Origin of the sequence: Microbacterium sp. T32, from assembly GCF_001619615.1 — a bacterium.
Lineage (GTDB): Bacteria > Actinomycetota > Actinomycetes > Actinomycetales > Microbacteriaceae > Microbacterium.
The window spans coordinates 55,156-110,796 of record NZ_LQQP01000007.1 but is presented as its reverse complement, the minus strand read 5'-3'; the positions used below and the strand labels follow the sequence as shown (position 1 = coordinate 110,796).

The following is a 55,641-nucleotide window of genomic DNA, read 5'->3' as shown; positions in this document are numbered from 1 at the left end:
GCCGGGCGTCACGGGCGGCACCCTCTCCGGCCCGGGGCTCGCGGTCGTCGTGCTGCTGCCGATGGCGGTGTTCGAGGTGTTCGGGCCGGTGCCGCTGGCCCTCGCATCCTGGCGTCAGGTGCACGCCGCGGCCGAGCGCATCGCCGACGCCGTCCCGGCCGAGATCCCCGAGGGCCTCCCCCGCGACGAACCCGCCGCCACGGGCGTCGCGCCCGTCCTGGGCGACGGCATCGAACTGCGCGACGTGCGCGCGCACTGGCCGGCGCGGTCCGACGCGGGACTCGACGACACCGGCCGCATCGCCGACGTCACGCTGCACGTCGCCGCCGGCGAACGCGTGCTCGTCACGGGACCGAGCGGCGCGGGCAAGACGACCCTCGCCCACGTCCTGGCCCGGTTCCTCGACTACGGCGGCTCGTTCACGATCGGCGGCGTCGAAGCCCGGACCCTCGCCGGTGACGACCTGCGCCGCACCGTCGGACTCGTCGAGCAGACGCCGTACCTCTTCGACGAGTCGGTGCGTCAGAACCTGCTCTTCGCCCGCGACGACGCCACCGACGACGACCTCACCGCGGTCCTCGCCCGCGTCGGACTCGACGCCTGGGTCGCCGAACGCGGAGGACTGGATGCCACGGTCGGTGACCGCGGCGGACTCGTCTCGGGCGGCCAGGCGCAGCGGCTCGCCCTCGCACGGGCGCTGCTGCACGGATTCCCGGTGCTCGTGCTCGACGAGCCCACCGCGGGCGTCGACCCCGCGGCATCCGATGCCCTCCTCCGCGACCTCCTCGGCGCGGTGGATCGCGACCGCGCCGTGGTCGTGGTGTCGCACATCGACGTACCGGCCGAGCTGGTCGACCGCACGGTGCGCCTCGAGAGCGGCCGGGTCGTGGCGGGTGCTCCTCGGCCGCTCAGCACCTCATGAGCGCGAGTTCCGGTCCCGGACCGTATCGATCTCGAGCAGCGCAAGGTCCGCCCGGCTGACGAGCCGCGACGCGACGGCGTACTCCACGAGCCGGATACGCCGATTCGTCGCGTAGGCCCCGACCCCGCCGCGCACGCCGTGGACACCGGCCCGGTCGAGCTTGTCGCACACGTTGTCGAGCTTGCGGTTGAACCGCGTGATCGCCCACCCCAGGCGCGCCGCGGCGCGCGCGTTCGTGGGGATCTCGGCGAGCCCGCCTCCCTCCCTCAGGAGCAGCGGCTCCGCGAGGGCGACGATGAGTTGACGCTGAGACAGCGTCAACGTCACGGCGCCGACGGCGGGCGTCTCCTCGATGGCGGACCGCGGCGATTCGCTGAAGATCGGCTCCGCGACCATGAGCGTCATCTCGTACGTCGTCGGCCCCGCGCTGAAGACGATCGTGGTGCGGCCGAAGACGAGCGGCAGCCAGGCTCCGGGAGCCAGCCAGGACTGCAGGCGGCCACTGCCGTCACTGACCGCCACGACGAGACGGGCTCCGACGTTGCGGATCACCCAGAGCCCCTCGAACTCCGTGATCTCGAGCAGACGTCGATGCAGGAACGGGTTGTCGTCGATCGCGAGATCGGCGTCGCTTCCCACCGTGAACACCTCTCCGGGGCGGACGCTCATCCACTCCCCGCAGTACTCGATGTGCACGGCCGGCTCGTCGCCGACGACGTCGTCACGCATGCTCGGTCCCCCCACGTCATGAAGTCCGTCGACTTCGGTCCCGAGGCCGAACAGAGCGCGAAGGCCTCGGGCGCCCCCATGGGGAGAATCCACCATGTATGTTCGGGATGGGGGCAGGAATGATCCGTTCCGGACGTATCCGGAAAATCCGATCGATCTTTCGGGGGGAAGAGCGATGAACGAGAACGACATCCATGGGGGGATGTCTGCGCACGCGACACACGACGTGGCGGACTTCGCAGAGAGCCTGCGCCGGCTACGGCTGGAAGCCGGGAGTCCGACGCTGGCGCACCTGCAGCACTCGACGGGGATCTCCCGCACGGTGATCTCCGAGGCGCTGTCCGGCCGCGCGCTTCCGAGCGAGCGCACGGTCAATGCGCTCGTGCGCGTGCTGGGCGGGGACTCGGAAGCGGCGCTGCGGCAACGAGCCGAGCTCGCGCGCCGAGCCGCGGGGCGAACGGCAGCCGTTCCCGTCGTGCGCGAGCCGGATGCCGCCGTGGTCGGCGGCGAGTTGCGTCCCGCGGACGGACTCGCGGCGACGGTCGCAACCTTCGCCGCGGGATGCCTGGTGAGCTTGGGGGGCTGGGCGGTGGTCCGCGCGCTCGGCTCGGGTCGCACGACACGCTCCCGACGCCGGTAGCGGCGCGGCGCGGCGCGGGGTCTAGCGTGTCGCCGTGCGCGACGGATGGCGGGCCCGCCTGGGCCACGGGGCCCTGGCGCTCGTGGCCGCGGCGGCTCCGATCCTCATCGCCGTGCTCGCGTGGATCGTGGTGTGGGCCGTGCAGGGCACCGCCCGCGCGATCGGTCTCCTGCCGCGTGAGGAGTCGGCAGGACGTGTTCCACCCGGGCGAGAAGGGCGCCGCCCGTCGGCTGCGGTCCGCGCGGCCCTCCAGCTCGCCGTCGCCCTCGTCGCCGCCTTCCTCGTCGGCGGTCTCGTCTTCGGCGCGCACGGGGCGTGGGTCGTGCTCAGCACGGTGATCGTGGCCTACCTGCCGAGGGGCCGAGCGGATGCCATCCGCACCGGGCTGCACCGGCTCGTGGGCGCCGCGGCCGGCTCGGTGCTCGCGCTCGTCCCGGGAACCGCGCTCTCCGGAGGCGACACCGCGCTCGTCGTCGGAGCGCTCGCGGCGGTGGGATTCGGCATCCTGTTCCGCGACGTGGGGTACGTCGCGTGGGCCTTCGGCGTCACGATGGCGCTGACCCTCCTCGAACGCCTCACCGGCGCGGCGGCCCCGCTCATCGGGCAGCGGCTGGTCGAGATCGTGCTCGGCGTGGCCATCGGGCTTGCCGCCGTCGCGTTCGTCGTCCCCGTGCGCACGACCGACGTCGTACGGTTGCGGCTCGTCGGCGTGCTCGGGGCCGTCTCGGATCGTCTGGCGGCGACGGATGCCGCGGCCGCCCGCGCTCCGGAGGAGCAGCTCCGCGGCGCGCTGCGCGAGCTCGACCGGTCCGCCGTCGCGTTGGTCGAGGCGGGCCGAGCGCTCGCTCTCGTGCGCCGACCCCCGCCGCACGCCGTGACGTGGTGCCGCGATGCCCACGCGATCGCCGCCGCCGCGATCATCGGGTCGACGCCCGGCTCCCCGGCGCTGCGCCGCGCCGTGGGGGACGCACGTCGTTCCTTGCGCACGCCCGACGAACTGGGACCGGCGCTCCGCAGAGCGGCGGACCTCGTCTGACGCCGCGGGGCCGATCAGGCCGGGACGAACCGGACGTGCTCGGGCTCGATCGAGAACCGGATGCCATCGCCGGGGGCGAGCCGCGCGGCGTCGGCGACCGGCACCTCGGCGGCCCCGCGATCGGTGACGATGCGCACGCCCGTCACGGTGGGCTCCGAGAACCGCACCACCGCATCCCAGCCGTTCGGGCCGTCGCCGAGTCGAACATGCGCGGCGCGGAAGACCGCCGCCAGCGCGGAGCCGTCGGCGCCGGCGAACGGCACGGTCGACCGCAGCCGCCATCCGCTCCCGTCCCACGCGCCGCGCGACGCGAGACCCACCAGCCGCTCGAGTCCGGCGATGCGCGCCGCGACGTCCGTGGCCGGCGCCGCCAGAACGTCCCGGACGCTGCCGACCTGTGTCGCGCGTCCGCCCTCCATGATGAGCAGCCGGTCGGCGAGGGCGACCGCATCGACGGCGTCGTGCGTGACGGCGACGGCGGTCACCCCGCCGAGCGCCTCGCGGAGCATCGCGCGGATCTCGGCGGCGGTCACGGCATCCAGAGCGACGAGCGGTTCGTCGAGGAGCACGGCCCGGGGCCGGGCGGCCAGCGCGCGCGCCACCGCGACGCGCTGCTGCTCGCCGCCGGAGAGTTCGGCGGGCCGCCGGTCGCCCACCCCGGGCAGACCCACGCGGGCGAGCCACGCGTCGGCGTCCGCGCGGGCGTCGGCGGCGGCCACACCCGCCGCCCGCGGGCCGAACGCGACGTTCTCCCGCACGGACAGATGCGGGAAGAGGCGCGCGTCCTGCCCGAGCAGCACGATGCCCCGGCGCATCGGGTCCGTGCGCACGCGCGGGGGCGCGGCACGGTCGATCACACGTCCGCCGAGCGAGATCTCGCCGCCGTCGAGCGTCTGGAGCCCCGCGAGGGCCTCGAGCACCGTGGACTTCCCCGCGCCGCTGCGCCCCATGACCGCGAGCGTCTCGCCCGGGGCGACGTCGAGGGCGACGTCGACCGTGAACGCCCGGCGCCGCACCACCACGTGCGCGCTCAGCGCGGCACTCACGGCGCGCCCACCGCGGGCCGCCACCCGCGGACGAGGAGGAGCACCGCGATCGCGGTCACCAACAGCAGCAGCGCCAAGGCGACCGCGGTGCCCTGCGCGACCCCGCCGCCGTTGAACGCGGTGTAGATCGCGAGCGGCATCGTCTGCGTGACCCCCGGCCGGTTGCCCGCGAAGAGGGCCGTGGCCCCGAATTCGCCGATCGCGCGGGCGAAGCACAGCACGACGCCGGCGACGATGCCCGGTGCCGCCAGCGGCAGGGTCACCCGCCGCAGGATCGTCAGACGCGAGGCCCCGAGCGACGCCGCCGTCCGTTCGACCTCGACGCCGGTGCTGCGAAGCGCCCCCTCGACCGCGAGCACGAGGAAGGGCAGCGCGACGAACACCTGCGCCAGGACGACGGCGGCCGTGGTGAAGGGGAGGGCGAGCCCGCCGAACCACCCGTTCCGGCCGAACAGGTACAGCAGCGCGACGCCCCCGACCATGGGCGGGAGCACGAGCGGCACGGTGACGACCGCGCGCAGGAACGCCGCAGTCCGGGGCGAGCTGCGGGCGATGAGCAGGGCGAGCGGGATGCCGAGCACCGCGCACACCACGGTGGCCGCCGCCCCGGTCCCGAGCGACAGCAGCAGCGCCGAGCGCGCGGCATCCGAGGTGACGTCCGCCCAGAACGTGTCCGGCTGGACGCGCGTCACGAGCGCCACGAGCGGGACGAGCAGGAAGAGCAGCCCGGCCGCCGCGGGAACGACGAGCCAGCGCGGGACGTACCCCGCCCCGCTCACGGGGCGCGGAACCCGTCGGCGGCGAGGATCTCCTGCCCCGCGTCGGACAGCACGAAGTCGGTGAACGCCGCCGCGCCGGCGCTGTTCGCCGCGGTCCGCACGGTCGTGATCGGGTAGCGGTTGACGACGGCATCCGCCCCCGCCGGGACGATCGACTCGACGTCGTCGCGCCCCGCGACGTCGGTCGCGTAGACCAGACCGGCCTGGGCGTCACCGGCGGCGACTTTCGTGAGCACGGCCGTGACGTTCTGCTCCGCGCTCACGGGTGTTACCGAGACGCCGGCGTTCTTCAGCAGCGTCGCCGACGCCGCCCCGCACGGCACCTCCGCCGCGCACAGCACGGTCGGGACACGCGCGAGGTCGAAGAGCCCCGCGACCGCGCCGGGGTTCCCCTTCGGAACCGCGATGACGAGGGTGTTGGCGGCGAAGATGCGGGCATCGACGGCGAGGTCGCCGATCTTCTGCATGTTCTTCTCGTCCGCGGAGGCGAAGACGTCCGCGGGGGCGCCCTGTCCGATCTGCGTCGCGAGCGTGCTCGACCCGTCGTAGACCGTCACGACGTCGACGCCGGGGTGGGCGTCCTCGAACGCCGAGGTGATCTCGTCGAACGCCCGCTGGAGCGACGCGGCGGCGTACACCTGCACGGTGCCGGTCACCGGGTCCGCGGAGGACGACGGTGAGGAAGGCGCGGTGGACGCGCAGGCGGTGAGCGACAGGGCGGCGGCGAGGGCGAGCGACAGACGCAGGACGCGCATGGGAGGGATCCTTTCCGCGCGCCCGGGGCCCGCGGCATCCATTCTTCCGCATGAGCGGAGAATTCGGCGAATCAGCCCCGCTCGCGCGGTGTCTCGACGGTCACGACGGTCGCTTTCACGGATGCCACGGCGAGTGCGCCCGGCTCGAGTCCGAGCTCTTCGGCGGCCTCGGCCGACATCAGCGACACGACGCGGTGCGGCCCGCACTGCAGGTCGACCTGGGCCATGACCCCGTCGATCCGCACGCGCGTGACGATCCCGACGAAGCGGTTGCGGGCGCTCGAGGAGACCCCGGTCGGGTCGTCGGGTTCGTCCGCGAGGGCGACCGCGCGGGCGGCCAGCGCCTCGCCGGGGATCTCCGTGGGGGTGGCGCCGGTGGTCGGCAGGATCCCCTGGTCGATCCAGCGACGGACGGTGTCGTCGCTGACTCCGAGCAGTCGCGCGGCGGGCGCGATGCGGAAGGTGTTCGGCATGGCACGACGCTAGCGCCGGGAACCCCGGCGCGGCGACCCCGGCTGCTCCTCGCTCGCCTAGGCTCGACCCATGGATGCCGTGCGCGAGACCGGGGCGCCCCGCGAGGGCGGTCTGCTGGACCGGTTCGGCCGCGTCGCCCGCGATCTGCGCGTGTCGGTGATCGACAAGTGCAACCTCCGCTGCACGTACTGCATGCCCGCGGAGGGCCTGCCATGGATGCCGCAGCAGCAGCTGATGACGGGCGAGGAGATCGCGCGCATCGTCCGCGTCGCCGTGCGCGCGCTCGGGGCCGAGGAGCTGCGGCTGACCGGCGGCGAGCCGCTCGTCCGCAAGGACCTCGAGGACGTCATCGCCCGCATCCGCTTCGATCACCCCGACCTGCCGATCGCGATGACAACGAACGCCGTGGGCCTCGATCGCCGCGCGCAGGCACTCAAGGACGCCGGACTCACGCGCCTCAACGCCTCGCTCGACACGCTCCACCCCGAGACCTTCGCCGAGCTCACCCGCCGCCCGCACCTCGACAAGGTGCTCGCGGGGCTCGAGGCGGCCCAGGCCGCCGGGCTCGGCCCCATCAAGATCAACGCGGTGCTGCTCCGCGGCATCAACGACACCGAAGTCGTCCCGCTCGTGGACTGGGCGGTCACGCACGGCTACGAGATGCGCTTCATCGAGGACATGCCGCTCGACGGCGACCGGTCGTGGACCGAGACGCAGGTCGTGCCGGCCCGCGAGATCCGCGCCGCGCTGGAGGAGGTGTTCGACCTCGCCGCCGACCCGCGCGGCCGGGGCGCGGCACCAGCCGAACGGTGGGAGGTGCGGCGCCGCGGCGACCGCACGCTCGCGGGGCACGTCGGCATCATCTCCTCGGTCACCGAACCGTTCTGCGCCGCGTGCACGCGCACGCGCGTCACCGCCGACGGCCGCATCCGCTCCTGCCTGTTCTCGCACGAGGAAACCGACCTGCTCACGGCGCTGCGCGACGGCGCGAGCGACGCGGACCTCGCGCAGATCTGGCGGGATGCCATGTGGCGCAAGCCCCGCGCCCACGGTTCCGACCGTGTCGGCCTGGCGCGTGCCGACTTCGTCCAGCCGGAGCGCACGATGAGCGCGATCGGCGGATGATCCCGCTCGTCGAACCGGTGGCTTCCCTCGCCCCCGAAGAACTCATCCGCACGGCCCGCCACGCCGTCCTCACCGGCATCGGCGAAGAAGGACAGCGACGTCTCGCGGCCGCCCGCATCGCGGTCGTGGGCGCGGGTGGGCTCGGGTCGCCGGTGCTGCTCGCGCTCGCCGCCGCGGGCATCGGCGAACTGATCGTGATCGACGACGACGTGGTCGAGCGGACGAACCTGCAGCGGCAGCTCATTCACCGCGTGGACGACATCGGCGCCCCGAAGACGGCATCCGCCGCCCGGGCGATCCGCGATCTGTCGCCGCTCACCGTCGTCCGGGAACGTCGGCTGCGGCTGACCCCCGACAACGCCCGCGAGCTGTTGGCCGGAGCGCACGTCGTGATCGACGGCAGCGACACGTTCGACACCCGCAGCGCCGTGGCATCCGCGACGGACGAGCTCGGGATGCCACTGGTGTGGGGCGCCGTGCAGGAGTGGTCGGCCCAGGCCACGGTGTTCTGGTCGCGGCCTCCCGAGGGGCACGCCGCCGTGACGCTCGGCGACGTCTTCCCGCCGGAGTCCGTGGGCGAACCGCCGACGTGCGCACAGGTCGGCGTGCTCGGTGCGCTGTGCGTGCAGGTCGGTGGACTCCTCGCGACCGAGGCGATCAAGCTCATCACGGGCGCCGGAGAGCCGCTCCTCGGGCGTCTCGTCGTGATCGACGCGCTCCGCGCCCGCCAGGACGTCATCCCCCTCGTCGGAAGGACCCCGCGTGTCTGAGCTGCTGACCGTCGAGGAGCACCGCGCCCGGATCCTCGCCACCGTGACGCCGACCCCGACCGAGACCGTTCCGCTCGCCGACGCCGCCGGCCGCACGCTCGCGGCCGACGTGGACGCCCGGCACGACCTCCCCGGCGACGACAACTCCTCCATGGACGGGTTCGCCGTCCGCTTCGCCGACGTCGAGAACGCGGATGCCACCTCCCCGGTGTCGCTGCGAGTCGTCGCGGATCTGCCGGCCGGCACGTCGGACGACCCGGCATTCGGCCCGGGCGAGGCGGTCCGCATCATGACCGGTGCTCCCGTTCCGACGGCCGCCGACACGATCGTCCCGTTCGAGGACACCGCGGGCGGCCTGACGGACTCGCTCGGTACCGTCTCGGTCGTCCGCGCGCCGGACGCCACGGGCGCGTTCATCCGTCGCCGCGGCGGGGACGTGCGCACCGGCGACGTCGTGCTGAGCGCGGGCGAGCGGCTCGGACCCTACGCGCTCGCGGCGGCCGCGGCGGCCGGCGTCGACCGCCTCGAGGTAAGCCGTCGTCCGCGGGTCGCCGTGGTGTCGACGGGGAGCGAGCTCGTGACGCCCGGAACCCCTCCGGGCCGCGGCCAGACGCCCGACTCGAACGCCACGCTGCTCGCCTCCCTCGTCGCGGAGGCGGACGCCGAGGTCGTCCTCGTCACCCACGTGACCGACGACGCCGGGACGGTCGACGCGGTCCTCGCCCGCGCGGCCGAGGCCGACGTGGTCGTCTTCACGGGCGGCGTGAGCGCCGGCGCATACGAGCCGGTGCGCCAGGCCCTGTCCGACCGCATCGCCTTCGTGAAGGTCGCGATGCAGCCCGGCAAACCGCAGGCGTTCGGCGCACTCGAGGACGGTCGGCTCGTGTTCGGACTCCCCGGCAACCCCGTGAGCGTCGCGGTGTCTTTCGAGGTGTTCGTCCGCCCCGCGCTGCTCGCGCTCCAGGGCCGTGCCGCCGTCGACCGCCGCCGCGCCCGGCTCGTGGCATCCGAGTCCTGGCGCACGCCACCGGGCCGCCGCCAATACCTCCCGGCGGCCGTCGACCTCGTCGCCGGGACCGTCCGACCGGCCACCGCGGGCGGCTCCGGCTCGCACCTCGCGGCGTCTCTCGCGCGCGCCGAGGCGTTCGCGATCGTCCCCGCCGAGGTGTCCGCCGTCGCCGTGGGCGATCCCGTCGATGTCATGCTGATTCCATGACCTTCACCCACCTGGATGCCGCGGGCCACGCCCGCATGGTCGACGTCACCGCCAAGCAGCCCACCGTCCGCACCGCGACCGCGCGCGGGTTCGTGCGCTGCAGCCCCGAGGTCGTCGCGGCACTCCGCGGCGGCACCGCGCCGAAGGGCGACGTGCTGGCCGTGGCGCGGATCTCCGGCATCCAGGCCGCCAAGTCGACCCCGACGCTCCTCCCCCTGGCCCACGTGATCGGGGTGCACCGCGCCTCGGTCGACCTCGAGATCGTCGACGACGGCGTCGAGATCGAGGCCACCGTCGGGACCGCCGACCGCACCGGTGTCGAGATGGAGGCGCTGACGAGCGTCTCGGTCGCCGCCCTCGCGATCGTCGACATGGTGAAGGGTCTCGACAAGGGCACGAGCATCGAGAACGTGCGGATCGTGTCGAAGACGGGCGGCAAGTCCGGCGACTGGCACCGCCCCGGGGAGTCCGCGTGAGCGTCCGGGTGCGCTACTTCGCCGCCGCCGCGGAGGCCGCGGGGACGGATGCCGAGGACCGCACCGAACCGTCCCTCGCCGTGCTGCGCGCGGCCGTGCTCGCCGACCACCCCGCGCTTTCCGGCATCCTGGACCGCTGCGCCGTGCTCGTCGACGGCGAGCGCCGCGACGACGACGCGCCCCTCGCCGGCGTCACGCACGTGGACGTGCTGCCGCCGTTCGCGGGCGGCTGAGCGCTACACGAGCTCGAGGTGCGCGACCAGCGACGGGGTCCGACGTTCGCGCGCGAGTGCTTCCACCGCGACGAGGACGTCCATCGACGGCGTGACCGCACCGCTCAGGTAGGAGGTCATCCGCGGACGAGACGTCCCCAGCCGGGATGCCACCTCCGCCTGCGTGAGCCGGGTCTGGCGGAAGGCGGCGCGGAGCCGCTCGAGCGCCTCCTGCTCAGCGGTGCGCTGCGTGAGCGCCAGCGCCGCGTCGATGAGCGCGACCGCGGCCCGGGACTCCGCGGCGTCTCGCGCGTCGTCGTAGATCTCGCGCAGCGCGGGCTCGTCGGCGAGTGCGTCGATGAGCTTGCGCCAATCGCTCGCGTACCCGCGGTCGATCGCGGCGAGCATGCCCTCGAAGCCCCAGGCCTCTACGGGGTCGGCGGGGGTGGCATCGATGTTCCGGAAACGCAGCGGCATGACTCTCCTCAGACGAGATGGACCGCGAGGGTCCGGCATTCAGCGACGACGTCCTCCCAGTCGCGCCATCGCGGGACGAGGCCCTTGTAGGAAGCCAGACCGGCGAGCGCACGATGGTCCTTCGGGGCAGGGTCGGCGAGTTGACGCGCCAGCTGGGCCTGAACGGGCTGATCCTCCGGATGCGAGGGATCGGTGTAGTACTCGTCGATGGCCGCGAGCACAGCCCCAATGCGATCCGCTCCGAACGCCCCGGAGAGCGCGGCGACGTCGAGGTAGTCCCGCATCTGGTTGCGCTTGACGATCAGGAAGCCCTTGATGCGCGCGATCTCCTCGAGCGTCGGCACCGTGATCTCCCCTCCGGCCGGGAGGGTGACACGCTGAACCTCGAGCGGTCGACGGCGGATGAGCTGGCGCACGCCGGCCTCGATGCCACCGAGCTCGCCCAGGATGATCTTGCCGGGCACGGCTCTGTTCAGAACGAAGTCGCCATCGCGCTCGAGCGCGTCCAGGACGAGGTCGAAGCGATCCTGCAGGTCCATCAGTACGTGATCGTGATCGGTGGACATCCGGTGGCGGGCATAGAGCGCCGCGGCCGAACCGCCCACCATCACAGCGTCGGGAACGAGTTTCTGAAGGCGCGCCGCTGAGTCGAGGACCTCGGCGAGGCCGGCGGGGAGCTCGGACGACATGGCGCCCACAGTATCAGATCAGATACCTAGCCGCCCAGGCCCTTCCACGCCGTCGTGCCGTCGGCCTCGACCTGGCGCTTCCACACGGGGAGGTCGGTCTTGATCGTCTCGATCACGGTGCGGCACACCTCGAACGCCGCGGCGCGATGACCCGAGGCGACGGCGATGATGACGGCGGCCTCGCCCACGTCGAGACGTCCGACGCGGTGGCTCACGGCCACGATCGCGTCGGTGCCCGCAGCCGCTTGCTCGGCGATGCGGTGGAGAGCAGCGGGCGCGTCGGGGTGGGCGCTGTACTCCAGCGCGACGACCGCGTCGCTGGCATCCGGGTCGGTGTTGCGCACCCGGCCGACGAACGTCGTGACCGCTCCCGAGGCGTCGTCCTCCACGGCGCGCAGGTGCGCGTCGAGGTCGAGCGGTTCCTCGGACAGGTGGGCGATGCGGACGGCGCTCATCAGTGGTCTCCTCCGGCGAGCTGGTCGAGGACGTGCGGGGCGAGCTCGGCGAGGACGGCGACCCCGGATGCCACGGCCCGCGTGGATCCCGGGAGGTTGACGACGAGGGTCGCGGGGTCGGCGACTCCGGCGAGGCCGCGCGAGATCACCGCGAGCGGGGTGTCGGCGAGGCCGCGGCGACGGAGCTCCTCCGCGATGCCGGGGAGCTCGCGGTCGAGCACCCGAGCCGTTCCCTCGGGTGTGCGGTCGGTCGGCGCGATGCCGGTGCCGCCGGTGGTGACGACGAGCCCGGTGCCTGCGGCGACCGCGGCACGGAGGGCGGCCTCGACGTTGTCCGCGCCGTCCGGCACGACGACGGGGTCGCCGCAGACGAAGCCGGCGTCGCGCAGCAGCGACACCGCGAGCGGACCGCCGCGGTCTTCGCGGAGACCCGCGGCCGAGCGGTCGGACACGGTGATGACTCGGGCGGTGTGCGGCACCGTTCCAGCCTAGGCGCGCGCGTCGGCCGCCGACGGAAGCGTCTCGACCTCGGGCACCTCGGGGGCGATGCGCCCCGCCTTCGACTTCGGTTCCAGATCGTCGCGCTGCACGGATTCGGCGGCCGCCGTGATCCGCCGCGCCATGCCGCTGAAGATGAGCCCGTGGAAGGGCAGCACCGACAGCCAGTACAGGCGACCCGCGAGACCCGTCGGGAAGAACAGCGCCCGCTGGTCGAAACGCGCCCCGTCGCCGTCCGGGCTCGCCCGCAGCTCGAGCCAGGCCCCGCCCGGCACCTTCATCTCGGCCCGCAGCCGCAGCAGGTGCCCGGGCTCGATCGCCTCGACGCGCCAGAAGTCCAGCGCGTCGCCGACCGTCACGACGCTCCGGCTCCGGCGACCGCGCGCGAGGCCCACTCCCCCGACGAGCCGGTCCATCCAGCCGCGGATGGCCCACAGCAGCGGCGAGGAGTACCAGCCGTTCTCGCCGCCGATGCCCTCGATCACCGACCACAGCTGCGCGGGACTCGCGCTCGTGCGCATGGTCCGCTCGTCGGTGTACACCAGACGGCCTGCCCACTCCGGGTCGCTCGGCAGCGGGTCGCTCGGAGCGCCCGAGACCTCGGCATCCTGCCAGCTCGTCTCGATCGCGTCGTCGTTCACGCGCCCGAGCGCGCGCCGCACGGCCTCGCGGTAGGGCATCAGCCCGCCCTCGGGGCGCGGCACGAGGTCGTCGATCGCGCGGTCCTTCACGACGCAGTCGTTCTGCAGCGACTCCACGAGCGGCCGTGCGATCGACTTCGGGATCGGCGTGACGAGGTTCACCCAGTGCGACGCCAACCGCGGGGTCAGCACCGGCAGCGACGCGATGGCCCGCTGGTGGAGCCCCGCCTCGAGCGCGTAGCCGTTCATCATCTGGCCGTAGCGCAGCACGTCGGGTCCGCCGATGTCGACGGCGCGGTTGACGTTCGGAGCGACGCGCGCGGCCCCGAGGAGGTAGTGGAGCACGTCGCGCACCGCAATCGGCTGGATGTGATTGCGCACCCACTTCGGCGCGGGCATGTAGGGCAGCACATCGGTGAGGTGGCGCACCATCTCGAACGACGCGGATCCCGACCCGATCACGACACCGGCCTGCAGCACGAGCGTCGGCACGCCGCTGGCGAGCAGGATCTCGCCCACCTCGACACGCGACCGCAGGTGTGCCGACAGCGGGGCGTCGTCGGGGTGCAGCCCGCCGAGGTAGACGATGCGGGAGACGGATGCCGCGGCCGCGGCGTCGGCGACCGTGTGCGCCGCGCGACGGTCGGTGTTCTCGAAATCGCGGCCGCCGCCCATCGAATGGATCAGGTAGTAGAGAACGTCGACACCGTCGACCGCGCGCGCCACGGCCGCCGCGTCGGTGGCGTCGCCCTCGACCGTCTCGACGTCGTGCCCCCACGGGAACGCCTCGACGCGCCGCGCATCGCGTGCGAGCACCCGCACGCGGTAGCCGGCGGAGATGAGCCGGGGCACGAGGCGGCCGCCGAGATAGCCGGTGGCGCCGAGGACGAGGGCGCGTGGCGAGGACCCGTCGGGACGGGGCTGCGCGACGAGCGCGGGTTCACGGCCGGTGGGGGCGGACAGCTCGCTCATGCCGAAAAGGTACGCCCGGCCCCCGACATCCCGGGGGGCTTGACGACATGGTCCCCACCGTCTCGCGTGAGTTGCCGGGATTTGTCGCCGCAACCGCGCCGGAGGCGACAAATGCTGGCGACTCACGCAGAGATAGTGTGAGGGACGTGGTGACCGCGTGGGTGCGACGCGTGCTCGTCGTGGAGGATCAGCCTGCGATGCGCGCGCTGTTGTGCGACATGCTCACCCACCGCGGTTTCGAGGTCACCGGCGCGGCCGACGCCGCCGAGGCGACCACGCTGTTCGCCGAAACCGATCCCGATGTCCTGCTCACCGACATCGACCTCGGATCGCGCCCCTCGGGCGTGGAACTCGCCACGATGCTCACCGGGCTCGCCCCGCACCTCGCGGTCGTGTTCCTCAGCAGCTTCCCCGCGGCGGTTGCCGCGGCGGGGCACCCCGGACCCCGCGGGGCGGTGTTCGTGTCGAAGCTCGACGTCAGCTCGGCGGAGGTGGTGGTGGATGCCGTCGAGGCGGCGCTGCGCACGACCACTCCCCCGGCTCCCCCCGCGCCGGTGCGCGTCTCGCCGCTGGCCGCCCTCACACGCCGTCAGATCGAGATCCTCGCGCTCGTCGCGCGCGGCTGGTCCAACGAGCAGATCGCCCACGAGCGCGGCACGACGACCCGGGCCGTCGAGCGCGCCGTGAGCCGCATCTTCGCCCGCCTCGACCTCGCGGCGGCGACCGGCACGAACCCGCGCGTGCGGGCCAGCGCCCTGTACCTCGCCGAATTCGGCCCCGTCGCGTGAGGACGCCGCTGCGCGCGGTGCACCGCGCGATCGTCGGCGGACGCTTCGTCACGCGGTGGACGTTCGTCGCGATCGCGGCGATGTCCCTCACCGTGCTCGCCCCGCTGCCCGCGGAGATCTCCGGCGGCGAGCGCGCGCTCGTGGCGACGGCGACGGCGGCGGTCTTCGCGCTCGCGTGGGGTCTCGTCGCCGTCGCCGAGCGCGCCGCCCGTCGCACCGGCGTCCGCGCGACGATCGTCGTCGGCGCGCTCGTGCTCACCGCTCTCGCCCGACCGGCCCTGCAGGACGCGGTCTCGCGACGGGCGGGCCTTCCCGTCGCGTCCGCCGACGAACTGCCGCTGCGGGCGGCGACGAACCTCCTCGCCTGGGCGATCACCCTGATCGGCACCGCGGCGCTGGTCGACGTCGCCCGGTCGACGCGCGAGACGAACGCGCTGCTCGCGCAGGTGCTCGCGCAGTGGAACGGGAGCGCGGAACGCGTCCATCGCTACACCGCGGACGCCCGCGCGGCGATCCGCGCCGCCGCCGACGCCCTCGAGACCGCGCAGCCGGAAACGGTCGACGACGTCCGAGCGCTGGCATCCGCTCTCCGCGTGCACGCGCGCGACCTGGCGGACCGCGCCGCCGCTCCCCCGTCTCACGAGGTCGACGTCGCTGCCCCACTGCAACCCGCACGCACGCGCTCCGTGCTTCGCCTGCCGCCGATCGGCGTGGCCGCGATGCTCTACGCCCTCGCCGTCCTCCCGTACGCGCTGCGCAGTGTCCCGCCGGTCGCGCTCGGCCTCGGGCTCGTGGCCGGTCTGCTGTGCGGAACCGTCGCCGACCTCGTGTCGCGGCTGCGCCCGCTCGCCCGGCGGCCCCGCGTGCGCGGCGGCGTGTTCGCGGCCGCGTCGGTCCTCGTCGGTGCGGTGCTGTCCGCGATCGCCGCGGTCCAGGGGGTGTCGCTGCCGATCGCGGCCGTGCCGATCCTCGCGTATCCGGCGCTCGCGCTCGCCCTCGCGCGCGGGCGTGGCGCGCTGCACGCCCTGGGCGTCGAGCGTCGGCGCCTGTCGAGCGCGATCGCCGCACGCGGACGCGCCGACGACCTCGGAACGCGCCGCGTCCGCGCGGGCCTGCACCGCGCGGCCGACCTCGTGCACGCGGACGCACAGGGAGCCGCGGTGCACTTCGCCCTCCGGCATCCGGATGCCACGCCCGATGAGGTCGCGTCGTTCCGGGCGGGGCTCGCGCCCCTCGCGGACGCCGTGCGCGGTGTGCTCGACGCCCCGGCGCCGACGCCCGAAGCGGTGTCGCTCACGCCGCTGCTGCGGACGTGGGGTGTCGCGATGCCCGTCGACGCCGAGATCGACGCCGACGCGGGCGATCTGCTCCGGAACGATGCGGCGCTCGCGCGCGACGTGGTCGACGTCGTGGCGGAGGGACTGCTCAACGCCGCGAAACACGCCCGGCGACGCGCCGCGCGTGTGGAGGTGCATCTGCGGGCGACCGCCGCGGGGCCGCGCCTGCGGGTCCGCGTGATCTCGTCCGGTGCACCGGGCGCGGGAGCGCACCTGCGCACCGGCTCGCGCGCCGACCGCCTGGGCGCGCATCTCACCGCGCGCGGCGACGACGCCGTGCTCGAGGCGCTCTTCCTCGTCGCCGACGCGCCGGGTTCTGTCGTGTCGACCGAACATTCGGCCGGAGGCTCGGAGCGCCGCGCGTAGCGTCGGCGCCGATGTCCGAACTCTCCACGCTTCTGCCCCTCGCCGTCGGCATGGCGATCTCGCCCCTGCCGATCGTCGCCGTCGTCGCGATCCTGCTGTCCACGCGCGGCCGCGCCGCGGCCCCCGCCTACACCGGCGCGTTCCTGGCCGTGACCCTCGCGGTCATCGCCGTCGGTGCCGCGACGTCCGCGGGTGCCTCCGCCGCCTCCCACGGCAGCGGCGGCAAGATCGTCGTCCTGATCCTCACGGCCCTGCTGACGGTCGGCTTCGCCGCCTTCGCGGTGGTCAGCTGGCTCGGTCGCCCGAAGCCCGGCACCCCGCCGGCGACCCCGAGCTGGCTCGCTGCGGTGGATGCCATCACCCCGGCCCGCGCCGCCGGCCTCGGGCTCCTCATGGCGGCGACCAACAGCAAGAACCTGCCGCTCGAGCTGAAGGGCGGTGCGGTGCTCGGCACGGCGCACCTTCCCGTCGTGGTGACGGTGCTGCTGTGCGTCGCGCTGGCCGTCGCGGGTTCGCTGACGCTCGTCGTCCCGACGATCCTCGGAGCGACGGGCCTGCCGCCGGTGGTCGCCGCGTTGCGCCGCCTCAAGGACGAGATGATCGCCCACAATGCCGTCATCATGACCGTTCTCTTCGCCGTCCTCGCCGCGACCGAAGCGTCCCACCTGATCCACCAGCTCACCGCGTGAGGTCCCTCATGAACACTCTTCTCGTCACCGCCCCCGCCGGGACCTTCCGCGGCGTCCTCGACCGCTCCGTCCGCTCGTGGCGCGGCATCCGCTTCGCTCTTCCGCCGTCCGGCGAGCGCCGCTGGCGCGACCCCCTGCCCGCCCCGGATGCCGGAGGAGAAGTGGATGCCACGGCCTTCGGCCCCGTCTGCCCGCAGCCGGTGAACCCCGCCGTGCCGCTCGGCGAGGGCGCCGTCGAGGACGAGGACTGCCTCTCGCTCAACGTGTGGGTGCCCGAGGACGACGCCGCGACGCCGCGACCGGTCATGGTGTGGCTGCACGGCGGTGCGTACACGTTCGGCTCGTCGAGCCAGCCGCTCTACGACGCGACCTCCCTGGTGGCCGCGGGCGACGTAATCGTGGTCACCGTGAACTACCGCCTGGGCGCGCTCGGGTTCCTCGACCTGACCGGCGCCGTGGCCGACGGCGGCTTCGACGGCAACCTCGCCCTCAAGGACGTGCTGCTCGCGCTCCGCTGGGTGCAGCGGAACGTCGCGGCGTTCGGCGGAGACCCCGACCGGGTGACGGTGTTCGGGGAGTCTGCGGGCGGGGGCCTGGTGACCACGCTCCTCGCGGTCCCGTCCGCCCGCGGGCTGTTCCACCGCGCGATCGCGCAGTCGTCCCCGGCCTCCAGCGTGTACGGGACGGCGCGGGCGGAAAAGGTCGCCCGCCGTTTCCTCGAGAAGCTGGGCGTCACCACGCCCGACGCCCTGCGCGCCGCCCCCGTGGACGCCGTCGTCACCGCGGGCAAGGCCGTGTACGACGAGGTCCCCCTCTCCGACCCCGGCACTCTGGCGTTCGCGCCGGTCGTCGACGGCGACCTGCTCCCCGAGGCGCCGATCACGGTGCTGCGCGAGGGGCGAGGCATCCCGGTTCCGCTGATGATCGGCACGAACAAGGACGAGGCGTCGCTGTTCTCGTTCATGAAGTCGCCGCTCATCCCCATCACCGGTGACCGCATCGACCAGATGTTCGCCGATATGGCCGCGGAGAACACCGGCGTCGAGCTGCCGACCCGCGAGCAGGTCCTCACCGCGTACGAGCACGTGCGGCACCGCGCCATCGGCCTGGGCGTCGCGCGCGACATCGGGTTCCGGCTGCCGACGCTGTGGGTCGCGGAGGGGCACTCGACCGTCGCACCGGTGTGGCTGTACCGCTTCGACCACGCGGCGCCGTTCCTGCGGCTCATCGGTCTCGGTGCCACGCACGCGACCGAACTGCCGTACCTGTGGGGCAACCTCGTGAGCGGCCCGAAGGACCCGACCTTCAGGCTCGGAGGACGCCGCGTCGCCGACCTGATCTCGGCACGGATGCAGGCCAGATGGACCGCGTTCGCGCACGGCGAGGAGCCCGAGGCCCCGAACGCGCCCGCGTGGCCGACGTTCGACGTCGACGGAGAGGACGCCCGCGCGACGCTCGTGATCGACCGGCACGACGTCGTCACCCACGATCTCGACGGCGAGCTCCGCCGCGCCTGGGGCGACACCGTCCTGTCGTTCTCCTGAGGCGGGAGGTCAGCGGCGGCGGCCGGTGCCGAAGAGGCCGCGGATCACGCCGTTGAGGATCGTCTTCGTCGAACCCCGACCGAGGAGGTCGTCGAGCGGCGACGTGGGGGCGCTGGAGCGTGACCGCGGTGCGGCGGTGCTCTTGAGCAGCCGGTCGTACTCGCGCTGCGCGTTCTTCTGCGCCTCGGCGTGGGCCTTCTCGATCGCCGCCTGCTGCTTCGCGTACTCGGCTTCGGTCGCGGCCGCCTGCTTCGCCCGCTCGGCGGCCTCGCGCGCCTCGGTCGCCGCCTGCATGCGGGCGGCGAGGATCTCGCGCGCCGACTCGCGGTCGATCGGCGTTCCGTACTGGGCGAAGAGCGGGGATGCCGACACGGCGGCGGCGAGGTCGGCGGCGGGGATCGGCGACATCGACGCGCGCGGGGCGAACAGCCGCGTCCACGCGACCGGCGTCGGCACGCCGCGCTCGTCCATGACGGTGACGATCGCCTCGCCGGTGCCGAGTTCCTGCAGGACCCGCTCGAGGTCGTAGCCCGAGGCCGGGTAGGTGCGCACCGAGGCGCGCAGCGCCGTCGCGTCATCGGGCGTGAACGCGCGCAGCGCGTGCTGCACGCGGGATCCGAGCTGCGCGAGCACATCCCCCGGCACGTCCTTCGGCGTCTGCGTGACGAAGAAGACGCCCACGCCCTTCGACCGGATGAGGCGCACCGTCTGCGTGATCGCGGCGAGGAACGCCTTCGACGCCTCGCGGAACAGCAGGTGCGCCTCGTCGAAGAAGAACACGAGCTTCGGCTTGTCGAGGTCGCCGACCTCGGGCAGCACCTCGTACAGCTCCGCCAGCAGGTACATGAGGAACGTCGAGTACAGCTCGGGACGGGACGCCACATGCGGCACCTCGAGGAGACTCACGATCCCCTCCCCCTGGGCGGACGTGCGCAGGAACGCGGTGACGTCGAGCTCGGGCTCGCCGAAGAACGTGTCGGCCCCCGCCGCCGAGAACGCGACGAGCTCGCGCAGGATGACACCCGCGGTCGCGCCGGACAGCCCGCCGAGGTCCTTCAGCTCGCTCTTGCCCTCGTCGCCGGTGAGGAACGTCAGCACGGCGCGCAGGTCGGAGAGGTCGACGAGCGCGAGACCCTTCTCGTCGGCGTAGTGGAACACCAGGCCGAGGCTGGACTCCTGCGTCGCGTTCAGGCCGAGGACGCGGCTGAGCAGCAGCGGCCCGAACCCCGACACGGTCGCGCGGACCGGGATCCCGGATGCCGCGTCGTCGCCGAGCGCGTAGAACTCGGTCGGGTACGCCCGCGGCGTCCACTCCTGCCCGAGCGCGCCCGTGCGCGCGAGCAGCTTCTCGCTCGAGACCCCGGGGGCCGCGACACCGGACAGGTCGCCCTTGATGTCGGCCGCGAACACCGGCACGCCGTTCGCCGACAGTTGCTCGGCCAGCAGCTGCAGCGTGCGCGTCTTTCCGGTGCCGGTGGCTCCGGCCACGAGCCCGTGCCGGTTGGTCATCGCGAGCGGGATCCGGACGGGAACGGATGCCACCGGCCCACCGTTCACGAGCACGCCGAGGTCGAGGGCGGGAGCCGTTCCGGAATAGCCCGCGGCGATGGTCGCGACCTGCGCGTCGGTGAGGGGGGCGTCGGCCGGAGCGGACGCGGGCGTCGGGCTGGGTGCGGGCGTCGGGCTGGGTGCTGGCGCCGGCGCTGCGCCCCCGTCGGCCGCTGCCCGCGCCTTCGCTGCCGCCGCCTCGGCCGCCGCCAGGTCGGCGCGGGCGCGAGCGAGGCGCAGCTCCGCCTCGGCGGCCTCGGCCTCCGCGCGGAGGCGGGCGACTTCGGGGTCGTCGGCGGAACCGGGAACGGACGGCGTCGTGTCGCTCATTCCGTCAGCCTAGGACCGGGTCGACGAGGCGGCATCCGGAATCCGACGGTCGCGTCGGAGCGTCGCACGGTCGTCGTCCCGCGCGCGCAGGCGCGAGAACACCACGGCCAGCACGAGCGCCGCCCCGGCACCGACGAGCGCGCCACCGATGGTGTCGGACAGCCAGTGCGCGTGCAGGTACGTGCGACTGAAGGCCATCAGGACGATCCACGCCCCGCCGGCCACCCGCACCCAGAGCGTCGGGAACACGATCGCCGCCACGACCGCGATCGTCGCGGCGTTCGCCGTATGCCCGGACGGGAATGAACCGTAATCCGCCAGCACGAGGATGTCCTCGGGGCGCGCGCGACCGAAGGTGTGCTTGAGCACCTGGACGAGAAGGGCGCTCCCCGCCGAGGCGGCGAGGAAGTACACCGCCGTCCACCGTCGGCCGGTGAGGAACAGCGCGAGGGCCCCGCCGAGCGGGACGATGAGGATCGCGGTGACGTACCCGCCGATCTGGTTCATGACCAGGGCGACCGTGAGCAGCGGTTGGATCGGCGCCGAGGCGAACAGCTGGTTCCACCACACGTCGAGCGCGAACGGGCTCGGCCCTCGGAAGTAGACCCAGGCGCCCAGCCCGCACGCCAGTGCGATCAGCACCAGGCCGAGGACCGCGCGCACGCGCTCCGAACGCACCGTCACGATCGGCGGGAGCGCGGCATCCGAGTCCATCGCCCTATGATGCCCGGCCCGGGTCTCGTCCCGACAGCGCCGGGACGAGCGGGACCCGCTCTGCTACTGTTCCGCTCTCACGGAGCGAGACGCTCGACGGTGCGCGGCCGCACCAGCAGCCACAGCGCGAGCACGCCGATGATCGCGCACCCCACCATGACGGAGGCCATGGTCGTGGCGGTGATTCCGGTGCCGGTGGCGAGCAGACCCACGAGAGGCGAGATGACGCCGGCGATCCCGAAGTTCGACGCGCCGATGATCGACTGCGCCGTGCCCGCCGCCTTGCCGTGCCGGTCGAGCGCGAGCACCTGCGCGCACGGGAACGTGAAGCCGCACGTGGTCATGAACAGGAACAGCGGGATGACGGTCCCCCACAGCCCGAGACCGAGCTGGTCGCACACGACGATGACGATCGCCCACAGCACGAGCGACGCGGTGGAGAAGGCGAGCACCCACTGCGGACCGAAGCGCGCCGCAAGACGCGAGGCGACCTGTACCCCGATCACGAGCCCGACCGAGTTGGCGGCGAACAGCACACCGTACTGCTGCGCGTCGAAGCCGTAGCTCTGCTGGAACAGGAACGACGAGGCCGACAGGTACGAGAACAGGCCGCTGAACGTCATCGCCCCGATCACGAGGACGCCGATGAAGACGCGGTCGCGGAAGACGCTGGCGTACCGCTGCCACACCGTCGTCGCGCCCTTGCCGCCACGGCGAGCGGTGGGGAGCGTCTCGGGGACGAAGACGATCGCCGAGACGAGCATCACGGTGCCGTAGGCCGCGAGCACCCAGAAGATCCCGCGCCACGGCATCACGGAGAGGAGGAGCGAACCGGCGAGGGGCGCGAGCACCGGAGCGACGCCCGAGACGAGCGCCAGGCGCGACAGCATCACGACGAGCCGGCGTCCGCCGAAGAGGTCGCGGACGATGGCCGCCGCCACGACACCGCCCGCGGCCGCGCCCGCACCCATGAGCACGCGCGCGATCGAGAGCGTCCCGAGCGTGGGCGAGAGCGCCGCGAAGACGCTCGCCGCCACGTGCAGCGCCGTGACCGACAGCAGCGGGATGCGACGACCGACCTTGTCGCTGAGCGGACCGACGATCAGCTGCCCGAGCGCGAAGCCGATCATCGTGCCGGTGAGGGTCAGCTGGATCGCGGCGGCCGAGGTCTGGAAGTCGGCCTCGAGCACGGGGAACGCCGGCAGGTAGAGGTCGATCGTGAACGGGCCGAGCGCGGTGAGCGCCCCGAGCAGCACGATGTAGAGCACCCGACGTCGCGCCGAGATGCTGTCGCCCGGGTGGAGCACGACCGGCGCGGTCGCCGGGTTGCTCCCGAGCGTGCGGATGGCCCCCGTCGCGGAGGGCTCGGCGCGGGGGGTCGGGGGGATCACGGGCTGGGAGGCGGTATCGAGCACGGCGTCCGTTCGTTTCGCAACACGGATGGCCCGGCGATGACCGGGCTGAGAGTTTGGGGGGAACATCGAACCTCGAATCGATTCGACATCGTCATACTATCGCGCGGTCCCGGGTCCCCACCATCCCCCTCCGGGGTTCCTCCCAGGCCGCTGGCGCATTCACCCGCATAGGCTGGGGCGCATCGGCTCGCGCCGAGCCTCCCGCCCCAGAGAGAGACAGCACGCACCGCATGAGCCCCGACAAGCGCAAGAGCGGCAATCCCGCCACGCAGGCCGACATCGACCTCACCGTCAAGCAGCAACGCGAGCAGAAGCGTCAGGAGAAGCTCGCCGAGTACCAGAAGCAGATCGCGCGCCGGAAGCGCAGCAAGATCGTCTGGTGGGTCGTCGGTGCGACGGCCGCTCTCGCCGTGGTCGCCGTGGTCGTGGCATCCTTCGTCTTCGCTCCCGCCCCCGCTCCGAGCTACCAGGCCGGCGGCAGCACGGGTCGCGAGATCGAGGGCGTGCAGACCTTCCAGAACCGTTCCGACCATGTGCAGGGCTCGGTCACGTACGACCAGACGCCGCCCGCGGGCGGACCGCACAACCCGGTGTGGCTCAACTGCGGCGTGTACACCGAGCCGCAGCCCAACGAGAACGCCGTGCACGCCCTCGAGCACGGCGCGGTGTGGATCACGTACGACCCGTCCCGCGTCGACGCGGCCGGCATCGACGCGCTGAAGGCGGTCATGCCGTCGACGTACGCGCTCCTCTCCCCCTACCCGGGCATGGACACCCCCGTCGCGGTCAGCGCCTGGAACCACCAGCTGAAGGTCGACGACCCGACCGACCCGCGCATCAAGGAGTTCTTCACCGAGTACTGGCGCAGCCAGAACGCACCCGAGCCCACCGCGCCCTGCACGGGCGGGGTCGACGGCCCCGGCAAGGCCTGACGTGAGCGACGACGCGCCCGCCGCCCGCCCCGCGACGCGACGGATCGTCGTCGCCGTCGCGGTGATCGCGCTGCTCGCGGTGGCGTTCGCGATCGGACGGTTCACCGCGTTCGGCGCCTCGGCGGCTCCCGCCACCCCGTCCGACGCTTCAGCGGACGCCGGGTTCGCGCGCGACATGCAGGTGCACCACGGACAGGCGGTGCAGATGGCTCTGGAGATCTACCGCAAGACCTCCGACGACGAACTGCGCATGCTGTCGTACGACATCGCCACCACCCAGGCCGGTCAGCGCGGCGAGATGTTCGACTGGCTCGTGCAGTGGGGGCTGCCGCAGGCATCGACGCGGCCGCTCATGCAGTGGATGGCCCCCTCCGGAGCGCACAGCCACGGCGACACCGCCGCCCTGTCGCAGGACGAGCTCCTCTCCCAGATGGGCATGGCGACGGATGCCGAGCTCGACCAGCTCCGGACCCTTCAGGGCCAGCCCGCCGACTGCCTGTTCCTCAGCCTCATGATCCGCCACCATCAGGGCGCCATCCCCATGGCCGAGGCCGTCATCGAACTCGGCAGCGACCCGCGCGTGAAGGACGTGGCGCAGGCCATCATCACGGGTCAGTCCGCCGAGATCGACGCGATGCGCGACATCCAGGCGCGCCTGTCCTGCGGCGCCTGACCCACGACAACAGCGAAGGGGCGTGGCATCCGATCGATGGATGCCACGCCCCTCGGCGTTCGTGCGGGACTCAGCCCTTCGTCGCTCCGGCGAGCAGACCGCGGACGAAGAACCGCTGCAGCAGGAAGAACACGATCAACGGGACGAGGATCGAGATGAACGTTCCGGCCGACTGCAGGAACCACTGGTCACCCCACGTGCCCGACAGCGAGTTCAGCGACTGTGTCAGAGGCAGCGAGGACGATGGCGCGAAGATCGTCGCCACCAGCAGGTCGTTCCACACCCAGATGAATTCCAGCACCGCGAAGGATGCCAGCGCGGGAGCCGCGAGCGGCAGGATCAGGCGGAAGAACACCTGACCGTGGCCGGCACCGTCGACGCGCGCCGCCTCGATGACCTCCGCCGGGATCTCCGCGATGAAGTTGTGCAGCAGGAAGATCGCCAGCGGCATCGCGAAGATCACGTGCGCGATCCACACCGTCGCGAAGCTGTGCTCGACACCGCGCAGTTCCAAGCCGGGGAAGATCGTGACGTCGTTGATCGTCAGCCCGCGCGAGAACAGGCTGAGCAGCGGCACGAGAGCCATCTGCAGCGGCACGATCTGCAACGCGAAGATGAAGATGAAGAAGAAGTTCCGGCCCTTGAACTCGATCCACGCGAACGCGTACGCGATGAGCGAGGCGATCGCCAACGCGAACAGCACGACCGGGATCGTGATGGCCAGCGAGTTCACGAACGAGGCCGCGAGCGTGAGCGCCGTGCCGCCCGAGGTCAGCGCGAGACGGTAGTTGTCCAGCGTGAACGACGGGTCGGTGAATACCGTCCACCACCCGGTCGACTGGGTGTCGGAGCCCGGGCGGAACGACGTGATCAGCAGGCCGAACGTCGGAATGGTCCAGAAGAACGCGATGAGGATCGCGGCGATCGTCGCGCCCTTGGAGGTGAGACGCTTGCGCGCCATCGCCTCGTGCTTGCGGGTGTCGCGCGCAACCTGTCGGGCGGAACGCTTGTCGTCGGTGGGCTCGAGCACCACGGTGGAGGTGGTCATCGCACTTCCCTCTGCTTCCGGATCTGACGCACGTTGAAGATGATCAGCGGCAGGACGAACAGGAACAGCACGACGGCGAGGGCCGCGGAGTGCCCGTAGCTCTGGAACCGCTGCTGCTGGTTGACCATCTCGAAGGCGAGGACGGTGGAGTCGTTGCGACCACCGGTCATCACCGCGACGATGTCGTAGATCTTCAGGGCGCCGATGGCGATCGTGGTGAGCACCACGATGAGCGACGAGCGGATGCCGGGCACGGTGACGTTGATGAAACGCTCCCACGCGTTCGCGCCGTCGAGCTCGGCGGCCTCCATCTGCTCCGGCGGCACGGCCTTGATGGCGGCCGAGAGGATGACCATCGCGAGACCCGTCTGGCTCCAGATGAACACCACGACGAGCAGGAGCGTGTTGATCAGTGGGGTGGCCGCGAGCCACGACACCGGCTGACCGCCGAACGCCGTGACGATCGCGTTCAGGATGCCGATCTGGTCGCCCTGGCGGAAGTCGTAGACGAACTTCCAGATGATGCCGGCGCCAACGAACGAGATCGCGAACGGCATGAAGATGAGGACCTTGAGGACCTTCTCCCCCGCCGCGCGGTCGATGAAGACGGCGTAGGCGAGACCGATCGCGGTGGCGAAGGTCGGTGCGAGCAGCACCCAGATGAGCGTGTTGATGACCGACCAGAAGCCCTCGGGGTTGGTGAAGGTCCAGACGTAGTTGTCGAAGCCGACGAAGTTCTTGCCCGTCTTGTCGAGGAACGACTGCACGAGGGTCGACAGCGCCGGGTACACCAGGCCCATCAGCAGCAGGATCGCGGCCGGGGCGGCGAAGAGCACGAGCTGGAACAGGTAGCCGGCGCCCTGGCGGGAGCGATAGTCGGCGTAGAACAGGATGCCGCCGAGGATCACCGCGATCGCGAGGACATAGATGACCGCGTTCTGGTATGGGCGCAGCAGCATGAAGGCGATCACGGGGATCGCGAAGCACGCGACGAGGCGGATCCAGAAGTAACGCTTGCCGGATCGCGGCGCGTACTCGATCAGCAGGAGCAGCAGACCCACGACGGCGCCGAAGACGAGCAGCACGAGCGGGATCTGCACGAGCGGGTTCATCTCGCCCAGCGTCTTGAAGAAGCTGTTGAGCGAGAAGCCGAGGGACGTCGGCTTGGTGTCGGACGGTGCCCGCGTCACCATGAAGAGGAACAGCGCCACCACCGCGATGAGCGCGATGACGACGACCGTGACGGTCGTCCGGTGCCTCCGTGAGAGATCACGGGATGCCGTCTCGGCATCCGGGACCTCGTGTCGGGGAGAGGCCGCTGGGGGCTTCTCCGCCTGCCTGATCTGGGTCATGACTTCCCTCCCGAACACTCCGTCGTGCTCATCGATGGACGGGCCGCTCTCGTGGCTCCGTGGGGGTTACGGTACTCGGTGGGCCGCCCGCCGGAGCGGACGGCCCACCGATGTTGCGAGGTCGGGTCAGTTGTTGTAACCGGCCTGGATGTCGCTGAGAACCGTGTCGGTCGGCGTGCCGTCGATCCAGCTCACCATGCCCTTCCAGAACGATCCGGCGCCGACGGTCGCCGGCATCAGGTCGGACGCGTCGAAGCGGAGCGTGGTGTCGGGGTTCTGGACGACCTTCATGGCCTCCTGCAGGAACTCGCTGGATGCGAGCGTCGGGTCGGCACCCTTGTTGGCCGAGATCACGCCGCCGAGCTTGACGCGGGCGTCAGCGAACTCGGGGCTCGACATGAACTCCGCGACCTTCTGGACGTTGGCGTCGTCGGAGAACGTCGCGACGAACTCGCCGCCACCCTCGACCGACTGCTCGCCCTCCTTGACGCCGGGGAGCAGGAACGCGTAGACGTCACCGTCGGGCGCGACCTTGACCTCGCCACCGGAGGCGTTCTTGACCGTGAGGAAGTTCGACGACAGGAACGAGGCCTGGTGGGTCAGCGCGCAGCTGCCGTCCGCGACCTTGGCAGCGACGTCGGCGAAGGCCACCGAGTTGATGCTCTTGACGTCACCGAAGCCGGCGTTGACGTAGGCCGGGTTGAGCAGGATCTTGCCGACGGCGTCGAAGGCGTCCTTGATCTGCGGGTCGGTGAACTTCACCTCGTTGGCGACCCACTTGTCGTAGACGTCGGGGCCGGACTGACGGAGGACGAGGTCCTCGATCCAGTCGGTGCCGGGCCAGCCGGAGGCGTCGCCCGAGGCGAAACCGGCGCACCACGGGGCCGATCCGGTCTTCTGCTGGATCGTCTGGGTGAGCGTGAGCAGCTCGTCGTACGTCTTCGGGATCGAGACGCCCCACTCCTTGAACTTCGACGGCGAGTACCAGACGTAGCCCTTGACGTTGGCGAGCATCGGGGCGGCGTAGAAGTCGCCGTCCACGGTGCCGTAGGACTTCCAGTCCTTGCCCCAGTACTTGTCGACGTTGGACGACACCGCGTCCGACGCCTTCTTGACGTCGCCCGTGCCGACGAGGGTCTGGAGCAGACCCGGCTGCGGGACGATCGCGATGTCGGGGGCGTCGCCACCGGTGACCTTGGTCACGATGTTGCCCTCGAAGCTCTTGTCGCCGGTGTACTCGACCTTGATGCCGGTGTCCTTCGTGAACTGATCGAAGGACTGGTTCAGCAGATCGGCTTCGTTACCGGTGATACCGCCGGAGATGCGAACCGTCGTGGTGCCCTCCGTACCACCGCCGGATCCGCCCGAGTCGCCCTCGGCACAGCCCGCGAGCGCGATCGCACCGACCGCCAGCAGCCCGACGGGAGCCAGCAGGCGATACCGCTGTGACATGCCCATGTGATTTCTCCTCTTTGAGTTCTGTGCATCGGAACCCGTCGGGAACCGATTCCAGATCACCGTAGGCGAGAACGACCCGTTGCGCAACAAACTTTGATCACGAGTCAATAACTGGCGGATTCCCGGGGATTTTGGCGGGGGAAACGTGGAGGAACCGGTTCCAGATTCAGCATTTGTCGGATACTCTTCATGACGTCGACACGGACGTCGACCACCCTCGAGGAAGACGGCTATGAGCGGAATCGCCGATGTGGCACGCCTGGCAGGCGTGTCGAAATCGACGGCGAGTCGCGCGCTGACCGGCGGCGGCTATGTCTCCGACGACACCCGGCGACGCGTCACCGACGCGGCGGCATCCCTCGGCTACGTGCCCTCGACGAGCGCCGTGAGCCTCGCGACCGGGCGCACCCGCACGGTCGCCCTGATCGTCCCCAAGGTCAACCGCTGGTACTTCGGCGCGATCATCGAAGGCGTCGAACGTTCGCTCATCTCGCAGGGCTACGACGTGACGCTCTACGTCGCCGAACCCGGGTCCCGCGACCGCGAGAGCCTGTACTCGACGTACCTCGCGCGCAAGCGGTTCGACGGCATCATCGCCGTCGCGCTCGAGCCCGGCGACAGCGACCTCGAGCGTCTCCTCGCGATCGACAAGCCCACCGTGTGCATCGGAAACCCGCTGCAGGGCATCCCGACCCTGGGTCTCGACAACATCGGCATCACCCGCATCATCACCCAGCACCTCATCGCGCTGGGACACACCGACATCGCGTTCGTCGGCAGCACCCCTCCCACAGACGCGCCGGCCCGCGACGTCGACGAGCGCTCGATCGGCTACCGCAACGCCATGAGCGACAGCGGCCTCGCGGTGCGCATCCGCAACGTCCCGTCGACGCTCACGATCACCGACGCGTACGCCGCCGCGGCCTCGTTCCTCGCCGACGCCGCATCGCGGCCGACCGGCGTGGTCGCGGCGTGCGACGAGGTGGCCGTGGGCGTCATCATCGCGGCGCGACGCATGGGGATCTCGGTCCCCACCGAGCTGAGCGTGGTCGGCATCGACGGTCACGACTACGCCGAGATGTTCGCGTTGACCACGATCGAGCAGTACCCGGGCGCCCAGGGCATCGAGGCGACGCGCCTCCTGCTCTCGATGCTCGAGGGCGAGCAGCCGCCGCCGCGCACCACCGCCGACACCCGGCTGGTCGTGCGCGCATCCACCGCTCCCCCGCGGACCCTCTGACGACGAACGGGACCCCGGATGCCAGGCATCCGGGGTCCCGTTCTCGGTGCGGATCAGTCGGTCCGGCGCGCCGATCGGCGACGGATCACGACACCCAGGCCCATCAGAGCGAGGGCGGCGAGGATTCCGGCCCCCATCCACGCGCCGTCGGTTCCGGTGACGGCGAGCGCACCGCCGCCGGACCCGGCCGCTGCCTCTCCTGCCGCCGCGTCGCCCACACGCAGCGGAACGGTGACCTGCGTCCCGGTTGGCTGCGCCGTGAGGGTCAAGGCGAGCGAGTCGGGTGCGCCGGCGGGAACCGTCACCGTGACGATCGACGAGCCGCCGAGGACCGGCGACGCGACGGCCGACCCGGCGTCCGCGCTCACTGTGAGCGACGTGTGCGCCGGGGCACCGAGCGACGTGAGGTCGAGGTCCGACACCGTGAGGGTAGCCGTGCCCGCGCGCTCCAGCTGGTCGGGCACGCCCGAGACCTGCACCGCGCGCGCGGTGAAGTCGGGGGTGAGGCCCGGGTTCTTGCGCAGGTAGTTGAACCATCCGTCGCGGTCGATGAGACCGGAGTCGCGCGTGTCGGTTCCTTCGCGGAAGACCGAGAAGCTGTCGCCGCCCTGGAGGAGGAAGCTGAACGACCCCACCCGGTACTGCGCCGCGGGGTCCACGGCCACGCCGTCGATCCAGATGCCCGTCACGCGCTGACCGGCGGGGCGCGAGGCGTCGTAGGTGTAGCGGACGTTCTCGGACACCCCCAGCGCGAGGTTCGTCGTGCCGCGGCCCGCCGCGTCCCCCCACTGCTGTTCCAGCATGATGCGCAACTGGTCACCGGTGAGGGTCGTGGTCCACAGGTTGTTGACGAACGGCAGCACCGCGTTGGCCTCGGCCACCGTGATGACGCCGTCCTCCCCGTAGAGCAGTTCGTCGCGCAGACCGCCCGGGTTCACGACCGCGAGGTCGGCCCCGCCCAGCGTCGGGTCCGAGAGCTTCCACAGGAGCGCGTCCGCCACGAGTCCGCCCAGCGCGGACGGCTTCGACCGGTCGTCGCGCTTACCACCGGTGTAGACACCGTTCACGTATGCCCCGCCCTGGAAGGCGGTGGTGATGTCTGCCGTGACCGACCCCACCGGCACCCGACCGACGACGTCCGCCCTCGCCCGTGCGTCGACGACGATGTCGTTGACCTCCTTGACCCGGGGGTAGGTCGCGATGAGACGGGCGTCGAGCTGGTCGCTCGTCTCGGGCTTCACCGCGGCGAGGCGCGGCACGTTGCGCACCGTGTAATCGACCACGTCTCCGGCCGCGTCGACCTTCAGGACGATCTGCCCGATGTTCTCGCCGTAGCTCCCGGTCTGCAGGATGGGGCGCGTGCGGTCCGTCCCCGGGACCGGAGCCTTCCACGCGTACTGCGCGTGCGTGTGGCCCGTGAAGATGGCATCCACGGCCGGCGCGGTGTCGTTGACGATCCGCTCGAACACGCCGCCCTGGGCGAGCGCCTGGTCGAGCGTCGCCTTGTCGTCGTTCAGCTCGGTGCCCTCGTGGTACTGCGCCACGATGACGTCGACCTGGTCGTCGATCTCAGCGACGACACGGTTGACCTCGGCAACCGGGTCGCGGAAATCGATCCCGCGGATGCCGCTCTGAGTGACGAGGGTCGGCGTCGACTGGGTGACCGCACCCACGACCCCCACGCGCACCCCGTCGACCTCGAAGATCGCGTAGCCCGGCAGGATCGGCTTGCCGTCCTTGTAGACGTTCGCCGCGAGGTACGGGAAGTCGGCCAGGTCGGACACGCGTCCGGTGAGGTCGTCGGCGCCCTTGTCGAACTCGTGGTTTCCGGTTCCGGATGCCGCGAGCCCCAGCGCGTCGAGAACGTCGATCGTCGGCTGGTCACCGAACTCCGACGACGCGAACACCGAGGCGCCGATGTTGTCGCCGTTGGAGAGGAACAGCGAGTTGTCGTCGCCGTACTCCGCGCGCAGCTGCTCGATCGTGCCGGCGAATTTCACCGTGTTCGCGTCGATGCGTCCGTGGAAGTCGTTGATGCCGAGCAGATTGATGTCCGTCGTCGACGACAGGTCCAGACCGACGATCACGGGGTCGTGGTCGCTGGAGCGGTAGGGCGAGGTCTCGTAGAAGTTCAGCGCGTTGTAGTTGTAGCGGCTGTACTCGAGAGCCAGCGCTTCCACGGCGTTGATGTTCCAGATGTCGGTTCCCGTGACCAGCCCGCGCGCCGAAGGGGACGCCAGGACGTGGTCGAGCGAGCCGGACTGCCCCTCGTAGGAGTACGAGTACTTGCCCGTCCCGGTCTCGAGAGGCTCGAAGCCGAACGAACGGAGCTTCTCGATCGGGTCCTCGTACGTGTAGGCGTTGAAGTCGCCGAGGAGGAAGACGTCGTCCGTGCCGGCCGCCGCCGAGCGCTCCTTCGCGAAGTTCCCGAGCGCCTCGGCCTGTCGCACGCGGTCGCCGTTGAAGGCGCCCTGGGTTCCGTCGTCGGCGTTGTCGCCGGTGGCGTCGTCGCTGGTGCCCTTGGACTTGAAGTGGTTCACGATCGCCAGGATCTTGGCATCCGGGTCGCCCACCGGAGCGAACGCCTGCGCGAGCGGCTGACGGGCGTTGGCAAACGCGGCATCGTCGAGGATGACGCTGTCGCCGACCGGGACGACGATCCCCTTCTTGTAGATGAAGGCGGTGCGGATGACGTCTTCGGATGCCGGGAGAACCGCGGGAGACGGAACGAACGCCCACTGCTCGGAGCCGGCTGCCGCGTTGAGCGCACTCACGAGGGTCGACAGCGCCGCGTCGCGGTCCTTGCCGAACTGCGCCGAGTTCTCGATCTCCTCGAGAGAGACGACGTCGGCGCCGAGGCCGTTGATCGCGGCGACGATCTTCGCCTGCTGACGCTGGAGGTTCTCGTCATTCGCGGCACCGCGGGGGCCGTTGTTCGGGCACTTGTCCGCGGTGATCGGGTTGCCCGCGCGGTCTTTGTAGGTCGAGGTGCAGCCAACGCTCTCCGCCGTGGTGGTGAAGTAATTCAGCACGTTGAAGCTCGAGATCTTGACGCTGCCGCCGACCGGTTCGGGCGCGCTCTTCCGGGTGTTCTCGAACGAGGCCGGCTGGACGGTGTCGGCGTTGGCGACGGTGAGCTGCTCGGTGGGCTGGAACGTCCACAGCTTGTTGCGGAAGTCCAGGATCACCGGCGTCTCGAACGTCACGGCTGCGCCGACGCGCACGGGATTCTCGAGCGACACGTACGGCAGCGGATCGTTCTTGCCCGTGGTGAAGTAGTTCAGCGAAGCACCGTCGTCGAGGATCACGCCACGAGCCGCATTGTCGGTGACCGCCTCGTCGTACTCCCGCGTGCCGGGGCGCGCGACATCCGAGGGGGTCCGTAGCGGCGTGGTGCCGGCGGCGAGCCCCAGGACGGCGAAGCGGTTGGTGTCGTAGTTGTCGGTCACCGTGAAGTCGCCCGTCGGCGCGAGGAGCATGCCCTCGAACTGCTCGCGCTCCTCTTCGGTCGCCGGCCACGCGATCGTCGCGGGCTCCACCGCGGGGACGGCCTCGTCGAGCACCCGCACACTGTCCGCGGCGGCAGTGATCTCGGTGAGGAAGTTGTACTCGGACACAGGGCCCGTGACCTCGACGTAGTCGCCCTTCTCGACCTTGGCGGTCGCGGCCGATCCGAAGACGAAGATCGCGTCCGACGCGGTGTGCGAGGCGAGGTCGATGTTCCCGCCGGTCCCGGGCGTCTGGATGTAGAACCCGTTGTACCCGCCGGTCGGGTAGGCCGCGGTGACAATTCCCCGGGTGGTGACCGTGCTCCCGACCAGTGGCGAGGTCGCCCCCGTGCCCTGGATGTCGCGGATCGGCACCACGGCACCCGGCGTGACCGTCGGGGTCGGGGTCGGCGAGGGCGTCTCGGTCGGGGTCACCGAGGGCTCGGGTGCGGGGGTCGCTCCGGAACCCTGCGGTGTGACGGTGGTCGCGTTGGTGAAGTCTGCGGAGTTGTCGTTCGTGTCGGCGAAGCCGGTACGGACGAGTGAGTTGGGTGTGGTGGTCGATCCGTCGACCACGGCCGGCGCCGTCTCGAACGACACGGCGGTGCCGTATCCGAGGAAGTCCACGACGCGCGCGTCGTCCACATTCCCCGCCGGCAGGGCGAGCGATTCGGCGACGTTGGCGAGGAAGAGCTGGCCGGTCGTACCCGACGGATTCAGTCCGGTGCTCGTGAGGTCGGGGGTCGGCAGGTCGGCGCCGTTCGTGCCGTTGCCGGGGAGTCCGATGAGGTAGTACCCGCCGGGGGCGATCGAGCCGCTCAGCGGCTGCGTGTTCGCGCCGTTCGGGGCTGCGACGTTCGCTGCGGAGCGGTACTGCAGCGACCATCCGGTCAGGTCCTGAGCGGTGTCGCCGGCGTTGTAGAGCTCGACGAACTTCTTGTTGAAGGGGGCGCCGGCGCTGCCGCCCTTGAGGTAGGCCTCGTTGATCACCACCCGGGGGCCGTCGGCGGCGAACGCCGGGGCAGGGACCAGTGCGGATCCGAGCAGGGCGGCGCCGAGGACGGCGCTCAGGGCGGTGGTGAATCGGCGCGCGGGCGCGCGGGAGGGTGCGTGATGCATGGGTCTCCAAGGACCGACGCGCGACGGAGCGACGTCGGGTGGGGGGATCGACGGGGGGTCTCTTCGACCGTAAACGAACACATACCCATTTCCCAGACTTCGATGTTTCGAGTCGGTGAACATCCATCCCGCGCTGCCGGGAAAACGACGAAGGCCCGGATGCCAATGGCATCCGGGCCTTCGTTACGCGAAGTGCGTGGAATTACTTGAGGGTCACCGTGGCGCCGGCAGCCTCGAGGGCCTCCTTCGCCTTGTCGGCGGTCTCCTTGTTCGCGCCCTCGAGCACGGCCTTGGGGGCACCGTCGACGACGGCCTTGGCCTCGCCGAGGCCGAGCGAGGTGAGCTCGCGGACGACCTTGATGACCTGGATCTTCTTGTCGCCGGCGGCCTCGAGGACGACGTCGAACAAGTCCTTCTCCTCGACCTCTTCGACGGGGGCGGCGCCACCGGCGGCGGGGCCGGCCACGGCCACGGGGGCGGCGGCGGTGACGTCGAAGGTCTCCTCGAACGCCTTGACGAACTCGGAGAGCTCGATGAGGGTGAGCTCCTTGAACGCGTCGAGCAGCTCTTCGGTGCTGAGCTTAGCCATTGTGTTTCTCCTTGATCGGGATTGTCATCCGGGCCGGGTCAGGCCGCGGTGTCCTGCTTCTCGCGCAGCGCGTCGACCGTGCGAACGGCCTTCGACGGAAGCGCCTGGAAGACGTATGCCGCCTTGGTCATCGTCGCCTTCATCGCACCGGCGAGCTTCGCCAGCAGGACTTCACGGCTTTCGAGATCGGCGAGCTTGTTGACCTCATCCGCGGTGAGCGGGGCGCCATCGAAGTAGCCGCCCTTCACCACGAGCTGAGGGTTAGCCTTGGCGAAGGCACGCAGGCTCTTCGCGACGGCGACGGGGTCGCCGTGCACGAACGCGATGGCAGACGGGCCCTTGAGCTCGTCGTCCAGTCCCGAGACCCCCGCGTTGGCGGCGGCGATCTTGGTCAGCGTGTTCTTCACCACGGCGTACTCCGCGTCCTGACGGATGTCGTTGCGCAGCTGCTTGAGCTGGGCAACCGTCAGACCGCGGTACTCGGTCAGCAGAACGGCAGTCGAGTTCTCGAAGTGCTTCGTGAGCTCGGCGACCGATGCGTCCTTCTGCGCCATGGCCACTCCTTGTGTGTACGAGGTGCTCCGCGGAAGCGGGGCACCGGCCAAGACACCGGGCGACGGCAAAAAAGAAGAGCTCCGGCGCAGGCGCACGGAGCTCGGAATCCCGATCGGGAGGAGTTACGTATACCTGCGCAGGTCCTCTGCCTTTCGGCAGACGCTTCGATCTTCGTGCACGCACGAAGATGACCGGCGGTCTTTGGCTTGCTGCTACTGTACCCCGCGCCCCGCCCGCACGCCAAATCCCGCTCCTCCCCAGCGCCCCGCCCCGGCGAGTGCTCACGATCCGGTCGAGCGCTCACGCTCGGGTCGACCCGTTCGTGGGCGATCGACCCGAGCGTGAGCGGTGGTCGGACGGTAGGCCTCACCCGGGGAGGCGGACACCGAACGAGCGGAGGCGGGCGGCGAGCGTCTCCGGCGTGGCGATGTCCCGGAAGCCCCCGCGGCACACTCGCCAGCGGGTGGTCCCACGGATCCAGTCTTCTCGACGCTTCTCCGCGAGCATCACGTCGTCGATGGACTTTCCGGCTCTCGCCGCCGCGTCTCGATACTTGCCTTCTCCGTCGAACTCCCAGAATGTCTCGGCCTCAGCCAACCCGATGTCGACGAAGTCGGTCGCATCCTTCGGCCCGGCGACCGGTACCTGAACATCCAGATCACGGAACCCGAGCCGGAACAGCTGCAGGCGACTGACGCTCTCCCCCGGCAGTTCGGCTCGCCCATCCGCGAACTCGACGACCCATCGCGCCGCTGTGACACCCCTCCGCCCTTTGGCCTGCAGCGCCCGTTCCCGCATCCTGTCGCGCCACGCCTCCTGCTTCGCGACGTCCACACCGTGCCCCTCTCCCGCGACGCATCGCAGGCCGGCATCGGCGCAGGAAACCGACGCTTCGAGCCCCCGCGTGCGGGCGACGTCGAAGACCGTCCTTTCCAGCGACGTACACCGGATGCCATCGAGCTCGACGACATCCTCTCCGTCGAGGTGGTCGCGATATCGATGGATGCCGGGGCGACTCGCCGCGCGAGCACCGGGCGGCAAGGTGAGTTCCACGGGCTGGCCCCGAAAGCGATACTGCGGCAGGCCATGGAGCACGGCCGCGGAGACGTGGGAGACCACGGCACCCCCTCCCCTCATCCGCGAAACCACCGCCAACGTATTGAGCCTGTGTCGTGCGGCCGGGCGGAGATCACTCACAGCCTCTTGTGCGGCGTATACGCCGCGGTGCACACGTTCCCACCCCCCATTCGATGACGCGCGAAGCTGCCTCGCCGCGACGTTCCGCTCGAGCAGTCGCTCCCTCGAGCGGAGGATGTCGCGGGCTTCGGCGAGGGTGAGGTCACGTGGCATCCGCTCAGCGTGCCCACTCCACGCCACCCCCGCACCGTCACCTCCACGCTTCTGTGGACACGTCGCCGCATTGCCGCCCTGTGCAGGAGGCACCGACCCCCAGCCCAGCGCCCACGATCCGGTCGACCGCGCCCGTCACGGTCGACCCGTGCGTGGGCGCTCGACCCGATCGTGAGCGCTGGGTCCGAAACGGCGACCGCGAGACACACCGCGCCATCGAACAAACCCGCGGCCCGACGGGGTTAGGGTCGAACGCATGTCCCCCGAGCTCGTCGCCTCCCGCAGCGCCGACCTCGAGTCGCGGATCGTCGCCGATTCCCGCGACCGTGTCGCCTGGATCCGCGCGCGTTCGCGGGGTATCACCGCGACGGACGTCGCGACCCTCACGAGCGCCAACGCCATCGCGCGGGCGGCGGATGCCAAGCTCCTCGGCTCGAACTTCTCGGGCAACGCCTACACGGCGCACGGTCGTCGGCGCGAGCCCGAGATCGCCGCGTGGGTCGCGGCGACGCATGGCATCCAGCCCTCGTCCGCGCTCTACCATGCCGTCGTCGAGAAGCGGCACCTGGCGACCCCCGACGGGGTCGTCGTGGATGCCGAAGGGCGCATCGTCCTGGCCGAGATCAAGACGACCAACAAGTCGTGGCGGTCGATCCCTCGCACCTATCTGCGGCAGGTCTGGTGGCAGCAGCACGTGCTCGGGGCGGAGCGCACCCTCGTCGCGTGGGAGCAGCACGACGGCTTCGTCCCGGTGGACGACGAGCCCCGCTGCCAGTGGGTGGACCGCGACGAGAAGGAGATCGCGTCCCTCGTCCGTCTCGCCACGTCGCTGATCGACGAGCTGTACCGCCGCACCACCGCCGGGCGCGCGCCCGCCGCGCGGCCCGAGCCGACCGAGAGGTATCGCTCGCTCGCGCTCCTCGACTGATAGTTGACTCACATCAAACATTCGGCGTATAGTTGCTTCTAGTCAACTATCGCGCCGATGTCGTCGCGGCATCCTTCCTCCCCCAGGAGACCTCCGCATGACCTCAACCGTCCCCGACACCGCCGCGCCGCGGCGCGTGCTCCCCGCCCTGATCGGACTGCTCCTCGGCATGTTCGTGTCGATGCTGGCCTCGACCGTCGTCTCGACGTCGCTGCCGGTCATCGTCCACGACCTGTCCGGCGATCAGAACGCCTACACCTGGGTCGTCACCGCAACCCTTCTCACCACCGCGATCTCCACCCCCATCTGGGGCAAGCTCGCCGACCTGTTCAACCGCAAGGTGTTGATCCAGGTCGCCATCGCGATCTTCGTGCTCGCCACCGCGGCCGCCGGGTTCTCGCAGAACACCGACATGCTCATCGCCTTCCGTGCCGTGCAGGGTCTGGGCGCGGGTGGCCTCGCCGCGCTCAGCCAGGTGATCATGGCCGACATCATCAGCCCGCGCGAGCGCGGCCGCTACATGGGCCTGTTCGGCGCCGTGATGGCCGTCGCCACCGTCGGCGGCCCGCTCCTCGGCGGCGTGATCACGGATGCCTTCGGCTGGCGGTTCAACTTCTTCGTCGCCCTGCCGTTCGCCGTCGCCGCGCTCCTCATCCAGCAGCGCACGCTGCACCTCCCGAAGCGCGCGAAGCGCAAGGTCAAGATCGACTACCTCGGCATCGTGCTGCTGTCGACCGCCGTCTCGCTGCTGCTGATCTGGGTGACCAACGCCGGACGGTCCTTCGACTGGGCGAGCACCGAGACGCTCCTCATGGTCGGCGGCGCCATTCTCGCCGCGATCCTGTTCATCGTGGTCGAGCTGCGCTCGTCCGAGCCGCTCGTGCCGCTGACCCTCTTCCGGGATGCCACGTTCACCCTCGCCACGATCGCCTCGATCGCGACCGGCCTGGCGATGTTCGGCACGTCGGTGTTCCTCAGCCAGTACATGCAGATGGCGCGCGGAGCGACTCCCACGGAGGCCGGCGTCATGACGATCCCGATGATCGCGGGTCTGCTCCTGGCATCCATCATCGTCGGCGCGCTCATCACGCGCTTCGGCCGCTGGAAGCCGTTCCTCATCACGGGCGGCGTGCTGCTCATCGCGGGCACCTACCTGCTGTCGACGATCCACTACGACACGAACTTCGCGCTGGTGTCGCTCTACATGTTCCTGCTGGGCGCCGGTGTCGGCATGACGATGCAGAACCTCGTGCTCATCGTGCAGAACACCGCCGACCCCGAGCGCATGGGGGCGGCGAGCTCCGGCGTGACGTTCTTCCGCAGCCTGGGCGGCACCATCGGCGTGTCGGTCATGGGCGCGGTGCTCGCGAGCACGGCGACGAGCCTGTTCACCGACCGCGCCGCCGACCTGCAGACCGCGATCATGGGCCTTGGCTCGGCTGGGGCGCCGGTCGCCCAGGCGCTGCAGTCCGGCACGATCCCCCAGGTGTCGGGCCTGCCCGACGCGGTGCGCGTCATCGTCGAGGACATCTACGCCCAGTCCATCGCGCACTCGTTCCTCATCGCGGTGCCGGTGGCGATCGTGAGCCTCCTCGCCATCGTGTTCCTGCCGAACCGTCCGCTCACGCGCATGACGACGTCGGAGCGCGTCGCCGCGAGCGAGGCGGACCTCGCCACCGTGTCGGTCCCGGAAGGAATGGCGGCGCTGGCCACGACGGGAACCGTCCCGACGGTGAACGTCACGTCGCGTCGTCGGACGCGTTCGGACGCCCCGATGGGGGAGAATGGGTGACATGACGAGCGAAAACGACGCCGAGCGACAGGCCGCCGTGCACGCGCTCGAAACGTCGTTCTCCGAGCTCCTGACCACGTTCCGCCGCTACATCGCGGAGGCGGCGGAACGGGTCAGCCCGGGGATGCTCCCGGCGACGTTCAAGACGCTGTCGGTCGTCAGCCGGTTCGGCCCGATCACGCTCTCGACGCTCGCTGAACGTCTCGCCACCGACAAGGGATTCCTCAGCCGCGCGATCAGCGACCTCGAGAGCGCGGGCCTGGTCACGCGCACCCTCGACCCGAATGATCGACGCTCGCGCCTCATCGCGGTCACGGCGCTCGGGCAGGAGCGCCTCGACGATGCGCGCGCACCGCACGAGAGCCGCCTTTACGAGGCGCTGACGGACTGGTCGGTCGACGACATCGCGCATCTCTCGACGATGCTGCACGCCCTCGCCGTGGGCGGGGCGCCGGCCGCGGGTGAACGCTCCCCGCGGGGAGCGGACGCGACACGGTGATCGAGGCGTAACACCGCCGAGACAATGGCGCGCTTGACTGGTCGAGTCGAGGCGGAGCCGCCATCGACGTGACCTGCGAGAGGAGCGCCGGATGAGATTCCGATCGACGCGTCCCGAGGCCAGCGTCGAGGCGCCCGGCCCCACCCATCCCGAGACCATGCGCGCCGTCGTCCTGGACGCCCCCGGCGACCCGGACGTGCTGCATGAAGCGACCGTGGCGGTGCCGACACCGATCATGAGCGAAGTGCTGGTGCGCGTGGTCGCGGCGGGCATCAACCCGATCGACGCGAAGACGCGGGCCGGCCGCGGCGCGAGCGGCGCGATCACGTCGTGGCCCGCGACCCTCGGCTACGACTTCAGCGGTGTCGTCGTCGCGACCCCGTACGAGTCGCATCCGTTCCCGCCGGGCACCGAGGTGTTCGGCATGACGCCCACCCCGCGCACGCCCGGCACGTACGCCGAGTACGCCGTCGTCCCATCGCTCTCCCTCGCGCGGAAGCCCGCGGCGCTCTCGCACGTGGAGGCCGCCGGGGTTCCCCTGGCCGCCCTGACCGCGTGGGGCGTCGTCGTCGAGACGGCGCTGGCCCACGCGAACCAGCGCATCCTCATCCACGCGGCGAGCGGCGGCGTCGGACACTTCGCCGTGCAGTTCGCCGCATACTTCGGCGCGCACGTGATCGCGACCGGATCACCGCGCAACCTGGACTGGCTGCGCGAGCTGGGCGCGGCCGAGGTCGTCGATCACACCGCAGTCCGATTCGAGGATGCCCTCGCCGACGTCGATGTCGTCGTCGACCTGATCGGCAACACCGTCGCGAACACGGGGACGCGCTCGCTCGAGGTCCTTCGTCCGGGCGGTCTGCTCATCGAGGTCCCCACGGGCGCGTGGCCCGGCTATCGCGAAGCGGCCGCGGCACGTGGCATCCGTTCGACCGGATACAAGGTCGTGCCCGACGGCAGCGCGCTCGCCACGATCGCACGCCTGCTGGATTCCGGCGCCGTTCGCGTCTTCGTCGACCGGGTCTTCGACCTCGAGGATGCCGCGGACGCCCACCGCGAACTCGAGAAGGGGCACACGCGGGGCAAGATCGTGCTGAGCGTCAGCGACGACTGACCCCGCCGGACGCGAGCACGCGCCGCCCCTCGCCGACGACCTCCTCGGCGACCTCGTCGAGGAGGGGCGACGTGAGGTTCCACTGCTGCCAGAACAGGGGCACGTCGACGGGATCACCGCCGAGCCGCACGAGCGCGCCGCTCGCAAGACCCGCGGCGGACTGGAAGCCCGGCAGCAGTCCCCACCCGAGTCCGAGGGCTACCGCGGTCGCGAAGTCCTGCGACGCGGGGACGCGGTGCCGCGGCGGCTCCCCCGTCGGTACGCCGCGGGCGGAGAGCCACTGCGTCTGCAGATCGTCGCGTCGGTCGAAGTCGACGACCGGCGCCACCGCCAGGGCCGCCGCGTCCACCCCGTCCGGGAACCACCGCCGGGCGAATCCGGCGGAGGCGACCGCCTCGTAGCGCAGGACCCCGAGGCGACTCACGCGGCATCCCGCTACGGGCGCCTCCCGCGACGTGACCGCCGCCATGACGACGCCGGACTCCAGCAGCCCCGCGGTGAAGTCCTGGTCGTCGCGGTGCAGATCGAACACCACGGGTCGGCGCTCTGCGACCCGCTGCAGCGGCGGCAGGAACCAGGTCGCGAGCGAGTCCGCGTTGACCGCGAGCGGGATGGATGCCACGGCCCCGTCGTCCGCGCCCATCGCCGCGAGCGCGTCGTGTTCGAGCAGCGCGAGCTGGCGCGCGAGGCGGACCACGGCGTCACCCGCGGGCGTCGTCCGCACGGGTTTGGACCGCACGAGCACGACCCGACCGAGCTGGTCCTCGAGCGCGCGCAGACGCTGGCTCACCGCGGACGGGGTGATGTGGAGGCGGCGGGCCGCGGCATCCAGGGTGCCCTCGTCCACCACGGTGGCCAGCGTGCGCGCGAGATCCAGAGGAACCGACATGAAGTGATGCTAATGCTTCTTCAGAATCCTGAACTGGTCTGGATGCCACGCGCCCCCTAGCGTCGGAGGGTGCTCTCCTCCCTCGCCGCCGGATTCGGTCTCGGCCTCTCGCTCATCGTCGCGATCGGCGCGCAGAACCTCTTCGTCCTGCGCCAGGGCGTGCGCCGCGAACACGTCCTCGCCGTGGTCGCGGTGTGCGCGGCCTCGGACGCGGTGCTGATCGCGCTCGGCGTCTCGGGCGTGGGCGCGATCGTGACTGCGGTGCCGTGGGTGCTCGCCGTCGTGCGCTGGGCGGGGGCCGCCTTCCTCGTCGGGTACGGCGTCGTCGCCGCCCGGCGGGCGCTGCAGCCGTCGGGGGCTGCCCTCCATGTCGAGGAGGATGCGCCGATCGTCGCCCGCACGCGCACGGTGACGACAACCCGCGCGGCGGCGATCCTCACGTGCCTCGCGCTCACGTGGCTGAATCCGCACGTCTACCTCGACACCGTGTTCCTCCTCGGGTCCGTGGCTGCGACGCACGGCGCCGAGCGCGGGGTGTTCGGCGTCGGGGCCGCCGCCGCGAGCGTGGTCTGGTTCACCGCCCTCGGCTTCGGCGCGCGGTTTCTCGGCCGCTGGCTCGACAGCCCGCGCGCCTGGCGGATACTGGACGGTGTCATCGCCCTCGTCATGTGGGCATTGGCGTTCTCGCTCGTCCTCCCGGTGTTCACCGGGTGAGGTCACAATGGAGCCATGGCCACCGTCGAGATCACCGTTCGCGGGCACGTGCAGGGCGTCGGATTCCGCTGGGCGCTGCGCGCCGAGGCGGAGCGGCTCGGCGTCGCGGGCTGGGTGCGCAATCGCCGGGACGGCGCCGTCGAGGCGCGCGTGAGCGGCGCGCCGTCGGCCGTCGACGCGCTCGTCGCGTGGGCGCACCACGGTCCGCCGCTCGCGCACGTCGAGCGGGTCGAGGTCACCGAACTCCCGGATGCCGAGGACGCCACGGGCTTCGAGATCCGGGCCTCGGCCTGACCTCGACCGTTCGGGAGACCCGCGCGGAGTTGGTCGCACCTCGGGCGCGTGGAACAGGGGTGCGCTGGCATCCAGTTCCGGACGAGGTCAGTCCAGGGGCCGCAGCAGACGGTCGAGGAACCGACGGGTGCGCTCCTTCTGCGGCGCCGTGAACAGCGTCGCGGGGGCCCCGCGCTCGACGATGACGCCCTCGTCGAAGAACAGCACTTCGTCCGCGACCTCACGCGCGAAGCCGAGTTCGTGCGTCACGATGACCATCGTCCAGCCCTCGTCGGCGAGCCCGCGGAGCACCTTGAGCACTTCACCCACCAGCTCGGGGTCGAGCGCGCTCGTCGGCTCGTCGAACAGGAGGAGGTCGGGCTGCAGCGCCAGCGCCCGCACGATCCCCACGCGCTGCTGCTGGCCACCGGAGAGTTCCGAGGGATAGGCGTCACGCTTCTCGGTGAGTCCCACGCGGGCGAGCAACGCCTCGGCACGGGCGACGGCCTCGGCCTTGGGCACGCCATGCGCGTGCACGGGACCCTCGATGACGTTCTGCAGCACGGTGAGGTGCGGGAACAGGTTGTGGTGCTGGAACACCATCGCCGACCGGTCGCGCATCGCGGCGCGGTCGGCCTTGGGCACGGCACGGGCGAAGTCGATCGTCGGGCCGCCGTCGAACTCGACGCGACCCGCCTCGGGGGTCTCCAGGCCATTGAGGCACCGGAGCACCGTCGTCTTGCCCGAGCCCGACGGGCCGATCAGGACCAGAACCTCGCCGCGGCGGACCTCGAGGTCCACCCCGTCGAGAACACGGGTGTCGCCGAAGCTCTTCTGGAGACCCCGGACCTCGAGCAGCGGGGAACGGGTGTCGTCAGCGTGCGACATGGCGATCGAGCCTCCTCTCGAGCACGCCCTGCCCGGCGGACAGGACGAGGCAGAACAGCCAGTAGATCAGGGCCGCTTCGAGGTAGACCGCCATGAACTCGTACGAGAACGCGGCGATGTTCTGGGCCTGCCGGAACAGCTCCGTGACGAGGATGAGGGATGCCAGCGAGCTGTCCTTCACCAGCGAGATGAACGTATTGGACAGGGGCGGCACCGAGACACGGGCGGCCTGCGGCAGGATGATGCGCGTCAGGGTCTTCCGCGGCGAGAGCCCCACGACGTGCGCGGCCTCCCACTGTCCGCGGGGGACGGAGAGGATCGCGGCGCGGATCACCTCGGCGGCATACCCGCCGACGTTGAGCGAGAACGCGATGACCGCGGCCGGGAACGGGTCGATGACGACACCGACCGCCGGCAGCCCGTAGAAGATCACGAACAGCTGCACGAGCAGCGGCGTGCCGCGGATGACCGAGATGTAGAACCGCGCGATCCCTCGCAGCACCACGTTGCGCGAGAGCCGCAGCAGCGCCATGCCGAGGGCGATGACGAGTCCGATGGCGAACGACGCCAGCGACAGCGGGATGGTCCCCCGCAGGCCCGCCAGCACCATGGGCCAGAACGAATCGAGCAGCAGCGTCCAGATGTCGTTCACTCGGCCTCCTTCCTGTCGCGAACGCGGCACGCCCGCCCTCCCACGCTAGGCGGGAGGCGCGGGCGCGCGACGGGGCTTTACTTCGTGACGTCGGCGCCGAAGTACTTCTGGCTGATCTCGGCGAGGGTGCCGTCGGTGCGGAGCTCGTCGAGCGCCTTGTCGATGGCATCCGTCAGAGCCTGCTTGTCCTTCGTCGTGGCGAACGCGCTGTCGGACGTGTCGTCGGTCTCCGCGGCGACCTTGAGGCCGGTCGGGCTGTTCGTCTTCTCGTAGTCGAGGTAGGTCAGCTGGTCGTTGATCGTGGCATCCACGCGACCCTGCTTGAGGAGCGCGACGGCTTGCGCCCATCCCTCGACGGCCTCGACCTGCGCGCCGCTCTGCGTCGCGAGCTCGTACCAGTTGCTCGTCAGCGACTGCGCGGTGGTCTTGCCCGACAGGTCGGCGAAGCTCGAGATCGACGAGTCGGTGTCGGCGGTCACGATGACGCCGCGGGACACGGTGTACGGCGAGCTGAAGAGGTACTTCTCCTGGCGCTCCGGGTTGATGGAGACCTGGTTCGCGATGACGTCGAAACGTCCCGCGTCGAGCCCGGCGAAGATGGCATCCCACTGGGTCTCCTGGAAGCGGACCTTCAGGCCCAGCTTCTCGCCGACGGCCTGCGCGATCTCGACGTCGAATCCGGTGAGGGTGCCCGACTCGTCGTGGAAGGAGAACGGGCGGTAGGTGCCCTCGGTGGCGACGGTGAGCGTTCCGGCCGAGACGAGGCCGAGGTGATCGCCCTGCGCGCTCGACGCGGACGTCGAGGTACCGCTGCAGGCGGTGAGGGCGAGGGCGAGAGCGCCGAGGGCGGCGGCGACGACGGGGAGACGACGGGGCATGGGTGTTCCTTGCTGTGGTGCGTGCGGGGGATTCTCGAGGGTCCGGGGGTGTGCGCGAAGGCACCCCCAGCCCAACACGGGTCGGGGCGGCATCCTTCCCGGATGACGTCGTGTTGCACGTTCGTGCATCCGGGAGGGCGGGACCTCGGGCTGTGGGGCGGGGGCGGTGGGCGCAAAGCGAAAGCCCCGCCGGCACGAGGCGCGACGGGGCTTTCGACGAGGGGCGTCACACGAAGGCGTTGACGTCCAGGGGGATGCCGGGACCGAACGTGGTCGAAACGGCGCCCTTCTGGATGTAGCGGCCCTTCGAGCTGGACGGCTTGAGGCGGATGATCTCCTCGAGCGCGGCCTTGAGGTTCTCGTCGAGCTGCTCGGCCGAGAACGAGGCCTTGCCGACGACGAAGTGCACGTTGGCGTGCTTGTCGACGCGGAACTCGATCTTTCCGCCCTTGATCTCCTCGACGGCCTTGGCCGGGTTGGGGGTCACGGTGCCGGTCTTCGGGTTCGGCATGAGGCCGCGGGGACCGAGGACCTTACCGAGGCGACCGACCTGGCCCATGAGCTCGGGCGTGGCGACGGCCGCGTCGAACGACGTGTAACCGCCGGCGACCTTCTCGATGAGCTCGGCGCCGCCGACCTCGTCGGCACCGGCAGCAAGGGCCGCCTCGGCCGCGGGGCCGTTCGCGAAGACGATGACGCGCGCGGTCTTACCCGTGCCGTGGGGCAGGATGACCGTGCCGCGGACCATCTGGTCGGCCTTGCGGGGGTCGACCGAAAGCTTCAGCGCGACCTCGACGGTCGAGTCGAACTTCTTCGAGCCGGTCTCCTTCGCGAGGGCGACGGCCTCGGTCGGGGTGTAGAACGTGTCGGGCGCGACCTTCTCGGCGGCGGCCCGGTAAGCCTTGGACTTGGTAGCCATGATTATCTCCCTCAGTCCTCGACCGTGATGCCCATGGAACGGGCGGTGCCGGCGATGATCTTGGCCGCAGCCTCGATGTCGTTCGCGTTCAGGTCGGGCTGCTTGGTCGTAGCGATCTCGCGCACCTGCTCCTTGGTGAGCTTGCCCACCTTGGTGGTGTGCGGCGTCGGCGAACCCTTGGCCAGGCCGGCGGCCTTCTTGATGAGCTCTGCGGCCGGGGGCGTCTTCAGGATGAACGTGAAGCTGCGGTCCTCGTAGACCGTGATCTCGACGGGGATGACGTTGCCGCGCTGGGCTTCGGTCGCCGCGTTGTAGGCCTTGCAGAACTCCATGATGTTGACGCCGTGCTGACCGAGCGCCGGACCGATCGGGGGCGCGGGGTTGGCCGCACCCGCCTTGATCTGGAGCTTGATCAGGCCGGTCACCTTCTTCTTGGGTGCCATATCCTTTTCCTCTCTCGAGCGGAGCCTCAGGGCCCCTCTCTCCCGCACGTCCGGCCGTTCCGGACAGCGGTCGCGCTCGCGCAGACGCACGAGCAACCTCCCCATCATACGCGACGTCCCGGCATCCCCGCTCCCCCGCCCGCCCCGCGCTCGCGCCCGCCCCGCACTTGCGCCCGCCCGTCGCGCTTGCGCCCGCCCCGGGCGCGACCGCGCGGCGCGCTTGCGCCCTCGATAAACGGCATCCACGTGAACAAACGTCTTCGCGGGCCGTTTCTTCCAGCCGATCGCGTTTATTGCCGACGGAGGGCACCGAATGCCGAGCCCCCGGTCGAGTTGTCCACAGGTGTCATTCGCGGTGTCAGCGCTCCTGGCATCCTCGGCGCATGCACCCGCTCCCGCTCCGCCCCTCTCCGGCTCCGCTCTTCCGAACGGCGGATGCCGAACGCGCCGGCCGCTACCCGCACAACGACGCGAGCCTCCACCGCGTGCGACCGGGCGTCTACACGGTGCGGCAGCAGTGGGATGCCCTCGCCGAATGGGACCGATACCTGGTTCGAGTGCACGCGTACGCGCTCGTCCGTCCGGACGCCGTGTTCTCGCACGAGTCGGCCGCGGCGCTCCTCGGGCTCCCCCTCTTCGGGCATCCCCATCGAGTGCACATCTTCGACGGTCGGCGCTCTCGCTCCCTCGTGCACGGCGATGTGGTGGCGCACACGAGCGCCGACTCACGTCGGCCCACGACGTCGCATGGACTCCGCATCACGTCGGCCGTCGACACCGTGACGGATCTCGCACGCGCGCTGCCGCCGGCGTTCGGCCTCGCGGTCGCGGATGCGGCCATCCGCCGCCTCGACGTCTTCCCCCAGCACGTCCGCGACACCGCCGCCGCGCAACGTTCCCTCCGCGGCCGTCGGCGCGTCGAGTGGATCTGCGAGCAGGCAACCGGCGAGGCGGAGTCCGTCGCGGAGTCAGTCAGCCGCGCGGTCGCGCACTGGTACGGATTCCCTGCCCCGTTGCTGCAGGCCGAGCACCGGGTCGCCGGTCGCGTCTATCGATCGGACTTCTGCTGGCCCGAGTTCCGCGTGCTAGGCGAGGTCGACGGGTGGGTGAAGTACAGCCCCGACGATCCCACGGAGGCCGCCGCGGCCGTGCGTGACGAGAAACGCCGTGAGGACGCTCTCCGTCGAGCCGGGTGGCGCATCGCCCGCTGGGACTATGCCGGCGCGCTCCGCGGCGACGGCGTGTACGAGGCGCTGCACTCCGCCGGCCTCCCGGCCACCGGCGTCGCGGACACGGCGAATCTGCTCCACATCGGGCGCAACCCGCGCTCGCGCTGAGCCGCGGACCCCTCGCCCGCAAAACCGCTGCGACAAACGGCATCCACCGCACGAAACGGCGCGGCGGGGCGTTTCTTCCCGCCGATCGCGTTTATGGCTACGGGGCGCGCCTCGGCGCCACCTCCAGCGCAACGAGCACCAGCCCCCGGCACGCCAACGGCGAACGCCCCGCCGGCGGGAGCCGGGCGGGGCGTTCGCGACAGCGCGGAGCGCGTCAGAGCATCTTGGTGACCTGGTCGAACGACAGCTCGACCGGGGTCTCGCGCTCGAAGAGCGACACGAGCACCGTGAGCTTGCCGCTCTCGGGCTTGATCTCGCTGATCGTGCCGGGCAGGCCCGCGAACGAGCCTTCCTTGATCGTGATGGTCTCGCCGGTCTCGAAGTCGACCTCGGCGGGGATGACGCGCTGCGCGACGGGAGCCCCCTTCGCGGCGCCGCCCTTGGCCGGAGCGGACTCCTTGACCTCGACGAGGCTCTTCAGCATGTTGAACGCCTCGTCGAAGCGCAACGGCGTGGGGTTGTGGGCGTTGCCCACGAAGCCGGTGACGCCGGGCGTGTGACGCACGACCGACCAGGTGTCTTCGTTGAGGTCCATGCGCACGAGCACGTAGCCCGGGATGCGCACGCGCGTGACCATCTTGCGCTGGCCGTTCTTGATCTCGACGACGTCCTCCATCGGGACCTCGACCTGGTAGATGTCGTCCTCGACCTCAAGCGTCGACTTGCGCTGCTCGATGTTGGCCTTCACCTTGCGTTCGAAGCCGGCGTAGGAGTGGATGACGTACCACTTGCCGGGGAGCGACCGGAGCTCGGCGCGGAACGCCTCGTACGGGTCGAGGTCTTCGTCGTCGACGGCGTCCTCGTCTTCCGCCGCGTCGGCGGGGAAAACGGATGCCTCGACCTCGTCGACCACACCGGCGGCGGCGGAGACCTCCTCGACGAAGTCCTCGTCGAGAACGGGCGCGTCGGGCTCGCCGTTGATGTCGGGGCCGTCGTAGGGAGTGACCTCATCGGCGAGCTCCGCAGCCTCTTCGGCGGCTTCCTCGGCGAGGGAGTCGTTGAGCACCTCGGCGGCGGCCTCGGCCTCGCTGGCCTCGTCGATCTCGAGTGCGTCGTTCACGATGGCGTCGGCCTCCGGGTCGGTGATGTCGATGTCGTCGAGCTCGTCGTCGTCATCGTCCTCGTCGTCGACGATGTGGATGGCGCTGTGCTCGGCCGCGTCGGACGCGTGCTCCTGGGACGCCAGGACGTCGCCCTCCTGGGCCTCGTCGTCCTCGCTGGACTGCTCGGCCGTGGGCGCCCAATCGGCGTCGTCGACATATCTTTCAGACACTGGTGATCTCTTCCGTTCTGGGGCGGCCGCTCGTGGGGCCGCGCGTCCGCCGAAGCGCCGGTCAGGCGCCGGCGGCGCCGGGGATGCCGAACACGGCGGTAGTCAGCCACACGAACAGCACGTCGAGGCCGTACACGAGAGCCATCATCACGACGACGAACCCGAGGACCACGGCCGTGAACTTGACCAGTTCCTGCCGCGTGGGCGTGACGACCTTGCGCAGTTCCGCGATGACCTGACGGATGAAAAGAGCGATCCGCGCGAAGAAGTTGAGCTTCTTCTCGCGGGGCGCGCCGCGTTCTGCGACGATCTCGCCCCTCGCCTCGTCCTGCGTCATCGAACCACCTAGGTCGTTTCTCGTTGCCAGCGTGCGCTGTGCGCAGGGCGGACAGGAATCGAACCTGCAACCTGCGGTTTTGGAGACCGCTGCTCTGCCAATTGAGCTACCGCCCTAAGGCCCGCGGAGGGCCCGGGATGCGAAACCGACACACTTTCGCCAGGAATCTCTCGGGGAGGGATGCCGCCTGTGCGCGGGGCACGGCGAAAGAATGCAGATTTCGACTGCACTCCCCAGTCTATGCCATGTCCCCCGACGTGGCGAACCGCGCCGGGGGACGGGCACGACTCAGGCCATGCGGATCAGCTTCTTGTTCACGAACTCGTCGGCCGCGAGAAGCCCCATCTCACGCGCCGTGCCGCTGCGCTTCACGCCGCCGAACGGCAGCTCCGGCGAGTCGGCGAGCACGAGGTTCACGTAGACCATCCCGGCCTCGATCCGCTCCGCGATGCGCTCCGCCTGAGCGGCATCCGTCGTGAAGACGTACGACCCGAGGCCGAAGCCGGTGTCGTTCGCGATCGCCACGGCCTCGTCCTCTCCCGACACGCGGTAGACCGTCGCGACGGGGCCGAAGAACTCCTCGCCGTACGCATCCATGTCGCGCGTCACGCCCGTGAGGACCGTGCCGGGGTAGAAGGCGCCGTCGCGCGTCCCGCCGACCTCGAGCGTGGCACCCTGCGCGACGGCGCGCTGCACCTGCTGATCGAGGCGCTCGGCCGCGGCGAGGGACGACAGCGGGCCGAGCACGGTGTCCTCGGCGAACGGGTCACCGACCTTGGCCTCGCCGAGGGCGGCGGTGAACTTCGCGAGGAACGCGTCGTACAGGTCGTCGACCACGAGGAAGCGCTTGGCGCCGTTGCAGGACTGACCGTTGTTGTCGAGGCGCGCATCGACCGCCGCCTGCACGGCCGCGTCGAGGTCGTCGGTGGACAGGAGGATGAACGGGTCGGAGCCGCCGAGCTCCAGTGCGACCTTCTTCAGGTTGCGGCCGGCGACCTCGGCGACGGCGGCACCGGCGCGCTCCGAGCCGGTCACCGAGACGCCCTGCACGCGCGGGTCGGCGATGATCGCGGCGGCCTGGTCGTTGGTGACGCGGATGTTGACGTACGCCCCCTCGGGGAGCCCGGCGTCGCGGTAGATGAGCTGCAGGGCCTCCGCGGACTCGGGGCACTGCGGCGCGTGCTTGAGGAGGATGCTGTTGCCCACCGCGAGGTTCGGCGCGGCGAAGCGGGCGACCTGGTAGTACGGGAAGTTCCACGGCATGATGCCCAGCAGCGGGCCGAGGGCGGAGCGCCGGATGACCGCGGTGCCCTCGCCGAGGATGTCGATGGGGGTGTCGCCCGTGATCTTGTCGATGTTGTCGGCGTAGTACTCGGTGATGTCGGCGGCGAAGTCGACTTCGCCGAGCGCCGCTTCGAGCGGCTTGCCCATCTCGCGCACGATGATCGCGGCGAGGTCGTCGCGGCGCTCGCGGTGCAGCTGGGCCACGCGGCGCAGGGCCTCGGCGCGCTGAGCAGGGGCGGTCCGCGACCAGACGCGGAAGCCGTCGTGCGCGGCGGCGAGGGCGGCCTCGACGCCGGCGTCGGACAGGGTGTCGTACTCGGCGAGGGTCTCCCCCGTGGCGGGGTTGACGACGGCGTAGTCACTCATGTGGGGCTCCCGTTTTCGTGGTCGTGGTGGATGTCGAGGTCATCGGGCGAGGCGGCGGCCCCGACGCGCGCTGGCCGGGGCGTCGATCGCGAGCGTCTCACCGCGGAAGAACGCGGGCCTGCGGAAGTACTGCACCACCATGATGACCGCCCCGAGGACGATGATGGTGACGCCGAGGACGAACACGAGACCGACGCCGCCGACCTCGGATCCGCTGCCGTACTCGGGGTTCATGCTGTCGATCAGCGTCGTGACGAAGATCACCGCGAGGATGACGCCGCCCACGAGCGGGAACAGCAGGGTGAAGAACACGTTGCGCGCGGAGTCGAACCACTGCTTCCGGAAGTACCAGACGCACGCGAACGCGGTCAGCCCGTAGTAGAAGCAGATCATGATGCCGAGCGTGAGGATCGTGTCCGAGAGAACGTTGACGCTGACGACGCGCATCACCGCGTAGAACCCGGCGGCGACGATCGCGGAGACGATCGTGGCGTACCCCGGCGTGAAGAACCGCGGGCTGACCGTCGCGAACTTCGGCGGCAGCGCGCCGTAGTGGCCCATCGCGAGCAGTGTGCGGGCCGGCCCGACGAACGTCGACTGCAGCGAGGATGCCGAGCTGGTGAGCACCGCGAGCGAGACGAACGCGGCGAAGGGTCCGAGGATGGGTCCGGCGAGCGCGAAGAAGGCGTTGTCCTGGATCTCGGGGTTGCCGAGACCGTACTCGCCGTCGCCGATGCCGGCGAACATGATCATGGAGACCGCGAGCAGCAGGTACAGCGACACGATGGTCACGACCGTGATGGTCGCCGCGCGCCCGGGCGTCCTCTCGGGGTCCTTCGTCTCCTCGTTCATCGTCAGGGTGACGTCCCACCCCCAGAAGATGAAGATCGACAGCGACACCCCCGCCGCGAACGCGCTGAAGGACGACACCGCGAACGGGTTGAACCACGACCAGTCGAAGGGCGTCGGGTCGTAGGCATCCCCTCGGAGGACGTGCACGACGGCGACGACGGCGAACGCGACGAGCACGATCACCTGGAAGCCCACGAGAACGTACTGCAGCTTCTGCGTCGTCTGCATGTCGCGGTACGACACCACCGTCGCTCCGAGCACGAACAGGAGGCACACGACGATGTTGATCGGGAGATTGGATGCCAGGTCGGCGATGTCCGGCTGGCCCGTGAGCTGCGAGATCAGCAGGAAGAGGAAGTCCACCGCGATGCCGGCGAGGTTGGACAGCACGATGACGGTCGCGGCGATGAGCCCCCACCCGGCCATCCAGCCGATCCACGGCCCGAAGGCGCGCGCGGCCCAGGTGAAAGACGTGCCCGAGTCGGGCATGCGGTTGTTGAGCTCGCGGTAGCCGAAGGCGACGAGGAGCATCGGGATGAACCCGACGAGGATGATGGCGGGCACCTGCACGCCCACGGCCCCCACGGTGGGGCCGATCGCGGCGGTGAAGGTATATGCGGGGGCGATGCAGGAGATGCCGATGACGACGGCGCCGAGCAGGCCGATCGTGCCGGCGCTCAACCCCTTCTTCGACAGACCGCCGGCGTCGCTGCCGGTGGCGGGTGCGGGGGCGGTCATGGCCGCGATCCTTCCGGGGCGGAGGCGTCGGCACGGCTGCGTGGCACGACGACGAGGGGGACGGGGAGTTCGTGCAGCATCTTCGCCGCGGTCGAACCGAGGAACAGGCGGCGGGGCTGCGCGAGGCGGCTGCTGCCGACCATGACGAGCTCGGCGGGATCCCATGCGAGATCGCGGACGGCCTCTTCGATGCTGTCGCCGTCGGCGACGACGACCTCGGCGGCGACGTCGGTGGGCAGTTCGGTGCGCGCCTGGGAGAGCATCTCCTCGGCATGGGCGGCGCCCGCGATGCGGATGGCGCCGGTGGCGAGTCCCGGGGGCAGGTCGACGGTGACGAGCGAGAGCAGACGCAGGGGCACGGATGCGGCGGCGGCGAGCGCGATGCTCTCCTCCCGCAGCACGTCGGCTCCCGGCCTGCTGCCGATCGCGGTCGTGACCCGGCTGATCCCCACGGCGGGATCGACGCGCCGGGACCCCTCGGGGGCGAGGACGACGGGCACGTCGGAGGAGTGCAGCAGTTCGGAGGCGACCGAGCCCAGGCGATGGCGACCGCGCAGGCCGCCGTTGGCGGCACCCACGACGATGTATCCGGCGCCGATCTCGTCGGCGAAGGCCACGAGACCCTCCGCGAACGAATCGGCGTGGCGGATCCGTTCGCGGTGGGTCACGGCATCCCGGATCGTGGTCGCCGCCTCACGGAGCCACTGCTCGGCCTGCTCGCGCACGAGCCGGGCGTAGGCGGCATCCGGGGGCGTGATGACGCTCCGGGCGTCGTCGGGCAGGACGAGGACCACCTCGAGGGGTGCCTGGATCGCCCGAGCCAGCCGGATGCCGAGCGCGAGCGCGTCGGCTCCGGCGTCGGTCGCGGTGTAGCCCACGACCACCGGGGCGCTCATCCGCGTGCGCGATCGAGGATCTCGTCGGCCGCGCGGTGACCCTGGCGGATCGCGCCGTCGACGTGCTGGTACCCGGCACCGGCCATGTCGCTGCACGCGAGGTGGATCGGGCCGACCGGCTCGCGCAGGTCGGCGCCGTAGCGCTGGAGGCCGCCGAGGTCGAAGCTCGCGGCGTAGGCGCCGCGCGTCCACTCCTCCGTGCCCCAGTCGCTCTCGTAGTAGACGATCGGATTCTTGGCCTCGGGCCCGTAGTAGTGCGACAGCGACTCGAGGATGCGCTCCTTGCGCTCCTCGGCGCTCAGCCGGAACAGGTCGTCGGCGTTCTGGTCGGACACGAACCCGACGAGCGTGCCGCGCTCATCGCCGTGGTTGGTGTTGTCGTACGCCTCGTGCGACAGCTCGTACGGGCTGAACGCGGTGCCCGAGAGCCCCTGCTCGCGCCAGAACGGACGGTCGTAGACGGCGTGCACCTTGATGACGAACCCCATCGAGATGTGCTGGTGCATCTGGTGCTGCTTGCGCGGCAGCGGCGGCTCGAACGAAATCCGCGGGTACAGCACCGGGGCCAGGGCCAGGATCGCGAAGCGGGCGCGGACCGTCACGTCGTCGGTGATGACGGTGACGCCCGAGGCGGAGGACTTCGCGGCCTCGACCCGCGCCGTGAGCGCACGCAGGTCGTCGACCCGGCTGCCCGTCGCGGAATCCGCGGGCCGGTCCACCGCCACGGCGTCGGGGCCCCAGATGATGCGGCGCACCGGCTGGTTCAGCAGGACGTCGTCGCCGAGCCGCTCGGCGAGCAGTTCGGGCACCTGCTGCAGTCCGCCGACGACGCGCTTGTCGAGGATGAAGTCGGCGTCGACGAGGTGGGAATACGATCCCGCGGATGCCGCCATCAACAGCGACTGCAGGAGCGAGAACGTGTGCGCGGGCTTGGTGAGCATCGCCGAGCCGGTGGCGAAGGCGAGGTTGCGGACGGCCTCGTCGTCGTCGGTCTGCTGGCGGAGCCACGCGTCCCACGAGATCTTGTCCCACTCGGCGGCGTTCGGGTGCTCCCACGGCTTGTCCGGGTCGATCTCGGCGACCATGGCATCCAGGCGCGCGGTGATCTCGTCGATGAGGCGCTCGGTCTCGGGCGCGACCGGGAACATCTCCCCCGTGAAGCGCTTCGCGACCCCGTCCGGTCCGACGTAGACGCTGTCGCCCTCGCGGTAGCGGCTGTAGGTCGACAGGCCGAGGTCGGCGACGGTGTCGATGAGCGCCTGCTGATCCGGCGACACCCACTGGCCGCCGAGCTCGAGCATGGCTCCGTCGATCACGTCGGTCCACAGCCGGCCGCCGACGCGGTCGCGCGCTTCGAGCACGACGACCGACAGTCCGGCCTTGCGCAGGTCGTTCGCTGCGGTCAGTCCCGCGGCTCCGGCCCCGATGACGACGACGTCACGCGTGATCTCGCTCATGGAATCTTTCCTTCTGTCTCGGCGACTTGCCTCGGTGACCGGTGTCGGCGACCCGGATGGTGCGGACGAGGGGGCGGAGCGTTCGGGTCGCCTGCCGCCCCCTCGAGTCGTGCTGCTCAGTGACGCGCGAGCGCGCCGGCGACGACGTCCAGGCCCTCGTGGAGCAGATCGTCGCCGATGGACAGCGGCGGGAGGAACCGGATGACGTTCCCGTAGGTCCCGCACGTGAGCACGATCACGCCCTCGGCGATCGCGGCCTTGGCCACGGCCGAAGTCAGAGCGGCATCCGGAGCCCCCGTCGCCGGGTCGACGAACTCGGCGGCGATCATCGCGCCGTGGCCGCGGACGTCGCCGATGCGCGGGTCGTTCTTCTGCAGGGCGGTGAGGCGCGACAGGAGGATCTCGCCGATCTCCCGCGCCCGCTCGATCAGTCCGTCGTTCTCGAACGCGTCGATGGATGCCAGGGCTGCGGCGCACGCGATCGGGTTGCCGCCGTAGGTTCCACCGAGGCCGCCGGTGTGGGTGGCATCCATGATCTCGGCGCGGCCGGTCACGGCCGCGAGCGGAAGGCCGCCGGCGATGCCCTTCGCGGTGGTGACGAGGTC

At 71.0% G+C, this 55,641-nt stretch carries 55 protein-coding genes and 1 tRNA gene (2 of these 56 cut by a window edge); 22 read left to right on the top strand and 34 right to left on the bottom strand.

All coding sequences use genetic code 11. The annotated features are described in order from the left end of the window. Positions 1-922, top strand: partial view of a thiol reductant ABC exporter subunit CydC gene (gene cydC, locus AVW09_RS03765; protein ID WP_063256732.1) — the 3' portion only. 791 nt of this gene lie to the left of the window's left edge; only the last 922 of its 1,713 coding nucleotides appear in the window; its start codon lies off the left edge, out of view; it ends in the stop codon at positions 920-922. Here cydC and AVW09_RS03760 read toward each other — a convergent pair. Next, positions 917-1,651, bottom strand: coding sequence for a hypothetical protein (locus tag AVW09_RS03760; protein ID WP_063256731.1), 735 nt, complete (start codon positions 1,649-1,651; stop codon positions 917-919). The genes cydC and AVW09_RS03760 overlap by 6 nt on opposite strands. Before the next feature lie 226 nt (positions 1,652-1,877). Here AVW09_RS03760 and AVW09_RS03755 point away from each other — a divergent pair, with 226 nt between their 5' ends. Then, entirely contained in the window at positions 1,878-2,291 is a 414-nt protein-coding gene (locus AVW09_RS03755; protein WP_156495950.1) for a helix-turn-helix domain-containing protein, read from the top strand. A gap of 34 nt (positions 2,292-2,325) precedes the next feature. Then, complete coding sequence (locus tag AVW09_RS03750) at positions 2,326-3,327, top strand: FUSC family protein (RefSeq protein ID WP_082822799.1); 1,002 nt, start codon at positions 2,326-2,328, stop codon at positions 3,325-3,327. Between the two features lie 14 nt (positions 3,328-3,341). Here the strand turns inward: AVW09_RS03750 and AVW09_RS03745 are convergent, their stop codons facing one another. The 4 genes from AVW09_RS03745 to AVW09_RS03730 all read right to left on the bottom strand — a co-directional run bounded on the left by AVW09_RS03745 (position 3,342) and on the right by AVW09_RS03730 (position 6,380). Next, complete coding sequence (locus AVW09_RS03745; RefSeq protein WP_231901761.1) at positions 3,342-4,373, bottom strand: ABC transporter ATP-binding protein; 1,032 nt, start codon at positions 4,371-4,373, stop codon at positions 3,342-3,344. After that, complete coding sequence (modB, locus tag AVW09_RS03740; RefSeq protein WP_063256727.1) at positions 4,370-5,152, bottom strand: molybdate ABC transporter permease subunit; 783 nt, start codon at positions 5,150-5,152, stop codon at positions 4,370-4,372. The genes AVW09_RS03745 and modB overlap by 4 nt, the downstream gene beginning before the upstream one ends. Further along, positions 5,149-5,907: a molybdate ABC transporter substrate-binding protein gene (gene modA / locus AVW09_RS03735; protein WP_063256726.1), complete on the bottom strand. Its 759-nt coding sequence runs from the start codon at positions 5,905-5,907 to the stop codon at positions 5,149-5,151. The genes modB and modA overlap by 4 nt, the downstream gene beginning before the upstream one ends. 71 nt (positions 5,908-5,978) lie before the next feature. Continuing rightward, positions 5,979-6,380, bottom strand: coding sequence for a TOBE domain-containing protein (locus AVW09_RS03730; protein WP_063256725.1), 402 nt, complete (start codon positions 6,378-6,380; stop codon positions 5,979-5,981). 70 nt (positions 6,381-6,450) lie between these two features. Here AVW09_RS03730 and moaA point away from each other — a divergent pair, with 70 nt between their 5' ends. Genes moaA through AVW09_RS03705 form a run of 5 tightly spaced genes read left to right on the top strand, consistent with a single transcriptional unit; the run spans position 6,451 to position 10,201 of the window. Next, on the top strand, positions 6,451-7,506 hold the full coding sequence (moaA, locus tag AVW09_RS03725; RefSeq protein WP_063256724.1) for a GTP 3',8-cyclase MoaA: 1,056 nt from the start codon (positions 6,451-6,453) through the stop codon (positions 7,504-7,506). Further along, positions 7,503-8,276, top strand: a complete 774-nt coding sequence (locus AVW09_RS03720; RefSeq protein ID WP_063256723.1) for a HesA/MoeB/ThiF family protein — start codon at positions 7,503-7,505, stop codon at positions 8,274-8,276. The genes moaA and AVW09_RS03720 overlap by 4 nt, the downstream gene beginning before the upstream one ends. After that, positions 8,269-9,492: a molybdopterin molybdotransferase MoeA gene (locus AVW09_RS03715; protein ID WP_063256722.1), complete on the top strand. Its 1,224-nt coding sequence runs from the start codon at positions 8,269-8,271 to the stop codon at positions 9,490-9,492. Before AVW09_RS03720 ends, AVW09_RS03715 begins: the two co-directional genes overlap by 8 nt. Next, on the top strand, positions 9,489-9,968 hold the full coding sequence (moaC, locus tag AVW09_RS03710) for a cyclic pyranopterin monophosphate synthase MoaC (protein ID WP_063256721.1): 480 nt from the start codon (positions 9,489-9,491) through the stop codon (positions 9,966-9,968). Before AVW09_RS03715 ends, moaC begins: the two co-directional genes overlap by 4 nt. Next, a complete protein-coding gene (locus AVW09_RS03705; RefSeq protein ID WP_063256720.1) occupies positions 9,965-10,201 on the top strand; it encodes a MoaD/ThiS family protein in 237 nt (78 codons plus the stop codon). The genes moaC and AVW09_RS03705 overlap by 4 nt, the downstream gene beginning before the upstream one ends. A gap of 3 nt (positions 10,202-10,204) precedes the next feature. Here the strand turns inward: AVW09_RS03705 and AVW09_RS17860 are convergent, their stop codons facing one another. From AVW09_RS17860 to AVW09_RS03680, 5 genes are read right to left on the bottom strand one after another with little or no spacing between them, the layout of a single operon-like run. Beyond that, complete coding sequence (locus AVW09_RS17860) at positions 10,205-10,657, bottom strand: helix-turn-helix domain-containing protein (protein WP_063256719.1); 453 nt, start codon at positions 10,655-10,657, stop codon at positions 10,205-10,207. A gap of 8 nt (positions 10,658-10,665) precedes the next feature. Then, positions 10,666-11,346 carry a hypothetical protein gene (locus AVW09_RS03695; protein WP_063256749.1) on the bottom strand — a complete coding sequence of 227 codons (681 nt, stop codon included), beginning with the start codon at positions 11,344-11,346 and terminating at the stop codon, positions 10,666-10,668. A 26-nt stretch (positions 11,347-11,372) separates the two neighbouring features. Further along, on the bottom strand, positions 11,373-11,801 hold the full coding sequence (locus AVW09_RS03690) for a molybdenum cofactor biosynthesis protein MoaE (RefSeq protein ID WP_063256718.1): 429 nt from the start codon (positions 11,799-11,801) through the stop codon (positions 11,373-11,375). Beyond that, on the bottom strand, positions 11,801-12,280 hold the full coding sequence (locus tag AVW09_RS03685) for a MogA/MoaB family molybdenum cofactor biosynthesis protein (protein WP_063256717.1): 480 nt from the start codon (positions 12,278-12,280) through the stop codon (positions 11,801-11,803). Before AVW09_RS03685 ends, AVW09_RS03690 begins: the two co-directional genes overlap by 1 nt. 9 nt (positions 12,281-12,289) lie before the next feature. Next, entirely contained in the window at positions 12,290-13,912 is a 1,623-nt protein-coding gene (locus AVW09_RS03680; RefSeq protein ID WP_063256716.1) for an SDR family oxidoreductase, read from the bottom strand. Positions 13,913-14,058: 146 nt separating this feature from the next. Here AVW09_RS03680 and AVW09_RS03675 point away from each other — a divergent pair, with 146 nt between their 5' ends. Genes AVW09_RS03675 through AVW09_RS03660 form a run of 4 tightly spaced genes read left to right on the top strand, consistent with a single transcriptional unit; the run spans position 14,059 to position 18,636 of the window. Further along, a complete protein-coding gene (locus AVW09_RS03675; protein WP_082822798.1) occupies positions 14,059-14,700 on the top strand; it encodes a response regulator in 642 nt (213 codons plus the stop codon). Then, positions 14,697-16,403, top strand: a complete 1,707-nt coding sequence (locus tag AVW09_RS03670; protein WP_063256715.1) for a hypothetical protein — start codon at positions 14,697-14,699, stop codon at positions 16,401-16,403. Before AVW09_RS03675 ends, AVW09_RS03670 begins: the two co-directional genes overlap by 4 nt. Positions 16,404-16,414: 11 nt before the next feature. Beyond that, positions 16,415-17,092 carry a GAP family protein gene (locus tag AVW09_RS03665; protein WP_063256714.1) on the top strand — a complete coding sequence of 226 codons (678 nt, stop codon included), beginning with the start codon at positions 16,415-16,417 and terminating at the stop codon, positions 17,090-17,092. Positions 17,093-17,100: 8 nt separating this feature from the next. Next, positions 17,101-18,636, top strand: a complete 1,536-nt coding sequence (locus AVW09_RS03660; protein ID WP_063256747.1) for a carboxylesterase/lipase family protein — start codon at positions 17,101-17,103, stop codon at positions 18,634-18,636. Positions 18,637-18,645: 9 nt separating this feature from the next. Here the strand turns inward: AVW09_RS03660 and AVW09_RS03655 are convergent, their stop codons facing one another. From AVW09_RS03655 to AVW09_RS03645, 3 genes are all read right to left on the bottom strand, one after another. Continuing rightward, positions 18,646-20,514 carry a helicase HerA-like domain-containing protein gene (locus AVW09_RS03655; RefSeq protein ID WP_063256713.1) on the bottom strand — a complete coding sequence of 623 codons (1,869 nt, stop codon included), beginning with the start codon at positions 20,512-20,514 and terminating at the stop codon, positions 18,646-18,648. A gap of 9 nt (positions 20,515-20,523) precedes the next feature. Beyond that, positions 20,524-21,228, bottom strand: coding sequence for a phosphatase PAP2 family protein (locus tag AVW09_RS03650; RefSeq protein WP_063256712.1), 705 nt, complete (start codon positions 21,226-21,228; stop codon positions 20,524-20,526). Between the two features lie 77 nt (positions 21,229-21,305). Further along, complete coding sequence (locus AVW09_RS03645; protein WP_231901760.1) at positions 21,306-22,643, bottom strand: multidrug effflux MFS transporter; 1,338 nt, start codon at positions 22,641-22,643, stop codon at positions 21,306-21,308. 230 nt (positions 22,644-22,873) lie between these two features. On the opposite strand from AVW09_RS03645, the gene AVW09_RS03640 reads away from it, so the two are divergent. Together AVW09_RS03640 and AVW09_RS03635 are read left to right on the top strand one after the other, a co-directional pair. Further along, on the top strand, positions 22,874-23,575 hold the full coding sequence (locus AVW09_RS03640; RefSeq protein ID WP_063256711.1) for a DUF3105 domain-containing protein: 702 nt from the start codon (positions 22,874-22,876) through the stop codon (positions 23,573-23,575). A 1-nt stretch (position 23,576) separates the two neighbouring features. After that, entirely contained in the window at positions 23,577-24,248 is a 672-nt protein-coding gene (locus tag AVW09_RS03635) for a DUF305 domain-containing protein (RefSeq protein WP_063256710.1), read from the top strand. Between the two features lie 70 nt (positions 24,249-24,318). On the opposite strand, the gene AVW09_RS03630 is transcribed toward AVW09_RS03635, so the two are convergent. The 3 genes from AVW09_RS03630 to AVW09_RS03620 all read right to left on the bottom strand — a co-directional run bounded on the left by AVW09_RS03630 (position 24,319) and on the right by AVW09_RS03620 (position 28,106). Further along, complete coding sequence (locus AVW09_RS03630; protein WP_063256709.1) at positions 24,319-25,296, bottom strand: carbohydrate ABC transporter permease; 978 nt, start codon at positions 25,294-25,296, stop codon at positions 24,319-24,321. Then, a complete protein-coding gene (locus AVW09_RS03625) occupies positions 25,293-26,648 on the bottom strand; it encodes a carbohydrate ABC transporter permease (RefSeq protein ID WP_442922730.1) in 1,356 nt (451 codons plus the stop codon). Before AVW09_RS03625 ends, AVW09_RS03630 begins: the two co-directional genes overlap by 4 nt. Positions 26,649-26,774: 126 nt before the next feature. Next, positions 26,775-28,106: an ABC transporter substrate-binding protein gene (locus AVW09_RS03620; protein ID WP_063256708.1), complete on the bottom strand. Its 1,332-nt coding sequence runs from the start codon at positions 28,104-28,106 to the stop codon at positions 26,775-26,777. A gap of 232 nt (positions 28,107-28,338) precedes the next feature. Between AVW09_RS03620 and AVW09_RS03615 the strand changes: the two genes are divergently transcribed. Further along, positions 28,339-29,346 carry a LacI family DNA-binding transcriptional regulator gene (locus AVW09_RS03615; protein ID WP_063256707.1) on the top strand — a complete coding sequence of 336 codons (1,008 nt, stop codon included), beginning with the start codon at positions 28,339-28,341 and terminating at the stop codon, positions 29,344-29,346. A gap of 53 nt (positions 29,347-29,399) precedes the next feature. Here the strand turns inward: AVW09_RS03615 and AVW09_RS03610 are convergent, their stop codons facing one another. From AVW09_RS03610 to AVW09_RS03595, 4 genes are all read right to left on the bottom strand, one after another. Then, on the bottom strand, positions 29,400-33,953 hold the full coding sequence (locus tag AVW09_RS03610) for an ExeM/NucH family extracellular endonuclease (protein ID WP_082822796.1): 4,554 nt from the start codon (positions 33,951-33,953) through the stop codon (positions 29,400-29,402). Positions 33,954-34,155: 202 nt separating this feature from the next. Next, on the bottom strand, positions 34,156-34,542 hold the full coding sequence (gene rplL, locus AVW09_RS03605; RefSeq protein WP_063256706.1) for a 50S ribosomal protein L7/L12: 387 nt from the start codon (positions 34,540-34,542) through the stop codon (positions 34,156-34,158). Between the two features lie 38 nt (positions 34,543-34,580). Beyond that, complete coding sequence (gene rplJ, locus AVW09_RS03600; RefSeq protein WP_022879998.1) at positions 34,581-35,096, bottom strand: 50S ribosomal protein L10; 516 nt, start codon at positions 35,094-35,096, stop codon at positions 34,581-34,583. Positions 35,097-35,463: 367 nt separating this feature from the next. Continuing rightward, on the bottom strand, positions 35,464-36,447 hold the full coding sequence (locus tag AVW09_RS03595) for a type IV toxin-antitoxin system AbiEi family antitoxin domain-containing protein (RefSeq protein WP_156495949.1): 984 nt from the start codon (positions 36,445-36,447) through the stop codon (positions 35,464-35,466). 256 nt (positions 36,448-36,703) lie between these two features. Here AVW09_RS03595 and AVW09_RS03590 point away from each other — a divergent pair, with 256 nt between their 5' ends. The 4 genes from AVW09_RS03590 (at position 36,704) to AVW09_RS03575 (ending at position 40,780) form a co-directional block, all read left to right on the top strand. Continuing rightward, complete coding sequence (locus AVW09_RS03590; protein ID WP_063256704.1) at positions 36,704-37,375, top strand: YqaJ viral recombinase family protein; 672 nt, start codon at positions 36,704-36,706, stop codon at positions 37,373-37,375. Between the two features lie 97 nt (positions 37,376-37,472). Further along, the gene (locus AVW09_RS03585) at positions 37,473-39,167 is read left to right on the top strand and encodes an MDR family MFS transporter (protein ID WP_063256703.1); all 1,695 of its coding nucleotides are present in this window, start codon (positions 37,473-37,475) and stop codon (positions 39,165-39,167) included. Between the two features lies 1 nt (position 39,168). Continuing rightward, positions 39,169-39,666 carry a MarR family winged helix-turn-helix transcriptional regulator gene (locus AVW09_RS03580; RefSeq protein WP_063256743.1) on the top strand — a complete coding sequence of 166 codons (498 nt, stop codon included), beginning with the start codon at positions 39,169-39,171 and terminating at the stop codon, positions 39,664-39,666. Positions 39,667-39,757: 91 nt separating this feature from the next. Beyond that, positions 39,758-40,780, top strand: a complete 1,023-nt coding sequence (locus tag AVW09_RS03575) for an NADP-dependent oxidoreductase (RefSeq protein ID WP_063256702.1) — start codon at positions 39,758-39,760, stop codon at positions 40,778-40,780. Here AVW09_RS03575 and AVW09_RS03570 read toward each other — a convergent pair. Further along, a complete protein-coding gene (locus AVW09_RS03570; protein WP_063256701.1) occupies positions 40,767-41,669 on the bottom strand; it encodes a LysR family transcriptional regulator ArgP in 903 nt (300 codons plus the stop codon). The two genes, AVW09_RS03575 and AVW09_RS03570, sit on opposite strands and share 14 nt — an antisense overlap. A 69-nt stretch (positions 41,670-41,738) precedes the next feature. Here AVW09_RS03570 and AVW09_RS03565 point away from each other — a divergent pair, with 69 nt between their 5' ends. Then, positions 41,739-42,383 carry a LysE/ArgO family amino acid transporter gene (locus tag AVW09_RS03565; protein WP_063256700.1) on the top strand — a complete coding sequence of 215 codons (645 nt, stop codon included), beginning with the start codon at positions 41,739-41,741 and terminating at the stop codon, positions 42,381-42,383. 15 nt (positions 42,384-42,398) lie between these two features. Continuing rightward, a complete protein-coding gene (locus AVW09_RS03560) occupies positions 42,399-42,677 on the top strand; it encodes an acylphosphatase (protein ID WP_063256699.1) in 279 nt (92 codons plus the stop codon). Positions 42,678-42,764: 87 nt separating this feature from the next. Here the strand turns inward: AVW09_RS03560 and AVW09_RS03555 are convergent, their stop codons facing one another. The 5 genes from AVW09_RS03555 to rplK all read right to left on the bottom strand — a co-directional run bounded on the left by AVW09_RS03555 (position 42,765) and on the right by rplK (position 46,436). Then, complete coding sequence (locus AVW09_RS03555) at positions 42,765-43,544, bottom strand: amino acid ABC transporter ATP-binding protein (RefSeq protein WP_063256698.1); 780 nt, start codon at positions 43,542-43,544, stop codon at positions 42,765-42,767. After that, entirely contained in the window at positions 43,531-44,154 is a 624-nt protein-coding gene (locus AVW09_RS03550) for an amino acid ABC transporter permease (protein WP_231901763.1), read from the bottom strand. Before AVW09_RS03550 ends, AVW09_RS03555 begins: the two co-directional genes overlap by 14 nt. Before the next feature lie 119 nt (positions 44,155-44,273). Next, positions 44,274-45,074: an amino acid ABC transporter substrate-binding protein gene (locus AVW09_RS03545; RefSeq protein ID WP_063256696.1), complete on the bottom strand. Its 801-nt coding sequence runs from the start codon at positions 45,072-45,074 to the stop codon at positions 44,274-44,276. A 226-nt stretch (positions 45,075-45,300) separates the two neighbouring features. After that, positions 45,301-45,993, bottom strand: a complete 693-nt coding sequence (gene rplA / locus AVW09_RS03540) for a 50S ribosomal protein L1 (protein WP_022880011.1) — start codon at positions 45,991-45,993, stop codon at positions 45,301-45,303. A gap of 11 nt (positions 45,994-46,004) precedes the next feature. Continuing rightward, complete coding sequence (gene rplK, locus AVW09_RS03535; protein ID WP_022880012.1) at positions 46,005-46,436, bottom strand: 50S ribosomal protein L11; 432 nt, start codon at positions 46,434-46,436, stop codon at positions 46,005-46,007. A gap of 383 nt (positions 46,437-46,819) precedes the next feature. Here rplK and AVW09_RS03530 point away from each other — a divergent pair, with 383 nt between their 5' ends. Further along, entirely contained in the window at positions 46,820-47,773 is a 954-nt protein-coding gene (locus AVW09_RS03530) for a hypothetical protein (RefSeq protein WP_063256695.1), read from the top strand. Between the two features lie 214 nt (positions 47,774-47,987). Here the strand turns inward: AVW09_RS03530 and nusG are convergent, their stop codons facing one another. The 8 genes from nusG to gabT form a co-directional block, all read right to left on the bottom strand. Continuing rightward, positions 47,988-49,106 (bottom strand): transcription termination/antitermination protein NusG, encoded by a 1,119-nt coding sequence (gene nusG, locus AVW09_RS03525; protein ID WP_063256694.1) that lies wholly within the window; start codon positions 49,104-49,106, stop codon positions 47,988-47,990. Positions 49,107-49,167: 61 nt separating this feature from the next. Further along, a complete protein-coding gene (gene secE, locus AVW09_RS03520) occupies positions 49,168-49,443 on the bottom strand; it encodes a preprotein translocase subunit SecE (RefSeq protein ID WP_022880015.1) in 276 nt (91 codons plus the stop codon). A gap of 43 nt (positions 49,444-49,486) precedes the next feature. After that, a tRNA-Trp gene (locus tag AVW09_RS03515) sits at positions 49,487-49,559 on the bottom strand. Positions 49,560-49,731: 172 nt separating this feature from the next. Further along, positions 49,732-51,093, bottom strand: a complete 1,362-nt coding sequence (locus tag AVW09_RS03510; RefSeq protein WP_063256693.1) for an NAD-dependent succinate-semialdehyde dehydrogenase — start codon at positions 51,091-51,093, stop codon at positions 49,732-49,734. A gap of 39 nt (positions 51,094-51,132) precedes the next feature. Further along, a complete protein-coding gene (locus AVW09_RS03505; protein ID WP_063256692.1) occupies positions 51,133-52,683 on the bottom strand; it encodes an APC family permease in 1,551 nt (516 codons plus the stop codon). Continuing rightward, positions 52,680-53,579, bottom strand: a complete 900-nt coding sequence (locus tag AVW09_RS03500) for a universal stress protein (protein WP_022880018.1) — start codon at positions 53,577-53,579, stop codon at positions 52,680-52,682. The genes AVW09_RS03505 and AVW09_RS03500 overlap by 4 nt, the downstream gene beginning before the upstream one ends. Next, entirely contained in the window at positions 53,576-55,036 is a 1,461-nt protein-coding gene (locus AVW09_RS03495) for a flavin monoamine oxidase family protein (protein WP_063256691.1), read from the bottom strand. Before AVW09_RS03495 ends, AVW09_RS03500 begins: the two co-directional genes overlap by 4 nt. Before the next feature lie 116 nt (positions 55,037-55,152). Further along, positions 55,153-55,641, bottom strand: partial view of a 4-aminobutyrate--2-oxoglutarate transaminase gene (gene gabT / locus AVW09_RS03490; RefSeq protein ID WP_063256690.1) — the final stretch only. Its footprint extends 870 nt past the window's final position; 489 of the gene's 1,359 nt are visible here — the last part of the coding sequence; its start codon lies beyond the right edge, outside the window — the gene reads right to left on this strand; the stop codon is at positions 55,153-55,155.

What these genes read in the sequence shown, in the direction of transcription:
- AVW09_RS03760 (WP_063256731.1), bottom strand. Translation starts at nt 1,651, where the DNA reads ATGCGTGACGACGTCGTCGGCGACGAGCCGGCCGTGCACATCGAGTAC.
- modA (WP_063256726.1), bottom strand. Translation starts at nt 5,907, where the DNA reads ATGCGCGTCCTGCGTCTGTCGCTCGCCCTCGCCGCCGCCCTGTCGCTC.
- AVW09_RS03730 (WP_063256725.1), bottom strand. Translation starts at nt 6,380, where the DNA reads ATGCCGAACACCTTCCGCATCGCGCCCGCCGCGCGACTGCTCGGAGTC.
- moaA (WP_063256724.1), top strand. Translation starts at nt 6,451, where the DNA reads ATGGATGCCGTGCGCGAGACCGGGGCGCCCCGCGAGGGCGGTCTGCTG.
- AVW09_RS03720 (WP_063256723.1), top strand. Translation starts at nt 7,503, where the DNA reads ATGATCCCGCTCGTCGAACCGGTGGCTTCCCTCGCCCCCGAAGAACTC.
- moaC (WP_063256721.1), top strand. Translation starts at nt 9,489, where the DNA reads ATGACCTTCACCCACCTGGATGCCGCGGGCCACGCCCGCATGGTCGAC.
- AVW09_RS17860 (WP_063256719.1), bottom strand. Translation starts at nt 10,657, where the DNA reads ATGCCGCTGCGTTTCCGGAACATCGATGCCACCCCCGCCGACCCCGTA.
- AVW09_RS03695 (WP_063256749.1), bottom strand. Translation starts at nt 11,346, where the DNA reads ATGTCGTCCGAGCTCCCCGCCGGCCTCGCCGAGGTCCTCGACTCAGCG.
- AVW09_RS03690 (WP_063256718.1), bottom strand. Translation starts at nt 11,801, where the DNA reads ATGAGCGCCGTCCGCATCGCCCACCTGTCCGAGGAACCGCTCGACCTC.
- AVW09_RS03680 (WP_063256716.1), bottom strand. Translation starts at nt 13,912, where the DNA reads ATGAGCGAGCTGTCCGCCCCCACCGGCCGTGAACCCGCGCTCGTCGCG.
- AVW09_RS03665 (WP_063256714.1), top strand. Translation starts at nt 16,415, where the DNA reads ATGTCCGAACTCTCCACGCTTCTGCCCCTCGCCGTCGGCATGGCGATC.
- AVW09_RS03660 (WP_063256747.1), top strand. Translation starts at nt 17,101, where the DNA reads ATGAACACTCTTCTCGTCACCGCCCCCGCCGGGACCTTCCGCGGCGTC.
- AVW09_RS03655 (WP_063256713.1), bottom strand. Translation starts at nt 20,514, where the DNA reads ATGAGCGACACGACGCCGTCCGTTCCCGGTTCCGCCGACGACCCCGAA.
- AVW09_RS03650 (WP_063256712.1), bottom strand. Translation starts at nt 21,228, where the DNA reads ATGGACTCGGATGCCGCGCTCCCGCCGATCGTGACGGTGCGTTCGGAG.
- AVW09_RS03640 (WP_063256711.1), top strand. Translation starts at nt 22,874, where the DNA reads ATGAGCCCCGACAAGCGCAAGAGCGGCAATCCCGCCACGCAGGCCGAC.
- AVW09_RS03630 (WP_063256709.1), bottom strand. Translation starts at nt 25,296, where the DNA reads ATGACCACCTCCACCGTGGTGCTCGAGCCCACCGACGACAAGCGTTCC.
- AVW09_RS03625 (WP_442922730.1), bottom strand. Translation starts at nt 26,648, where the DNA reads ATGACCCAGATCAGGCAGGCGGAGAAGCCCCCAGCGGCCTCTCCCCGA.
- AVW09_RS03620 (WP_063256708.1), bottom strand. Translation starts at nt 28,106, where the DNA reads ATGGGCATGTCACAGCGGTATCGCCTGCTGGCTCCCGTCGGGCTGCTG.
- AVW09_RS03615 (WP_063256707.1), top strand. Translation starts at nt 28,339, where the DNA reads ATGAGCGGAATCGCCGATGTGGCACGCCTGGCAGGCGTGTCGAAATCG.
- AVW09_RS03610 (WP_082822796.1), bottom strand. Translation starts at nt 33,953, where the DNA reads ATGCATCACGCACCCTCCCGCGCGCCCGCGCGCCGATTCACCACCGCC.
- rplL (WP_063256706.1), bottom strand. Translation starts at nt 34,542, where the DNA reads ATGGCTAAGCTCAGCACCGAAGAGCTGCTCGACGCGTTCAAGGAGCTC.
- rplJ (WP_022879998.1), bottom strand. Translation starts at nt 35,096, where the DNA reads ATGGCGCAGAAGGACGCATCGGTCGCCGAGCTCACGAAGCACTTCGAG.
- AVW09_RS03595 (WP_156495949.1), bottom strand. Translation starts at nt 36,447, where the DNA reads ATGCCACGTGACCTCACCCTCGCCGAAGCCCGCGACATCCTCCGCTCG.
- AVW09_RS03590 (WP_063256704.1), top strand. Translation starts at nt 36,704, where the DNA reads ATGTCCCCCGAGCTCGTCGCCTCCCGCAGCGCCGACCTCGAGTCGCGG.
- AVW09_RS03585 (WP_063256703.1), top strand. Translation starts at nt 37,473, where the DNA reads ATGACCTCAACCGTCCCCGACACCGCCGCGCCGCGGCGCGTGCTCCCC.
- AVW09_RS03580 (WP_063256743.1), top strand. Translation starts at nt 39,169, where the DNA reads ATGACGAGCGAAAACGACGCCGAGCGACAGGCCGCCGTGCACGCGCTC.
- AVW09_RS03575 (WP_063256702.1), top strand. Translation starts at nt 39,758, where the DNA reads ATGAGATTCCGATCGACGCGTCCCGAGGCCAGCGTCGAGGCGCCCGGC.
- AVW09_RS03570 (WP_063256701.1), bottom strand. Translation starts at nt 41,669, where the DNA reads ATGTCGGTTCCTCTGGATCTCGCGCGCACGCTGGCCACCGTGGTGGAC.
- AVW09_RS03560 (WP_063256699.1), top strand. Translation starts at nt 42,399, where the DNA reads ATGGCCACCGTCGAGATCACCGTTCGCGGGCACGTGCAGGGCGTCGGA.
- AVW09_RS03555 (WP_063256698.1), bottom strand. Translation starts at nt 43,544, where the DNA reads ATGTCGCACGCTGACGACACCCGTTCCCCGCTGCTCGAGGTCCGGGGT.
- AVW09_RS03550 (WP_231901763.1), bottom strand. Translation starts at nt 44,154, where the DNA reads ATGGTGCTGGCGGGCCTGCGGGGGACCATCCCGCTGTCGCTGGCGTCG.
- AVW09_RS03545 (WP_063256696.1), bottom strand. Translation starts at nt 45,074, where the DNA reads ATGCCCCGTCGTCTCCCCGTCGTCGCCGCCGCCCTCGGCGCTCTCGCC.
- rplA (WP_022880011.1), bottom strand. Translation starts at nt 45,993, where the DNA reads ATGGCTACCAAGTCCAAGGCTTACCGGGCCGCCGCCGAGAAGGTCGCG.
- rplK (WP_022880012.1), bottom strand. Translation starts at nt 46,436, where the DNA reads ATGGCACCCAAGAAGAAGGTGACCGGCCTGATCAAGCTCCAGATCAAG.
- AVW09_RS03530 (WP_063256695.1), top strand. Translation starts at nt 46,820, where the DNA reads ATGCACCCGCTCCCGCTCCGCCCCTCTCCGGCTCCGCTCTTCCGAACG.
- secE (WP_022880015.1), bottom strand. Translation starts at nt 49,443, where the DNA reads ATGACGCAGGACGAGGCGAGGGGCGAGATCGTCGCAGAACGCGGCGCG.
- AVW09_RS03510 (WP_063256693.1), bottom strand. Translation starts at nt 51,093, where the DNA reads ATGAGTGACTACGCCGTCGTCAACCCCGCCACGGGGGAGACCCTCGCC.
- AVW09_RS03505 (WP_063256692.1), bottom strand. Translation starts at nt 52,683, where the DNA reads ATGACCGCCCCCGCACCCGCCACCGGCAGCGACGCCGGCGGTCTGTCG.
- AVW09_RS03500 (WP_022880018.1), bottom strand. Translation starts at nt 53,579, where the DNA reads ATGAGCGCCCCGGTGGTCGTGGGCTACACCGCGACCGACGCCGGAGCC.
- AVW09_RS03495 (WP_063256691.1), bottom strand. Translation starts at nt 55,036, where the DNA reads ATGAGCGAGATCACGCGTGACGTCGTCGTCATCGGGGCCGGAGCCGCG.